This window comes from Candidatus Pelagibacter sp. HIMB1709, from assembly GCF_052047635.1.
Lineage (GTDB): Bacteria > Pseudomonadota > Alphaproteobacteria > Pelagibacterales > Pelagibacteraceae > Pelagibacter.
On record NZ_JBNAJW010000002.1, the window covers coordinates 1 to 57,671 of the forward strand.

General features: G+C 30.0%; 40 protein-coding genes (1 of these 40 running past the window's edge). 9 read left to right on the forward strand and 31 right to left on the reverse strand.

Features of this window, described 5'->3' with window-relative positions; all coding sequences use genetic code 11:
- Both ACTTAR_RS06305 and ACTTAR_RS06310 read right to left on the reverse strand, forming a co-directional pair.
- Positions 1–17,797 (reverse strand): autotransporter-associated beta strand repeat-containing protein (locus ACTTAR_RS06305; protein ID WP_440698027.1); only part of this gene is annotated, 17,797 nt, incomplete at its 3' end.
- A 3-nt stretch (positions 17,798–17,800) separates the two neighbouring features.
- The gene (locus ACTTAR_RS06310) at positions 17,801–19,525 is read right to left on the reverse strand and encodes a ShlB/FhaC/HecB family hemolysin secretion/activation protein (protein WP_440698028.1); all 1,725 of its coding nucleotides are present in this window, start codon (positions 19,523–19,525) and stop codon (positions 17,801–17,803) included.
- 177 nt (positions 19,526–19,702) lie between these two features.
- On the opposite strand from ACTTAR_RS06310, the gene ACTTAR_RS06315 reads away from it, so the two are divergent.
- The gene (locus ACTTAR_RS06315; RefSeq protein WP_440698029.1) at positions 19,703–20,782 is read left to right on the forward strand and encodes a glycosyltransferase family 4 protein; all 1,080 of its coding nucleotides are present in this window, start codon (positions 19,703–19,705) and stop codon (positions 20,780–20,782) included.
- On the opposite strand, the gene ACTTAR_RS06320 is transcribed toward ACTTAR_RS06315, so the two are convergent.
- On the reverse strand, positions 20,775–21,926 hold the full coding sequence (locus tag ACTTAR_RS06320) for a glycosyltransferase family 4 protein (RefSeq protein ID WP_440680945.1): 1,152 nt from the start codon (positions 21,924–21,926) through the stop codon (positions 20,775–20,777). The two genes, ACTTAR_RS06315 and ACTTAR_RS06320, sit on opposite strands and share 8 nt — an antisense overlap.
- Complete coding sequence (locus ACTTAR_RS06325; protein ID WP_440698030.1) at positions 21,916–23,244, reverse strand: hypothetical protein; 1,329 nt, start codon at positions 23,242–23,244, stop codon at positions 21,916–21,918. The genes ACTTAR_RS06320 and ACTTAR_RS06325 overlap by 11 nt, the downstream gene beginning before the upstream one ends.
- A gap of 195 nt (positions 23,245–23,439) precedes the next feature.
- On the opposite strand from ACTTAR_RS06325, the gene ACTTAR_RS06330 reads away from it, so the two are divergent.
- Together ACTTAR_RS06330 and ACTTAR_RS06335 are read left to right on the forward strand one after the other, a co-directional pair.
- Positions 23,440–23,841, forward strand: coding sequence for a putative colanic acid biosynthesis acetyltransferase (locus ACTTAR_RS06330; RefSeq protein ID WP_440680948.1), 402 nt, complete (start codon positions 23,440–23,442; stop codon positions 23,839–23,841).
- A 39-nt stretch (positions 23,842–23,880) separates the two neighbouring features.
- Positions 23,881–25,005, forward strand: a complete 1,125-nt coding sequence (locus ACTTAR_RS06335) for a polysaccharide biosynthesis/export family protein (protein ID WP_440698031.1) — start codon at positions 23,881–23,883, stop codon at positions 25,003–25,005.
- A 5-nt stretch (positions 25,006–25,010) separates the two neighbouring features.
- Here the strand turns inward: ACTTAR_RS06335 and ACTTAR_RS06340 are convergent, their stop codons facing one another.
- The 5 genes from ACTTAR_RS06340 to ACTTAR_RS06360 all read right to left on the reverse strand — a co-directional run bounded on the left by ACTTAR_RS06340 (position 25,011) and on the right by ACTTAR_RS06360 (position 32,532).
- Positions 25,011–25,850, reverse strand: coding sequence for an O-antigen ligase family protein (locus tag ACTTAR_RS06340; RefSeq protein ID WP_440698032.1), 840 nt, complete (start codon positions 25,848–25,850; stop codon positions 25,011–25,013).
- A 540-nt stretch (positions 25,851–26,390) separates the two neighbouring features.
- Positions 26,391–27,674, reverse strand: a complete 1,284-nt coding sequence (locus ACTTAR_RS06345; RefSeq protein ID WP_440698033.1) for a hypothetical protein — start codon at positions 27,672–27,674, stop codon at positions 26,391–26,393.
- Between the two features lie 43 nt (positions 27,675–27,717).
- Positions 27,718–28,890, reverse strand: coding sequence for a hypothetical protein (locus ACTTAR_RS06350; protein WP_440698034.1), 1,173 nt, complete (start codon positions 28,888–28,890; stop codon positions 27,718–27,720).
- Between the two features lie 46 nt (positions 28,891–28,936).
- Entirely contained in the window at positions 28,937–30,376 is a 1,440-nt protein-coding gene (locus tag ACTTAR_RS06355) for an exopolysaccharide biosynthesis polyprenyl glycosylphosphotransferase (protein WP_440698035.1), read from the reverse strand.
- A gap of 14 nt (positions 30,377–30,390) precedes the next feature.
- Positions 30,391–32,532, reverse strand: coding sequence for a GumC family protein (locus ACTTAR_RS06360; RefSeq protein WP_440698036.1), 2,142 nt, complete (start codon positions 32,530–32,532; stop codon positions 30,391–30,393).
- A 12-nt stretch (positions 32,533–32,544) separates the two neighbouring features.
- Between ACTTAR_RS06360 and ACTTAR_RS06365 the strand changes: the two genes are divergently transcribed.
- Genes ACTTAR_RS06365 through ACTTAR_RS06380 form a run of 4 tightly spaced genes read left to right on the forward strand, consistent with a single transcriptional unit; the run spans position 32,545 to position 36,725 of the window.
- Entirely contained in the window at positions 32,545–33,513 is a 969-nt protein-coding gene (locus tag ACTTAR_RS06365; RefSeq protein WP_440698037.1) for a glycosyltransferase family 2 protein, read from the forward strand.
- Complete coding sequence (locus ACTTAR_RS06370; protein WP_440680959.1) at positions 33,503–34,645, forward strand: glycosyltransferase; 1,143 nt, start codon at positions 33,503–33,505, stop codon at positions 34,643–34,645. Before ACTTAR_RS06365 ends, ACTTAR_RS06370 begins: the two co-directional genes overlap by 11 nt.
- Positions 34,642–35,712 (forward strand): glycosyltransferase family 4 protein, encoded by a 1,071-nt coding sequence (locus ACTTAR_RS06375; RefSeq protein ID WP_440698038.1) that lies wholly within the window; start codon positions 34,642–34,644, stop codon positions 35,710–35,712. The genes ACTTAR_RS06370 and ACTTAR_RS06375 overlap by 4 nt, the downstream gene beginning before the upstream one ends.
- A gap of 2 nt (positions 35,713–35,714) precedes the next feature.
- Positions 35,715–36,725 (forward strand): glycosyltransferase family protein, encoded by a 1,011-nt coding sequence (locus ACTTAR_RS06380; RefSeq protein WP_440698039.1) that lies wholly within the window; start codon positions 35,715–35,717, stop codon positions 36,723–36,725.
- On the opposite strand, the gene ACTTAR_RS06385 is transcribed toward ACTTAR_RS06380, so the two are convergent.
- From ACTTAR_RS06385 to ACTTAR_RS06490, 22 genes are read right to left on the reverse strand one after another with little or no spacing between them, the layout of a single operon-like run.
- On the reverse strand, positions 36,708–38,291 hold the full coding sequence (locus ACTTAR_RS06385) for a hypothetical protein (protein ID WP_440698040.1): 1,584 nt from the start codon (positions 38,289–38,291) through the stop codon (positions 36,708–36,710). The two genes, ACTTAR_RS06380 and ACTTAR_RS06385, sit on opposite strands and share 18 nt — an antisense overlap.
- 39 nt (positions 38,292–38,330) lie before the next feature.
- The gene (locus ACTTAR_RS06390) at positions 38,331–39,059 is read right to left on the reverse strand and encodes a WecB/TagA/CpsF family glycosyltransferase (protein WP_440698041.1); all 729 of its coding nucleotides are present in this window, start codon (positions 39,057–39,059) and stop codon (positions 38,331–38,333) included.
- Positions 39,060–39,104: 45 nt separating this feature from the next.
- On the reverse strand, positions 39,105–39,731 hold the full coding sequence (locus tag ACTTAR_RS06395) for an SOS response-associated peptidase (RefSeq protein ID WP_440680965.1): 627 nt from the start codon (positions 39,729–39,731) through the stop codon (positions 39,105–39,107).
- A 4-nt stretch (positions 39,732–39,735) separates the two neighbouring features.
- The gene (locus ACTTAR_RS06400) at positions 39,736–40,731 is read right to left on the reverse strand and encodes a S1C family serine protease (protein ID WP_440698042.1); all 996 of its coding nucleotides are present in this window, start codon (positions 40,729–40,731) and stop codon (positions 39,736–39,738) included.
- Complete coding sequence (locus tag ACTTAR_RS06405; RefSeq protein WP_440680967.1) at positions 40,731–41,279, reverse strand: tetratricopeptide repeat protein; 549 nt, start codon at positions 41,277–41,279, stop codon at positions 40,731–40,733. Before ACTTAR_RS06405 ends, ACTTAR_RS06400 begins: the two co-directional genes overlap by 1 nt.
- A 40-nt stretch (positions 41,280–41,319) precedes the next feature.
- A complete protein-coding gene (locus ACTTAR_RS06410) occupies positions 41,320–41,790 on the reverse strand; it encodes a hypothetical protein (protein ID WP_440680968.1) in 471 nt (156 codons plus the stop codon).
- Positions 41,762–42,331, reverse strand: coding sequence for an NAD(P)H-dependent oxidoreductase (locus ACTTAR_RS06415; protein ID WP_440680970.1), 570 nt, complete (start codon positions 42,329–42,331; stop codon positions 41,762–41,764). The genes ACTTAR_RS06410 and ACTTAR_RS06415 overlap by 29 nt, the downstream gene beginning before the upstream one ends.
- Before the next feature lie 46 nt (positions 42,332–42,377).
- Positions 42,378–43,988 carry a hypothetical protein gene (locus ACTTAR_RS06420; protein WP_440698043.1) on the reverse strand — a complete coding sequence of 537 codons (1,611 nt, stop codon included), beginning with the start codon at positions 43,986–43,988 and terminating at the stop codon, positions 42,378–42,380.
- A 46-nt stretch (positions 43,989–44,034) separates the two neighbouring features.
- Positions 44,035–44,454 (reverse strand): DUF6691 family protein, encoded by a 420-nt coding sequence (locus ACTTAR_RS06425; protein ID WP_440698044.1) that lies wholly within the window; start codon positions 44,452–44,454, stop codon positions 44,035–44,037.
- A complete protein-coding gene (locus tag ACTTAR_RS06430) occupies positions 44,451–44,870 on the reverse strand; it encodes a YeeE/YedE family protein (RefSeq protein ID WP_440698045.1) in 420 nt (139 codons plus the stop codon). The genes ACTTAR_RS06425 and ACTTAR_RS06430 overlap by 4 nt, the downstream gene beginning before the upstream one ends.
- Positions 44,871–44,874: 4 nt before the next feature.
- Positions 44,875–45,309 carry a CoA-binding protein gene (locus ACTTAR_RS06435; RefSeq protein WP_440698046.1) on the reverse strand — a complete coding sequence of 145 codons (435 nt, stop codon included), beginning with the start codon at positions 45,307–45,309 and terminating at the stop codon, positions 44,875–44,877.
- Positions 45,310–45,313: 4 nt separating this feature from the next.
- Positions 45,314–45,514: a hypothetical protein gene (locus ACTTAR_RS06440; protein ID WP_440698047.1), complete on the reverse strand. Its 201-nt coding sequence runs from the start codon at positions 45,512–45,514 to the stop codon at positions 45,314–45,316.
- A gap of 2 nt (positions 45,515–45,516) precedes the next feature.
- Positions 45,517–46,296 carry an enoyl-CoA hydratase gene (locus tag ACTTAR_RS06445; protein ID WP_440698048.1) on the reverse strand — a complete coding sequence of 260 codons (780 nt, stop codon included), beginning with the start codon at positions 46,294–46,296 and terminating at the stop codon, positions 45,517–45,519.
- Entirely contained in the window at positions 46,297–47,148 is an 852-nt protein-coding gene (locus ACTTAR_RS06450) for a HalD/BesD family halogenase (RefSeq protein ID WP_440698049.1), read from the reverse strand.
- 6 nt (positions 47,149–47,154) lie between these two features.
- Positions 47,155–47,529 carry a cytidyltransferase gene (locus ACTTAR_RS06455; protein ID WP_440698050.1) on the reverse strand — a complete coding sequence of 125 codons (375 nt, stop codon included), beginning with the start codon at positions 47,527–47,529 and terminating at the stop codon, positions 47,155–47,157.
- A complete protein-coding gene (locus ACTTAR_RS06460; RefSeq protein ID WP_440698051.1) occupies positions 47,526–47,936 on the reverse strand; it encodes an AAA family ATPase in 411 nt (136 codons plus the stop codon). Before ACTTAR_RS06460 ends, ACTTAR_RS06455 begins: the two co-directional genes overlap by 4 nt.
- Positions 47,936–49,171, reverse strand: a complete 1,236-nt coding sequence (locus tag ACTTAR_RS06465) for a M24 family metallopeptidase (protein ID WP_440698052.1) — start codon at positions 49,169–49,171, stop codon at positions 47,936–47,938. Before ACTTAR_RS06465 ends, ACTTAR_RS06460 begins: the two co-directional genes overlap by 1 nt.
- A complete protein-coding gene (locus ACTTAR_RS06470; protein WP_440698054.1) occupies positions 49,168–49,794 on the reverse strand; it encodes a class I SAM-dependent DNA methyltransferase in 627 nt (208 codons plus the stop codon). The genes ACTTAR_RS06465 and ACTTAR_RS06470 overlap by 4 nt, the downstream gene beginning before the upstream one ends.
- Positions 49,794–52,199, reverse strand: a complete 2,406-nt coding sequence (locus ACTTAR_RS06475; RefSeq protein ID WP_440698056.1) for a GcvT family protein — start codon at positions 52,197–52,199, stop codon at positions 49,794–49,796. The genes ACTTAR_RS06470 and ACTTAR_RS06475 overlap by 1 nt, the downstream gene beginning before the upstream one ends.
- A gap of 8 nt (positions 52,200–52,207) precedes the next feature.
- Positions 52,208–53,290: a hypothetical protein gene (locus ACTTAR_RS06480; protein WP_440698057.1), complete on the reverse strand. Its 1,083-nt coding sequence runs from the start codon at positions 53,288–53,290 to the stop codon at positions 52,208–52,210.
- 8 nt (positions 53,291–53,298) lie between these two features.
- Complete coding sequence (locus ACTTAR_RS06485) at positions 53,299–54,339, reverse strand: homocysteine S-methyltransferase family protein (protein WP_440698058.1); 1,041 nt, start codon at positions 54,337–54,339, stop codon at positions 53,299–53,301.
- A gap of 11 nt (positions 54,340–54,350) precedes the next feature.
- The gene (locus ACTTAR_RS06490; RefSeq protein ID WP_440680984.1) at positions 54,351–55,538 is read right to left on the reverse strand and encodes an aromatic ring-hydroxylating oxygenase subunit alpha; all 1,188 of its coding nucleotides are present in this window, start codon (positions 55,536–55,538) and stop codon (positions 54,351–54,353) included.
- Between the two features lie 249 nt (positions 55,539–55,787).
- On the opposite strand from ACTTAR_RS06490, the gene ACTTAR_RS06495 reads away from it, so the two are divergent.
- Positions 55,788–56,822 carry a glycine betaine ABC transporter substrate-binding protein gene (locus ACTTAR_RS06495; protein WP_440698059.1) on the forward strand — a complete coding sequence of 345 codons (1,035 nt, stop codon included), beginning with the start codon at positions 55,788–55,790 and terminating at the stop codon, positions 56,820–56,822.
- 56 nt (positions 56,823–56,878) lie between these two features.
- Positions 56,879–57,671, forward strand: partial view of an ABC transporter permease gene (locus tag ACTTAR_RS06500; RefSeq protein WP_440614127.1) — the 5' portion only. Its footprint extends 95 nt past the window's final position; only the first 793 of its 888 coding nucleotides appear in the window; it begins with the start codon at positions 56,879–56,881; its stop codon lies beyond the right edge, outside the window.

The window sequence follows — 57,671 nt, forward strand, 5'->3', positions numbered from 1 at the left end:
CACCTGAAATAGTTAAGTTATCTCCAGTACCATCGTTCCCTTCAACAGTACTTGCAAATTGAACAGTTGAACCAGTAAAGTCTAATGTACCATTAAAGGTTACAGCATCATTATAAGTTTGAGTACTACTAGTTGTGATATCAACACTGATAACTGTTGTACCGCTAGCGTTGGTAGTTAAGGTAGTTAACGCTGTGCTGCCACCAATTTCAGCTGATAATGTAGTGGTTCCAGTAGTGTTTAAAGTTAATGAGTATCCACCATTAGTAGCTCCCGCTAATGTTATTGCTCCTGCAGTATTACCATCTACTATAGTGTTTGCTGCAAGAGTGATCGCTGTATCGCCATCACCAATAGAGATCGTGTCTCCTGAAGTTTGAATAGTACCTGCAAGAGTAACACCACTTGGTGCAGTTGCAGTGATACCTCCATTAAATGTTGAACTGTCACTTGAACTGTTACCCAGTGTAACTGTACCTGTATTAGTAAATGTAACTGCATTAGTAATAGTATTTGATGAACCGTTAAATACTAAGTTGTAGGCCTGACTAGCAGTATTTAAAGTAGTAATTGTAGTGTTACCACTAAACGTAATATCCGCTGCATCTGCTGTATCTGTTAAGGTTGCAGTTGCTGCCTCAAATGTTCCACTAAATGTAGTTCCCCCTGTTTGGGTTAATGTTACTGTTCCAAGAGCATTTGTTGCCCCAACGTTACTAGTAACGGATACAGTTCCAGTACCAGTATTGAATGTTAAGTTTCGAGTAGTACCATCACTGTCTATTGTTGATCCAAATGAAACATTTGCATTGGTTGTGGTAATGGTATCATTAGCACTTAATGTAACTGCTCCTGTATAGGTTTGTGTACCTGATGTTGTTACATTGGCACCTAGGTTAGAAGTTCCTGAAACTGAAATTGATGCTGCGCTAGTGATTGCTGCATTAAGATCAAGTTTACCAGTAATTGCTAAAGCACCAAGTCCATCTGTTGCTCCAACTGTATCTGCTGTTGCATCACCAAGAACAATTGTTCCAGTATTACCACCAGTATCAAATGTTAGATTGTTTGTTTCACCACTGGTACTATTTAAAGTTCCATTGAAAGTGATGTTGTCGTTAGTTGTTGTTAGTGTCCAGTAAGCGCTACCGGCCTCATCATTATCTACAGTAACTGCACCATGATAAGTTTGAGTTCCAGCTGAAGAAATATCTTCATCAATTACAGTTGTACCTAAAACAGTTAACTGATTTATACTTGATATTTCTGCATTAACTGTAAGATTACCTGCCCCTTCTCCACTTACACCAATTGTTAAAGAGTTACTTTCACCAGTTGCACTTGATACAGGATAATTAAATGTAACTGCGTTTGAATTAATAATTGTATCACCTTCTAAAGTGACTGTATCTCCAAATACTACAGTTACATCATGTGTTAATATTTCTCCCTGTAAACTAGAAGTATCAGTTACTGTAATTTGTGAATCTGACACTGAAGAATTGGTAATTCTTTCATTGCTTCCCGCTGCTAAAATACCAAGGTCACTGACAGTAATATTGTTTTGAAGATCAAGTAAACCGTCTCCAGCTATATCAAGATCTCCAGAACCATCTCCTAAAGTACCTGAGCCTGAAACTACGATCGTTCCATTAGAAATAGTAGTTTTACCAGTATAAGTGTTTGCAGCTGTTAATGTTAATGTGCCTGTTCCATCTTTTGTTAAAGTTCCTGAACCTGTTGCAATAGGATCATTGATTGTAGTATTTCCTGATCCACCAAAAGTAACAGCTCTATTAGTTCCGGTAATAGCATTTCCTGAACTAACATCTAAAGTTAATGTTCCACTATCTGAATTAATTCTAGTTGTTCCAGAAAGAGTGATTAATCCTGCAATAGAGTTGTTGCCTGAAATATTTCTTAAAGCACCACCACTTGAAATACCTGTTCCAACTAAAGTAATATCTTCACCAGCTCCAAGTGCTATACCACCAGATAGCTCTAATGCTGCACCACTTGAAACTGATGTATTTCCAGCAGTTGTTCCAAGAGCTGTATTATGTGCAGCTCTTAAAACTCCAGCTGAAACAGTAGTGTCACCTGTATAATCATTAGCGCCACTTAAAATTAAAGTACCTGCGCCTGCTTTAGTAATTCCATAATCACCACCTGCATCATCACCGATTACTCCACTAAACTCTGTGGTAGTACTTGTGTTAACAGTTAGTGTTCTTGTTGCAGCACCTAATTCTGCTGCAGCTTCAAAAGTTAAAGTTCCAGTATTAGTGCTATGTCCAAACGTTCCATTACCTGTAAATGTTACTGGGTTATAAAAATCTCTACCAGTAGCACCATCTGAAGAAATGGTTCCACCATTAACAATGAATGTTCCAGCACCGATAGCACTAGATGTAATTGAACCTACTGAACCTGAACTTGCAACTCCAGCTAACAATGTTCCTGCAGTTAAAGTTGTTGTACCTGTATAAGTGTGAGATCCTGATGTTGTGTAAATACCTGCTTCTGTTTTTGTTAAATTAATTCCTGAACCTGCTAAATTTGCTGAAACTGTTACTGTTGTTCCATCTGCTGGATTAATTGAATAACTTGAACCTGTTAAAGCTTTACTAGTTCCAGTAATTGATCCTGAAGTTAAAGTAACAGCACCCACAGTTTCTGTGTTATCAGCAAGATTTAATGTCCCTCCATTTACTGTTATGGCTGTGTTATCTGCAATAACTGTTCCAGTGGTAGAACTGTCTTGATCAAGTGTAAGTGTACCAGCAGATACAGTGATTAGTCCTGTTGAAGTATTTGTTCCACTAAGTGTTAATGTTCCTGCACCTGCCTTTGTTAAAGCTGCTGCAGAAGATCCATTTGAAATTACTCCTGTAATTGAACTTGCTGCACTGTTGGTAACTGTTATTGTTCCTTCGGATTTAATATTTGCTGCAGTAAGTCCTGCAGTTGTAAATGTGATATCTGCTAAATCATTTGTTCCACCAATTGCTCCTGATACACTGATGTCACTTGTTCCTGAGTTAATCGTAACTGTTCGTGCAGTTGCTCCGTCACTATTAATTGTTGATGTAAAAGTTATATCATCATCATTGCTTGTAATTGTGCTGTCTGCGCTAAATTGAACTGCACCGGTAAATGTGATTGTTCCATCTCCACTAGAGTTGTTAGGAGTATCAGTGTAAAATTGACCTCCTGATAAAGAAGTTGCAGTAGCACTGGCTGGAGAGGCAACTGCTGAACCTTGTCTCCATTGAAAATACATTTGATCTCCACCACTATTTTCTCCATAATAAATTGCTATAGGATATAAACTTCCTGATGTAACTGACTTACTTCCAGTTTTGGAACTCATACCATGAAGACCGGCATTAGTTACAACTCTATAAGAGTTAGCGTTAGTGTGATTATAACTACCTGATTGAACATCATCTAAAAAATCTGATAAAGTTTGACTAGCATTACCTATATAAACGTTTGATGAATCGTCACTGTATGTTGAAAAATGATAGGTTGCTGTTGCTGATGGTTGAAAATAACCTGTCCATCTAAATGCATATGTACCAAAATTACTTTCTCCAACAGAAATACTTGTGACAGTTGTTGCATCAGTATCAGAAGAACAAGTTGATCTAGTTCCACACCAATTAAGATCGCTCGATCCATCATCATAATCATTAAACAATGCGTTGTTATCACCGTAATATTGATAGTTGGTAAATATTTGAGTTAATCCTTCAGTTCCATCTCCACTACCACTATCATCTGTTGTAATATCTCCACCTACAACTATTAAAGCAGCTGTTAAATCAAGCTCACCTAAATCTTGAGTAGTTCCTACATTATCAGCAAAAGTTAAAGTTCCACTACCAGCATTTACAATTAATTGTTTGTAAGCACTTGATGCTGAATCTAATGTTGAGCTAAATGTAATGTTTGAATTTGTAGTCGTTAAAGTTACATCAGCACTTATTGAAACTGCACCTGTATAAGTTTGTGTACTAGATGTTGTAACATTGGCTCCTAAATCAGATGTACCTGAAACTGAAAATACAGTTGTTGAAGAAATTGCACCATCAGAATTTAGATTACCCGTAATAGTTAAATTTGCTGAACCACCTGCTATTGTTGATTGGTTATTTATTGTTCCAGAATTTGATCTTAAAATTCTGTTACCTCCTGACATCGTAACAGCACCAGTATAAGTTTGATTATTTGTAGTAGTGATATCAGCACCAATGTTAGATGTAGTTGAAACAGTTAAAGCATCAGCACCTGCGGTAGCTCCACTTCCAATCGCAGCATCTAAATCTAATGCACCAGTAATTCCAATTGTTCCAAGTGTTCCATTAGTTCCTGTTCCAACAGCAGCATCAAACTGGACCTCTGAGCTTCCTACACTTAAAGTTAAATTGTATGCTTGATTTGCTTGTGAGTTTACGGTTCCGCTAAAAGTAATTTGAGAGTTGGTAGTTGTTAATGTTGTTGCAGCACCAATAGTAATGATATCTGATGTTGCATCTCCATACGTTTGTGTTGAAGAAGTTGTAATTGTATTTGTATTGATTGTAGTGTTTCCAGTAATATCTAATACCGCAACACCTGTTACAGTATCTGCTGTACCATTACCAAAAACAGCATTACCTGTTACTGTTAAATTATTTGTGCCCCCTGCTACTGTTCCATTAGTTGTGACTGTAGTTCCAGTTAAATCAACATTTGCACTTAAAGTTACAGCCCCAGAATAAGTTTGAGTAGATGATGTAGTAACATCTGCACCAATATTAGAAGTTCCAGAAACTGAGAATGTTGTAATACCAGTTATAGCGCCATCGATGTCTGCGTTTCCTGATATATCGAATGAATTATTTCCTGATAATGCTGATGCGGTATTGATTGTACCTGATGTACTAGTGAAGGTTCTTGCACCGCTAATAGTAATACCACCTGCTGCGGTCAAAGTTTGGTTGCCAGTACTGCTGAGATCTTGATCGATACTAAGTGTTTTAGATACACCAGTTGCAGAAATATCTATAGTAGAAGGTCTAGTTGATCCACCTATCGCTCCTGAAATAGTTAAATCATCTGTGCTTGTTGAGATAGTTAAAGACTGGCCTCCATTACTTGTGGCATTGATTGTACCACTAAACGTTGTACCACCAGTTCCTGTACTTGATATTGTTGCATTTGCTCCAAGCACAATTGCTCCACTATAAGTGTTCGCACCACCTGTAAATCTTATAGCTCCAACTGAACCATCTCCTGTTCCAGAAATTGTAACTGCCTCAGGTACAGTTATTCCATTTGAAATTGATAATGTTGCACCACTTGCAACGGTTGATGCATTATCAGTAGTACCAAGAGCATTAGCATGAGAGATTGCAACTATTCCATCAGAAATAGTTGTTGCTCCAGTATAAGTATTGTCTGCAGTAAGCGTTAAAGTTCCAGCACCATCTTTTGTAACGGTACCTGCACCATTACCTATTACACCATTAACAGTAATGTTACCTGCACCACCAAAAGTTAATCCTATGGATCCATTTGAAATAGTTCCACCAATAGTTAATGTTCCACTATCAGAATTAATTCTAACTGCATTAGTAGATAAAGTAATATTACCATTGTAAGTGTTGTCTCCTGAAATGTTTCTTAGTGCTCCTCCAGAACTTTCACCCGTTCCATTTAAAGTTAAATCTTCACCACTTGCAATTGTTATACCTCCAATTAGCTCTAGTGCTGCTCCATTTGCAACTGTAGTATTACCAGTTGTATTACCAAGTGCAGTGTTATGAGCTGCTCTTAAAGAACCATTAGAAATAGTAGTAGTTCCATCATAAGTATTCGCTCCAGATAAAATTAATTTTCCATCACCGTTTTTTGTAATACCATATGTGTTTGCACCATCTTGGATTACTCCTGATGCTGTTAATTGTGCACCATCACTAACATCAAATGTGGAATTTGCTCCAAGCGTGATCACACCTGCAAAAGTGGATGTTCCTGTTGAAGTTGCTATTGTTCCACCATTATTTGTTATTGCTTCTGTAGTTGAATAAGTAACATTTTGAAGATCTAAAGTTGCTCCACTTGCAATAGTAGTTCCAGTAGCCGTTGTTCCAAGTGCATTATTAGCAGTTACCGCTAAAGTTCCAGCAGTTACTGTAAATCCAGCGTTGTGGGTACCAGCAGCTTGTAATATCATAGTACCATCACCAGCTTTTTCTACTGCAACTTCAGTGTGTGCGCTACCGTCATAAAAATATCCAGATACCGTTAACGTTTTAGTCGCTGATACTGTAAATGTTGTGCTTCCATCTGCTTCCTTACTTAGAAGTGCTGGAGCACTGATTGTAGAATCGTCAGTAACAACTACATCTTGATCAAAATTCCATGTTCCATCAGCAGTGGATATTGTATTACCAGAGCCTTCCTCCCAACTTAAAGTTCCTCCATCTAATGTTAATGTTCCACCAATATGAAAAGTTCTTGCTGTATTAGTATCGTCAGTAGTTAATTCACCACCAGTTCTAATATAAATATCTGGAGCACCTGAAGTTTGATATCCTATAAAACCATTATCACTACTTTGTACTTTAATAGTTCCACCATTTTTAATATCTATTGTTGTAGCTTTACCTAAACCAGTTTCTGAACCATTAGTTCCATTCGTCATTGCTAACATCTGACTTACATTTAATGTACCTGTAAAGTTTTGATTGCCTGATAAAGTAACCGTATCACTTCCGCTTAAATTAATAGTACCTGTACCTGCTCCCCAGTCTGAGAATGTTTGAGCGGATGAACTTGAATAAGTAAATGTCTTGCTTGCAGCAACAACTAAAGTTGCAGAATAATTACCATTACCTAATTTACCTGAACCACTAACAGTTATTGCTCCGTTGTTAACTGTCGTGTCACCTGTGTAAATATTGGTTCCAGATAAAGTTAATGTTCCAGTTCCTGTTTTAATTAAATTACCTGCACCAGAAATCACACCTGATACTGTTGTTCCTGTATTATTGCCTCCAACAGTTAGAGTTGTACCACTATTAATTTCTATATTACCTGCTCCAGCAATTGATCCGATAGTATCAGTAGTATCACTGTCATAGGTTGCGCCACTTGAAACTGTTAATGCTGTTGCATCTAATGAACCAGTTACATTTAATTCACCATCTGAAATAGTTGTAGCACCAGTATAAGTATTTGTTCCACCTAGATCTAAAATACCATTTCCATCTTTAGTAAAGGTAGTTGAACCAGTAATAACTCCATCATATGTAACTGTTTTTGTATCAGCTACACTTATTGTTCCACCACCAGTACTTAATGTAATTCCTCTATTAGTACTTAAAGTAATTGTCTCTGTGATTAATAAGGTACCGCTCTTGAGTGTTAATCTATCAGCATCTAAACTTGATATACTTCCTAATCCTGCATCTGCACTGATCGATAAAGTACCAGCATCAATAGTTGTTATACCTGTATAAGTGTTTGTTCCACTTAAAGTTAATGTTCCAGAACCTCTTTTAGAAAGAGCTCCTGATCCGTTTCCAATTACACCTGAAATTGTTGTATTGCCTGCACCACTTACTATTAACTCAATACTTCCGTTAGTTATGTTTCCACTGATTGTTAATGTACCCGCATCACTATCAATTCTACTTGTTGCAGTAGATAAAGTTATAGGTCCTTGGTAAGTATTGTTTCCAGATATATTTCTTAATGCTCCACCATTACTTATCCCTGTTCCAATAATAGTTAAATCTTCTCCACTACCGATTGTTATTCCACCAATTAATTCTAAAGCAGCACCATTTGCAACACTGGTATTGCCAGCTGTTGTTCCAAGTGCTGTGTTGTGAGAAGCTCTTATGGTACCAGCATTAACGGTGGTTGATCCTGTGTAATCATTTGCACCACTTAAAGTAATTCTTCCTGTTCCAACTTTAATTAAATTTCCATCACCACTTATAACTCCAGATAAAGTCGTACTTGCATTGTTAGATCCCACAGTTAAAGTTACGCCACTTGCAATATCAACTGTACCTGCACCTGAGATATTTGCTACTGCATCCGTTGCATCAACATCATAAGTTGCACCACTACTAACACTTACTGCTGTGTCATCAAGAGCTCCTGTTACTCTAAGTGTTCCTGCGGTAATACTTGTAGATCCTGTGTTAGTATTTGTTCCAGATAAAATTAAAGTTCCTGAACCTGATTTATAAAATGTGCTTGTGCCATCAATTACACCACCATAAGTTAAGGTTCTTCCACTAACAACATTTATTGTTCCACCACCAGTACTTAAAGTAATTCCTCTATTGGTATCTAATGTAAAGTTTGAACTTGCTGATAATGTTCCACCTTTTAATATTAATCGATCAGCATCTAAAGTATCAGGATCTCCAAGGTTGCTATCTGATGATATAGAAATAGTTCCAGCATCAATAGTTACTCTTCCAGTATAACTAGCTGTTGCATTATCACCTGACAAAGTTAATGTTCCAGATCCAACTTTAGTAAAATCATTAGCACCATTAAAGACACCTGAGAATTCTAAATCATTACCATCACCCGCTGTTAATGCTGCATTGGTTAAATCAATCGTTCCTGCTCCTGCAATAGATAGTACGGTATCTGTTGCATCAACATCGTACGTTGCACCACTTGCAACAGTGACAGCTGTTTGTGCTAAAGTACCATCGACATCTAAAGTACCAGCATTAATTGTTGTAGCTCCTGTGTAAGTATTAGCAGCACTTAAGGTTAGTGTCGAAGTTTCATCTTTGGTTAATGCACCGGTACTACTTATAACACCTGCGAGTGTTTGATCTGTAGTTGATGAGTAATGTAGAGTTCCTGCATTAGAGATGGTTCCATCATAATTTCCGCTTTCTAATGTACCTGTTCCATCTATTTTTAATGTACCTGCTGATATGGTGATGTTACCTGTAAAAGTATTAGTTGCAGTTAAAACTAATGTTCCGGCTCCAGATTTAGTTAATCCACCTGAACCTGATATTACTGAGCCAACGGTTGCGGTTTCTCCAGTGTCAGGGTTAAATACATATGAGCTTGCTGTTAAAAATGTACCAGTAACATTACCTTGTGTAACTGTAAATGTTGCAACAGTTTCTCCACTAGTATCTAATAAAGATAAATCTCCTCCATCAACAGTAACATTTGCAGTATCTGCAATTACAGTTCCTGTAGTTCCATCTGCATCATTTAAAACTAATGTTCCAGCTGATACAGTATAAGTTCCTGTATTAGTATTATCGCCAGTTAAAGTTAAAGTTCCAGATCCAACTTTAGTTAAAGAACCAGCTCCCTCAATTACTCCAGAGAATTCTGTATCCGAACCATCATTACCTGCAGATAAAGTTTGGCTTGAAGCAATATTAATTGTTCCAGCACCTGCAATAGACCCTACTGTATCAGTTGCATCAAAATCATATGTTGTACCACTTGCAACTGTAATGGCTGTGCTATTGGACAATGTTCCAGTTGTTTTTAAAGTTCCGGCATTAATTGTAGTTGCACCTGAATATGTATTTGCTCCAGTTAAAGTTAATGTTCCTGTTCCTGCTTTAGTTAGAGTTGCACTTGTTCCAGATATCGCTGCAACATCTGAGCTTGTTCCAGTAATAGTAATAGAAACTGCTGCACTATTTTGTAAAGCAATAGTAGAGGTATCAAAATCTCCAGCTGAAACTGTTAAACCATTAATTGCTGTACCACCACCTGTTGCTCCAGAGAAAGTAACCTGACCACCACTTCCTGTAGTTGTAGATAAAGTATAATTACCATCTATTGTTGAGCCAAAAGAAATACTTGATGCTGTGTTTGTTGAAATTGTTAAAACAACTTGTCCAATTCTTCCATTAGCTGTTGAGCTCCCATAAAAAGTATTAGAGTTAATAGTTGATGCTGAAGAAAAATCTCCACCGCTGTCAACTATTGCGTTTGCACCTCTATATCCACCTGTACTAGATCCTTCACCATTATAATTATATAAACTTCCGCTAGCACCACCATTAGAACCACCTCCACCAGCTCCAGCACCTGCACCGTCTCCAGAAGTTTTATCAGTTCCATCGCTACCAGTTGTTGATCCACCATTAGAGTAACTATTGTTACCTCCACTTCCACCATCAAATCTACCGGCTCCACCACCACCGGCACCACCGGCTACTACATAAATACCAGTTCCATTACCAACCTCTACAAGTGATGCAGCACCACCACCACCTCCACCACCAGATACCCCAGATGGTCCAGCATCACCTCCGGTACCACCATTATAATTACTATCAAGAGAATTAACACCTGCGCTACCACCACAACAACTACCCCCAGTGGAACCATTACCTCCACTTCCTCCAGGCGCAATATTTAGAGTTTTATTTGTGATACTAACAGTTACGTCTATATAACCAGGTCTACCAGTATCAGAACCTGCAAAACCGTCTGTACCACCTTTACCTCCAGATCCTCCAAACATTTGAATTCTGGTTACAGTTTGAGATGATGAAATTGAAACTGAATAACTTGAGGCACTTGTAAAACCACTGTCACCGCTATATCCATAGGTTTGAGTTGATGAAGTTGTACCACTAGAACCACTTACTTGTGTTGAGGTATTAGCACCTAAAGTTACAGCACCGCTATACGTTTGTGATCCAATTGTTACAATATTTCCAGCAAGTGTTGCTGCATTGGTTACTGTTAAATCACCTGATGTGTTTGAATCTCCATTTTCAATTCTATTTCCACTTCCAGCACCTGAGATAGTTAAAGTATTAAATGTTTGATCAGCTCTTAAGTCTAAAGTTCCAGTTGCAGCAATAGTTAAATCTGTACTAGATGATAGTGCACCTGTTAAAATAATTTCACCATTATCAATTGCAGTGTCACCAGTATATGTATTTGTTCCAGATAACAATAAAGATCCATCTCCATCCTTAGTTAAATTTGTTGAACCAGTAATTACACCGCCGTAAGTTAATGTTGTGCTACTATCAACATCAATTGTTCCATTACCTGTACTTAAAGTAATTCCTTTATTAGTACCAAGCGTGAAACTTGCTGAAGTATTTAAAGTTCCACCTTTTAAAATAATGTTGTCTGCATCAGCAGAACCTGGTGTTGCTCCTAAACCTGTTGCAGCCCCAATTGAAATAGTTCCATCATCAATTGTGGTGATACCACTATAAGTATTTACACCTGATAAAGTTAATGTACCTGAACCTGCCTTAGTTAAATTACCAGCGCCTGAAATGACACCTGAGATCGTATCGTTACCAGTGTCACCTGTAGTTAAAGTTTGACCGCTAGCAATTTGAACTGCACCTGATCCTGTTAATGATTGAATAGTATCTGTTGCATCAACATCGTAAGTTCCTGAATTATCAACATCAGTGCTATCTGAAAGTGTTCCTGATACAGTTAATGTTCCAGCATTAATTGTTGTAGCTCCTGTGTAAGTATTAGCAGCACTTAAGGTTAGTGTTGAAGTTTCATCTTTGGTTAATGCACCGGTACTACTTATAACACCTGCGAGTGTTTGATCTGTAGTTGATGAGTAATGTAGAGTTCCTGCATTAGAGATGGTTCCATCATAATTTCCGCTTTCTAATGTACCTGTTCCATCTATTTTTAATGTACCTGCTGATATGGTGATGTTACCTGTAAAAGTATTAGTTGCAGTTAAAACTAATGTTCCGGCACCTGACATTGTTAAACCACCAGAACCAGAAAGGACTTCAGAAATTGTTAAAGTAACCCCATCTGCCGGTGCATATGAATATCCACTTGAACTAATTAGTAATCCATTAATTGTTCCTGATGATTGAGTAACTGTACTCACAGTTTCAGATGTATCTGAAACAGTTACTGTTCCTCCGTTAACTGTTACGGATGCACTATCTGATAATACAGTGCCTGTATCTCCATCAGCATCATTTAAAATAACTGTTCCAACAGTAACGGTTAACGTTCCTGTAAAAGTATTATCACCTGTTAAAGTTAATGTTCCAGATCCAACTTTAGTTAAATTACCTTCTCCAGAAATAACACCTGAGATCGTATCATTACCACCATCACCAGTAGTTAATGTTACACTATTTGCTATTTCAACTGCACCAGCACCTGATAAAGATTGAATGGTGTCTGATGCATCAACATCATAAGTTCCAGCATTAACAACATCAGTTGTATCAGCAAGAGTTCCTGAAACTCTTAAAGTAGCACCACTATTAATGTTGGTGTCACCTGTATAAGTATTGGTTCCAGATAAAACTAAAGTTCCTGACGAACCAACATCAACTGTTAAAGCGCCTGATCCTGTGATTGCTCCAGGTACAGTTATAGTTGAACTATTGTTAACTTTAAAAGTTCCATCACCTGTTAATGTTACTCCTCTATTTGCATGAAAATTTATAGATGCTCCATTATAATTAAATAAAGTTCCTCCATTAAAAATAAGTTGATTAGCAACAAAAGATCCTGGTGCTGCTCCTAATCCTGCATCACTTAAAATATTAAGTTGTCCACCTGAAATAGTAGTTGTGCCTGTGTATGTATTTGTTCCAGATAACGCTAAAATACCAGCTCCTGATTTAGTAAATGCTGTTGAACCAGTAATCACACCACCATAAGTTAAGGTAGTGCTGGTATTAGTATTGATACCTCCACCATCGGTACTTAAAGTAATTCCTCTATTAGTATTTAAAGTAAAGGATGCAGTGGTTTGTAAGGTACCACCACTTAATGTTAATTGATCTGCAACTGCTGAACCAGGTGCAGCTCCTAAATTAGTGTCAGCTGCAACAGCAATTGTACCAGCATCAATCACTAATTTACCAGTGTAACTTGCAGCTGAATTATTTCCTGATAACGTTAATGTTCCAGATCCAACTTTAGTAAATATATTAGCCCCATTAAAGACACCTGAGAATGTTTGGTCATTTCCATCACCAGCAGATAGTGCTGCATCAGTTAAATCAATGGTACCTGCACCTTCAATTGATAGTACAGTGTCTGTTGCATCAACATCATAAGTAGCTCCACTTGCAACAGTAACTGCTGTTTGTGCTAAAGTACCATCGACATCTAAAGTACCAGCATTAATTGTTGTAGCTCCTGTATAGGTGTTGGTACCTGAAAGTGTTAGAGTACCAGAGCCAGATTTTGTTAATCCTCCAGAATTTGAAATCACACCATTATAAGATGTTGAGCTATTATCAGATCCAACTGTTAAAGTATAAGACTGTAAATCAATTGCTGCACCTGAGCTACTTGATAAATTTCCAGTTCTAAAATTATTGGTTAAAGTTAGTGTTTTTGATCCAGTTAACTCTAATCCTGATAATGTTATCCCATCTGCAATACCTATTGATTTAGTGTTATCAGTAGTTAAATTTAATATTGAGTTTGATCCAAAAGCATTTGCATGACCAACAATAATTTTACCTCCCTCAAATTTTAGTGCAGATGTAAAATCATTAGATCCAGAGAGTGTTATTGGTCCAGAAGTATCATAATCTAAAACGGTATAAAAACCACTGCCAGAAAGAACTCCACTAAAGGTTTGATCACTACTAGTATTTAATACTAATCCATAATTATCTGAAGAAGAATTTGAAAAATTACCAGCGTAACTACCCCCTGTACCAAGTCTTCCTCTTACAACCAATCTAGCATCGCCAGAGATACTTGTGTTCCCTGAATAAGTATGATCAACAACTCTTAACCTAAGTATCCCGTCTGTAACATTCAGTGCACCAGTTCCAGATAGAACTCCATCTAGATTTTGAGTTGCACTACTTGAGTAATTAAAAGTTCCACTATTTGAAATAGCACCATCATAAGTACCTCCTTCCAAAGAACCTGAACCATCGATAGTTAATGCTCCAGCACTAATTGTAATATTTCCTGTAAAAGTATTAGCACCTGAAAGCGTTAAAGTGCTATCTCCTAATTTTGTAAAAGCACCACCACCTTTTATGTCTCCTGTGTATGATGAGTTGTTTCCTGTAGCGTTTACTTGTAAGGTTCCTGTGGTTTGTGTGAAATCACCAGTGCCTTCAAGTTCACCTTGAATTAAAGAAGTTCCAGATGCAGATACTAAATTGGCAGTTAAAGTTACAGTTCCTGTACCAGTCGTGTAAGCTTTGATAGGTCCATCAACAGATATAGCCTGACTAATAGCTATGTTGCTAGTATTATTAGTAGTACCAACAGTTAGTCCCGTTAAATTGTTAAAAGTAAAATCTCCTAAGTCTATATCTTGCGTAAAAGCTGTTTGAGCAACATCGGATGTGTTATATCCTGGTAATAAATTTACCTCACCAGTGGTATCAAGGCCTATGCCATTTGCAAAAACATTTGCATATAAGGTAATATCATTACCACCTCCAGCTGTTAATGGGTCGTCGCTTCCACTATCTGTAAAATTAATTCTTCCTAGATTTTGAGCTTTGACTGTAATTGATCCATTCGTAGTTGTTAATGAACTTTCTTGGAATGAAACGTCATAATCATTACTTACGTTCTTTGCTTGACCTGTAATGTTAATATTTCCAGCAGCTGTAATATCAGTTGTATGAAAATAGGTTCCTCTTGCTGTGCTAGAGTTGGCCGCTTCTGATATTCCAATCATTGTAATATCGCCAGCTGAGGTAATTGAAATGGGGTTTCCACTTCCAGTAGTTTGTATTCCAACTAGGCCTGCTGTGTTATTATTTCCACTTCGACCATAAATTGTAATATTACCTGATGTTGATGTTTGTACAGTTACTCCACCAGCAATTAAAACTCCATCATCATTAGTTGCTAATGCGCTTCCTGTATCTGCATCTAATAAAATATTTCCACCTGTAGCTGTTAAATCTGAATTAACATCAATTGACCCTCCATAAACTGTAATTGGACCAGCTATTGCAATTGCACTATTTAAATTAATGTTAGAGGTATTAGTTGATTTACCAATAGTTACTTCTGTTAAAGTTGAAGCTTCTGTTAAGGCACTTGAGGTAAAGTTACTTGCAAAACTAGCAGCATTAGACTCGATTGTTAACGTTCCAGTACCATTAACTTGATAACTCTCGTTTGCTATAGTTGCACCGCGAATTGTAACATTTCCACTTCCTGGATTTATGATTAAATTCCCATAAAATGTTCCTGTACCATTCCCTTCGCTATCAGCATTAAGAGTAACATCACTGTTAGTTGTGGTTAATGTAATATTTCCTGATGAAGGGTTTGGATCTACATTACCTTCAGCATTTAAGGAAATAGCTCCAGTTGTGGTTATATTGTTTACATAAGAAATATTTCCTCCAGCTGTCGCTGAAAGACTTGTAAGTGGTGTTGTGCCCCCTATTATTCCTGAAGTAGTTAAATTACCTGAAGAACTAGTGGTTAAAGTTGATCCTCCATCAACAGTACTACTCAGAGTAATTCCCCCTGAAGAGGATGTTAAAATGCTGTTTCCGGTTAGTGAAACAGCTCCTGAATAAACTTGGTTTCCAGAGGTTGTAATATTACCTCCAATATCTGAGGTTCCTGAGACCGTTAAAGCTGAGGTACCAGACGATCTTGAAATAGTTCCATCAAGGTCCAAACTTGCAACAGTTTGAGTTGCTTGAAGATCAAAGGTAGCTCCTGAACTAACGATCAAATCACTTGAAGTACTTAAAGATCCAGTTAACTCTAAAGTTCCTGTTGAAACGGTGGTGTCCCCTGTATAGGTATTGGTGCCTGAAAGTGTAAGATCCCCTGCTCCAGATTTAGTAAAATTACCTGTTCCAGTAATATCTCCAGATACATCAGCCGCTCCTGTTGCAATACTAATTGTTAGAGTTTTGCTTGTCCCTCCATCAACATTGATTGTGGTTCCACTGTTTGTCTCTAAAGCAACGTCTCCCGCTTGACTACTGTCTGACGTTGCAAAAATTTCTATGTTTCCAGTTGAAGTAATGGAAACGGACTGACTTTGACCAAGTGATACTCCTTTTCCTGTTGAATGATCCCCATTATCTCTTCCACTAATTTTAATATTTCCTGACCCAGTATTTAAAGTTGTCCCTCCTCTAAATCTTACCCCATATAAATCATTACCTGATGTTGAAGCATAATCATCTCCAACCGTAAGACCATTCCATGTAGTAGATCCATCACCACCTCCGGCCCAAAAATGTCCTCCGTTTGTAGTGATATTGCCATCTGGCGTGACCACTTTACCATCACCATCACCATCAGCATCGGACCATAAAACTAGATTTAAGGCAGCATTGGTCGAAGTAATATTAACATCGCTGCTTCCAGTTGAAATTGATGCTGCTCCTCGAACTGTTCCAGTTGCTTTAAAAGTTAATGTTCGATCATTTACCCCAGTATATTCAATGCTATCATTGATATCGATATCATATTCTGTTGACTCGTTGATCCCTGTGTAAATACTTACGTTGTTACTTCCGAGCGCACTTTCTATCGTATCTGGATGAATTGTAACATCACCAGATGGACCTGAACCACCTGGAATACTGTCTGATCCACTAGTTTGAATGGTTATATTTCCTGGATCAAGCAGCCATTCTCCTGCTGAACCATCGTTTGCTAATGTTGAAACTTCAATTCCTTCAACATCTAACTTGTATCCTGAGGTCTCAATTTGACCTCCATTTCCACTGTTTTTTCCTCCTTCTGCTGTTAATTTTCCTTGAACTTTTGTAACTGATTGGTCATTTGTGATATCTGACCAAACAACTATTTCACCGCCATTTCCTGTGTTATTTGCTGATGCATTAAGTGTTGCTCCTTCCTCGATTGTTGTTGTTGTTGCTTGATAAATTGTTGGATCTGAATTTTGCCAACTACCTCCAACAAGTATTTGACCACCGCCATTGTCTCCTGATGCAATTAGAGTTGAATTACTTTTTACAGTAATTTCATCTCCTTCCAGGAATATTTTTCCTCCTTCTGTGTTAATTCCTTTCGCCTCAATAATCCCATCTGTGTTCACAACTGATTTTCGAACTGCATCAAGACCTCGAGCTGATAAAATAACTTGTCCGTTATTAGCGACAATTGCATTGTTATTTTCAACTAAACCATTGAGCGTTCCACTATCAATTGTGTAACTTATGAGTTGATTATAATTAAGGTTTAAGGTTACTTTCTCACCAGCGAGTAACGCTGTTGAGCCGTTTGGTGTTTCAATCGTCCCGTTGTTTTTGACAATTGATGAGATTAATGCAACCGCTCCACCTTCGAAAGCTTTAATCGTTCCATGGTTCTCTACAATTCCTGCAATGCCATCTTTTTCAAAAACAAAATTGTCTTTTAAAAAGTTTTCATCACTTAACTTTAGAGAACTTGCAACAATGGCACCGACATCTACTCTTGAGCCTTCAGAAAAAATTACTCCATTTGGATTTATTAGAATAACTTTTCCATTAGCTTCCAAGGATCCGTAGATATAACTTGGGTCAGCACTGTTGACATGATTTAAAGCAGACGAGTTTGAACTCGGCTGATTAAATTGAACTTTAGCATCAGAACCAATATTAAAACCAGACCAATTGGTAATTAATTTGTCGGTCTGCTGATCAATAGTTAATTGATTTGCTCCCTGACTAATTTCCGCTGTTCCGTGTGTAACATTGGGATCTGTTGGTAAAGTATTGTTACTTATTTCATTTGCACTTAATTTTAAATTTAGGCCAAGAACTAAAAATATAACTAATAATTTTAAGTTCAGCCTCATACTTTAAAACTTCGCGCTGATTGAAATAAATAGTTGTTCATCATCTGCAAGTCCGTCCGTATTTTTTCCATTGGATGCACCAGGGTTTCCGCCAATTGCTTTTGCAAGCGAAGCTTTAACAGATATGTTTTCTCCCTTCGTTGCCTCAAAGCCAATTCCATATCCCTCTAGTGAATACGTGTTGTTACTTACAGATAAATTCGTTAAATCAGTGTATTGCTTAACCATTCCATAATCATAAAAAGCAATAGCTGTTAAATTATCAAAATATTTTGGTGCAATAACGTTATATTTTGCATCAATACTGTATCTAAACCCTTCATCTCCTGTTGCCTCACCTACTGGATAAGCTCTAATTCCAGCTGGTCCCCCAAGTGACAATTTCTCTGAACTATCAAGGTTTTTTGAGGCAAATTGAGTAGTTCCAAATAAATGGAGATTTAAATTATCATTAATTTTTTGAATTCTTGTAATATCGATTGTAGTTTTTTCAAATGAACCATTGGTTCTAGCACCTGAACTGTCACTATTTAAACTAGATGCAACTTTTGAAAGATCTAAATCACCAAAAGTAATTGTTGGTTTGATTTGTGTATATCCACCACCATAAAAATTATCTGATTTATTCCATTCAGCGCCAAAAACAAAATTTTTAAGTTCTTTGTCACTTGTTGCTGAACCTGCAGTTTCACTGTACAAATATTTTTCAGTGTAACCTATATCAAAAAATAAACTCTCTAATGATGTTCTGTAATATGGATATCTAGCATTTAATTTAAAAGTCTCTGAATCTCCTAAAATATTACTAGATGCTAATTCTTTTCCAATTTTATAATCAAAATAGTTATAACTTGTATCTAATCTCCAGCCATCTTCTCCAATTGGAAAATTATATTTTAATTCTATACTTTTGTAATCTTCATCTGATTTTGCTAAAATCAAATCAAACTTATCTCCAGTTAAATAAGGATTGTTAAATGTAAAATTAACAGTTGCTCTATTTTTTCCAGTATATCTTGATCCATGATTATTAAATGAAGTATTGTAAGTAAGAAATTCTTGCTCTCTTATATCTAGTACAATTCTAGTTTCCCCAGTTTCATCGCCTGGTTCTAATGATGCTTTGGTTGAAACACCTGGATTATCATTTAAATTTAATATCGCTCTTTCCAATGAGCTATAAGTTAGTCCTCTTTCAAGCGCTTTATCTAAATATCCAAATATTTTATCCTCTTTTAATTTTAATCCCTGAGATAAAATTCGATAAGGTTGATCAGAATCTAGTTTTCCTTCGTAGATTGAGATTAAAATTGTGTTATCTTTAACTTCTTGCTTTGGAAGGTAGGCTCTTGCAACTAATAAGCCTTGATTTTGAAAATATCTATTAACAGTATTTACTACTGATTGGATTTCTCCAAAGTTTAACTCTTTACCATTGAATTCCTTGATCAAATTTTGAAGCGTTTCAATTGGAACAAAATCAAGTTCTCCAATAAATTGAAACTTTTCTACTAAGATTTTCTGATCTCCCTCAAGAGTATCTGTGATTTTCTCCTTCTTTAGTAAAATATCTGGAATTTTCTTAGGAATTTTTTGATTTTTTTCGTAATTTTCCTTATTTCTTAGCAAATCTCCAGGTGAAGGTGCTACGGCAATAACTGAAATAACACTAAATGTAGTGTTAATTAGGATGATAATTAAAAAAACATTAAATATTTTCTTTAACACTCAATTTGCTCCCAAAATTATTGAATTTGTTTACTCGATCGAGTGAATTATTGCTCATTATGGGTCAATTTTAAAGTAAAATTTCAATTTATGATTGATTTTTTTAAAATTTGAAAACACTATATGTTGTGTATAGTTACAGTTGAATTACAAAATATTATATTTTTAATCTAAAAAATGAAAAAAAAAATTTCTGTAAGGTATTTTTTCAATTTTAAGGAAGATAAACGCCTCAGTATGGAAACTGTGGCTAACAATTTGTATTCAAATTTAAAAAATTACAAAAATTTCAATGTAACCAAGTTCATTCCTAAATTTTCAAACAAAAATTCTAAAATTATCTCTCAACCTTGGAATTTAAGGTACAATCGATACATCAATTACCCTGATCAGGTCAAAAAATTGAAAAAAACTGATATTGCCCATGTAATTGATCACCAATACGCACATTTAGTCAATCATTTGAATGCAAAATATAAAATAATCACTGTTCATGACCTTATTCCAGTAATTTTTAAGAAAAAAATTGGAAAAAACCCATTCTTAGTCAAACATTCGCTCTCCTATCTTAAAAAATTTGATAAAGTTATAGCAGTTAGTGAAAATACTAAGCGAGATATAGTTAAATACACAGATTGTCCTAAAGAAAATATAGTTGTTCAACAAAATTCAATAGAAAAATTCTTCAATCAACAAAAAATTGATAAAAATAAGGTTATAAGAAAATTTAAAATACCAATAAATGGTAAAAAAATTTTAATTATTGGAACTTCTTTCTATAAAAACCATAAAATTACTCTTAAAGTTTTAGAACATTTAAAAAATTATTATAAAAATATATATTTTATTAAAATTGGAAACAAATTTGATTTTAAAATAAAAGAAAGTTTAAAAAAAAATATAATTGAACTTCCAAAATTAACTAGAAGAGAGATTAGTAAGATTTATAAAATAAATGATGTACTTTTCTTTCCCTCTGTTTATGAAGGTTTTGGATTACCGTTGCTAGAAGCGATTAATAGCGGAATACCAGTTGTTTGCTCAGATATAAAAGTATTAAAAGAAATAATAAAAACTAAAAAGTATATGGCAAGTCCATATGATCACAAAAAATTTTCTAAATTACTAGTTAATATTTTAGAAAATAAAAAAGAAAAAAGTAAATTAGTAAAATTTAATTTAAAAAATATAAAAGAATTTAGTGAAAAAAATTATTTTTTAAAATTATCTAAAATTTATAAAGAATTAATTAATTAAAATTATCAATAATTTGATTTAATTGATCCACATAGTTTTTCCAAGTATGATTTTTAGAAAAATTGATTGCATTTGTTGAAAATAATTCGAGTTGATTGGGGTTTTCAATTAAATAATCTATTTTATCAGATAAAATATTATAATCTCTGATAGGAACTACATATCCACAATCATTTTTTTTAATTAAACTCTCAATACCTGTGTTTTCAGATACAATTACAGGAAGGCCTGTCTTTAATGCCTGAGAGACAACTATACCAGAGCCGTCTTGAAGGCTAGGTAATACAAATAATTGAGATTTATTCATCAGCTCATTGATTTTACTTTGATCTAAATGACCGTAAATTATCGTATGTTGGTGATCAATCTTGTTTTCAATGAATTTAAAATCAAAAGTTTTAGTGCCAACCAAATGTAAAACTTTATTTTTAAATTTTATTTTATTAAAAGCATCAATCAGATATTCTAGACCCTTACGAACAGTTAAGCCTCCCACATAAAGGATATTGAATTGATTTTTGTCACCTTTTAACTCAGGAATTGGAAAAAAATGACTATCATTTGCAGGATAATCGATGACTTTTGTGTTAAAAAAACCTTTATTTTCAAATGTTTTTTGAGCAAATTCAGAGGGTAACAATACAAAGCTACTTTTTTGGTATTCTTCTAATTCTCTTTCCATTAATTCACTTGAGGTGTGAAATTTATAATTAAATCTATCGTACTCTTCTTTATATATCTCATGACAGAATTGTGCATGAGCACTTGCTCGTTCACAAATATAAATTTTTCCTGCTTCAACAAACTTTTGGCCAGTCGATAATCCAGTTCCCGATAAACCTAGAAATATATTACTGTCATTAATATAATTTGAAGAGATTAAATCTAACTTTTTACAATTTATTAAAGCCAGGTAATCTAAAATTTTCTTATTAGAAAATTTGTATCTACCTAATAATTGAGTAAGGATCTGATAAAAGCCTGTGGCATGAATTTTTTCTGATTCTAAATTATATTTGTTTAATTTAAATTTTGGGTATCCAGAAATAATTTTGGTTAATGCATTTCTTAAAATTAATTCTTTAGCTAAATCAAAATAATGAAAGGTACCATGAGTACTTAATAAAAATTTTTTATTTTCCATGCAGTTTAGAGAGATAGTTTTTATAATTAAAGATAAACATGATATTAATTAAGAATAAAAAAACATTTGAAATCATAAAAATTATCATCCAATTATCAATAGAAGGAATGAAAGCTACAATAATTAATAATAATAATATCGAAAAAAATGTTTCAATTTTAGTAATGAATAAAAAATTATTATTAGATTTAAAAGGTATTTTTAAACCTGTTAAAACAGTAGTTAAAAAAGATTCTACTGATAATAAAAATATAAATACTAATGAAATTTGTATTTGAGGGTCAGAAATCCAATAACCATAAATTGGTTTTCCTAATAATAAACTAAATGGAATAAATAAAAAACTTACAAATAATACTGGTTTTAAAAATAACAAAACTTTTTGAATTATTTTTTGTTTATTCATATTTTTTAAGGATGTAAATTCAATTAAAGCTGGAGAATAAATAATATCATATACGTTAGATGGTAAATATGAAAACATAGTTCTTGCAGTTGTAATCAAAGCTACAATTGAAGGTGAAAAAAACTTACCAATTAATAAAATAATTAAATTTTGATTAATAACAGCGTTAATTTTTTCAAAACTATAACTAATAGACTTTTTAAAAATATCAGAACAACTTTTTAAATTAAAATATTTTAAACTAACTTTAATATTATTTTTTTCTTTTAAAAAAAAATAAAACATCACTAGAAATCTTATTATATTCGCTACAAAATAAATTAAAGCTAAATACTTAAAATCATTAAAAACAAATCCTAACAAGATTAAAAATCTTGAGTAAAATAAAAATAAAGTATTTTGGTGTATCCAATTTTTGGTATACCCCTTAAACGTTATTATCGGATAAAAATAATTAATTATGTTCTCTAATAAAAAAGATAAAAAAATAAAAATAAATATAAATTGAATTTCATTATTATTTAATCCTGTAAGACTCTCAATTTCATCAATTGAAATAAAAAAATAAAACAATAATGAGAGTAACGTATAAAAAGCGATATTGATTGAGTGAGATACAAATAAGTTTGAAACAAGCTGATTTAAGCTAATTTTTTTTGATTTTTTATAAATTTTGGTCATTTCTAACCTCACCACCTCTGTGAAATTAAAGTTTATGCCAATAAATAATGCTCCAAGTGAGAGGATCATTATCCAAATACCGTAATTTTCAGCTCCCCAAATTAATATCATTAAAGGTGGAAAAAGAATTTGAACAAATATTTTAGATACAAAATTGAAGGAATGATAACTAACATTTTCTTTAAATCTTAAATTGTTTTTTATTAAATTAAGAAAAAGTGAAAAATGCATATTTTTTTTGTTAAAACGAATATATTATTAAATACACTAAATTATTTAAAAATTAACTAAACTAAAAATAAATTGAAGAAGTATAAACTGCCCTTTTCATTGAAGATCTTAAGAGTTTTTTGGCAAATTATCTGGATATTATTCTGCAAGTTTACTCCACCAATTTTCCCTTTTAACTCATGGCGAGTATTCATCTTGAAACTATTTGGAGCTAAAATTGAATGGACTTCAAAAATTTACCCATCTGCAAAAATATTTATGCCATGGAATTTAATCATGGGAAAAAATAGTTGTTTAGGAAGAAATGTAGATTGTTATAATTATGATAAAATAACAATTCAACAAAACTCAATAATAAGTCAAAATACTTTCTTATGTACTGCAAGCCACAATTACAAATCTAAAAGCTTTGAATTAACTAGATCCCCAATATTTATTAAGCAAAATGTTTGGGTAGCTGCATATTGCTTTGTGGGTCCTGGTGTCATGATGGATAGAGAATCGGTTTTACTAGCAAACAGCAATTTGGTTCATCATACTAAGAGAAACTCAGTTTATGCTGGTAATCCTGCTAAATTTAAAAAAAAAAGGTATTAAATTTATTCAATATTAATAATAAGTATAAAATATTAACGAATGATAAAAAATATTAAATTAATTTATACTTTGTTTTTTTTAGGCTTAATGAGTTTTTTGAATTCATGCGCTGTTTCCCCTGGTATTAGTGAAAAACCAAATATAATTAAGAATAGTTCAGTAAATCCTAATATTAATATTGTGCTTCATGATTTGGGTGAAATGGATTTTAATGAAATAAGTAATTTAAACAGTGGTATTATTAAAGATACTGATGCTGAAGTAATCAAAGATTATTATGGTTTTTATGATTACGAGTATGATTATCAACTTGGTGGAGGGGATGAAATAAATATCAATTTAACTGAAACAGATGATATTGATGGGAATTATTTAGTTGATCCTTCTGGAGATATTGATTTGCCATATGTTGGCAAGATTAATGTAAAGAATAAAGGCGCAGAGGAAGCTCAAAATTTAATCTCTAATGTTTTAAAAAAATATTATGTAAATCCTGATCTACAATTAGATATCGTAACTTTTGCTAGCAGCAAGGTATATGTAACAGGTACAGTTCGAAATCAATTAATTATTGATTTGGATGATAAACCTATGAGAATTTTAGATGCGATTATAAAAGCTAATATCAATACCACTGGAAATGACAATTTATCTAGTACATCTGGTGTTATTAGAAGAGATGGGGCAGTTTATAAAATGGATTTAAAAAATGCAATCACTGGAATAGATGAGAGAAAAAACTTTTTTCTTAAAAAAGATGATGTGATTTTTATTGATCGTAATCCAGACTCAATACTTGTCTTTGGGGAAGCAAATATTCAAGGATCTTTCTTTCCTTATGCGGGGTATAATTTAACTCAAGTTTTGTCTGATAGTGGAATAAATAATTTGACCGCAGATGCAAAAGAAATATTTGTGATCCGAGAAAATTATGAGGAAGAACTAACTATCGATGTTTATAAAATTAATGTTAAAAACCCGGTGAACTTAGTTGCAGGTAAATATTTTAATTTAGAAGCAAAAGATATCGTTTATATACCTGCGTCTGACATAGTTAAATGGAATAGAGTAATTAGTTTATTATTACCTCAAACAGATTTATTTAAATCATATAATCCAATCATTCAAAATGGGCTAGACGCTAATAGTGTCAATGTTCAGTAGAAAGTTTACAAATATTTTTTTAAACTAAAAGAAACTAAACTTGCAAATAAAAATTGATTGCTTGGAATATTTAGTGAGAAATCAAAAAATCCATTAAACAAAAATATTATTAACAAAGGTATGAGCAAAACATAAGCATTATTGGTTTTGTTTTTAAATGTGTGTATACCTTTAATTATAATGTTAACAAAAATTAATAAAAAAATTAAAAAACCAAAAATTCCTATCTCCCCTAATAATTCTACAAAATCAGAATGAGCATGATTAGCGTATACATTTTGGATATTTTCAAATAATAAAAAGAAGGCAGGTTCAAAAGAACCAGCTCCATATCCAAAATAAGGAAAACTCTTAAAAAAATTTAAACTTAATAAAATTAAATTAATTCGAGATAAATTATTTGTAATTTCAATTTGTCCAGAGATAGAATTTTGATTTTCAATATTAGAGAGTAATTCATAGTTAAAAAAATCAAACCTAGAAATTAACTCATTACCTCCAAAATAAAGACCCATAACTAAAATATCAAATAGGATTAGAACAATAAAAAATAAAGAAAACTGATTTAAAAAATTTTTCTGATTTTTTAAAGTTAAAATGAAATAAAATAATATTGAAAAAAACAAATATAAATTACCTAATCTTGAAAAAGTTGAAATTATACCAATTGATATAAACAAGATGAATATTCTTACATAGACGACATTGAAATCATTTTCTGTAGGAATAATTTTTTTATAATTAAAAAATAAATAATTTAGACTTATTAAAAAAGTTAAAACTAAAAAAAAAGCAAAATTAGTTCGGTTAATAAAAAAACCTGTTGCAGAATTCGAATAATACATTGTCTCTTTGAATAGAAATTCAGGATTTCCTATAAGCAACCAAAAAACTGCAAAAAAAGCATGAATAAAGCCAATTATTGAAAAGTAGATAAAATACCTATTGGTGTGTTTTTTTTTATAAAAAATTAAATTAGTTAAAACGACTATGAAAAAAATATTTAAGTAACTAATAATTTCATGAATAGAAAAGTAAACGTTTAAAGTTACTGGATTATATTTTTTTAAATTAATTCCATAATAAAAATTGTATGAGTTTTCTGAAATAAGATTTAAAAAATTATTAGGTAGTGGAATAATTTGAAATATTAAATAAAGAATAAATACAACAAATAAAACAAATATTTTTTTGTTTGTTTTTATAGAATAAATAAAATTTTTTTTATATTTTTTATCTAAAATTAAGAAAATAAAAAAAATAACAAAATTATAAAATTAATTTTAATTAATAAGAATGAATTTGATGCGTTGAAAATTGTTGTAAAAAAAATAAAAAAACAAAATATTATTTGATAAGTTTTGTTTAATGAAAATTGACTAGTCTTAATTTGGTGAAACATTATCTAAGTCAAATCTTTTTTTTTTTACGAGAACATAAGCTGATTGTAATTTATTATTTCTTAGAAGTCCTGATGACAATTTATTATTAAACAAACTATCCAAAACTTCATCGGCTTCACTATTTGAACTAAATATTTGTGCTTTATTTACTTTTGCTGCTTCAAAAATATTACTTAAATTACTAACAACATTTTCTTCTAATGTGAAAAAATTATTCTCTTCTTTAATATGAGTATCAATTATTGATCTAACTAAAATTTCTGATGTATTAACGTCAGATTTTTCAATAACATTTTTTGCTAACTCTATCTTTTTATCATCTACTTTTGAAAATCCTGAAGAAAAAATATTTTCAGCAAATTTTACTTTGTTATTTATTATATTTAAATCCTCTGATTTTTTCCATTCATCTAACTCTAATGACTGTTCTGTTAGTTTAAATGAAATTACTTCTTTATCCTTTTTATCTAGGTTATTTATATTTTGAATAATATTATTTGATATATCTTCACTTGATTTAAGAATTGCGGTACTTAATGCCACTAAACTATTTTTGGTGTAATTATCCTTTGAAATTTTTTTTTCAACTGATTTTTTATTAATATTCAAGTCATAATTTACTTCATTGATTGATTGTTTAATTAATTTTTCTTTTTCAGTTTTATTTACTATTGATAAAAATTCAGAATTAATTTCTGATGCAAAATAGATTACATTGGTTGCTAATGAATTTGAATTATTGTTGTCTATAGACGTATTTGATATTTGTTTGACAATATTATTACAGAGTCTTTCCTCTGACTCATTTAAAATTGAGGCTAATAAATAAGCATTATCATTAGTTTCTCTGGTATCGTCGTAAATATTTGGAATTGTGTCTTCAAATAGCTGTGTAATATCCTTTAACTGTTGGTTATTTAAAATTTTCAAACTACCGTTATTTTTTGCATCTTTTTCAATTATTTTGAGTATTACATTTGCTTTAATCGAAGTTAACGTGTCTGATAGCTCTTGAAATAAAAGAATTTTATTATCAAGACTTTCTTCTTCTAATTCTAAAGTCAATCTTTTAATTAAATTATCATTTATATCTAGTAAATTAGATGACTTCGTAATTTCATATTCTTTTAAATTTCTTTCAATTAAAGAAATTTGACTTTTGATCTCTTCCTCATTGATAGCACTAATTGCATTAGGTTGTATATTAACAATTAGCGTAAATAAAAAAATAATAAGAAGCTTATAATGATTAAAAATATTTAGCATTAATAGCTTCAAATTAATTCGATTTTTTAGAAAGATAAACTTTTTATTCAGAAAAAATTTTATTTATTTCTTGATCTAAATAATTATCATTTACTTCTAAATTTCTAGTTACTTTAGGTGTATATTCTTTTTTTATTGAAATATTATCTGAATTCACAACTTTTACTTCTTTTGAATTTTCTTCAGCTAATTCTTTTTCATTATTCATTGAATTGTTTTCAAAAATATTTTCAACATTATCATTATCTAAAAGTGTATCACCAAGAATATTGACTTGTTGATAAAGTTTGTTTTTCAAATTTTCAAAATTTTGAATTTGAGATGACATAATTTCTATTTTTCTATTTTGGCTTGTAATAAGATTTGACAATCTAATATTCTCATCTTGATAATGTTTGATTTTTAACTCAAGTTCTTCTGTTATATTTTTTTGTTCTTGATTTATTTTTTGAGATGAATTTTGTTTGTCAATTTCATTTTTTAGTTCTTGATTTTCTTTTTTATAAAAGTCCAATTGACTTTCTAAATCTATAATTTCTTCTGATCTTAAGTCAACTTCAGGTTGTTCTTTTAATTGCTTAGTTTCATCAGCTCTATCGTTTTCAAATAATGTTGTTTTTAAGTTTACAACGTTGCTTACTTTTTCATTATTTTTAGTTAGTTTATTAATCTTATTTCTTAATTTCTTAATTTTTCTCTTATATTTATTTTTAACTTTAATGACATCTTGAGAATCTTTATCATCTACTTCATGAATTTTACTTAACTCATTTTGCATCTCTTTTATTTTTAAATTCAATTGATTAAGTTTTTCATCACCTTCATTCATATTAAACACAATTTTTTTACTATTAATATTCTCGCTCGAACTAACTTTATATCTTTTAATCTTTCTTTTCAATCTTCCAAGTTTTCTCTTTAATTTCTTTTTTAAAAACTTGTTATCATTATTTATAATTTCTTTATTTCTTTCTGGTGTTATTTTTATATCTAAATTAATTTGCTTTTTTATTGGCTCATTAAATATTTTTACATTCTGATCTTGCAGATTATTTTTTTCAATTTTTAGTTCTGGAGTATTTGAGATGAATTGATTTGGATTAATTCTAGATTTAATTTTTTGAAATTTAAAAAAAAGCTCTCTCTTAAAGTTTCTTTTTTTAAAATCCTCAAATTTAGGGTTTTCTAAAAAATTTTTTTTTATAAATCGAATCATCTTTTAGAAAATATTATTTCAATCTATAGTTGTCAATTGAACTAAGCTAATCGACTTTATATTTGAGAATAGCATAAATAGTTTTGAACATTATCTTTAAATCCAATCCTATTGACCAATTTTTTAAATACCAAATATCGTATTCTAATCTTTTTTTCATTAATTCATCATCTGGTGTTGCTCCTCTATAACCGTGTATTTGTGCCCACCCTGTTATCCCTGGATTACATTTATGTCTTGTTAAAAAATTTTTAATTATATTCGAATATTTTTTGCTATGCTCAATCATATGAGGTCTTGGACCCACTAAAGACATGTCTCCTCTTAACACATTGTAGATTTGAGGAAGCTCATCAATGCTTAATCTTCTTAGAAATTTGCCAAAAAAAAGTAATCTTTTGTCTCCTGCTTGAACTTGTATAGATTTATCAAATTTTTCTTTCTTTAAAGTTCTAAGTTTAAAAATACTAAACTTTCTTCCATCCCAACCTGTTCTTTTTTGCTTAAATATAATTGGAAACCCATCTTCAGCAAGAATTAACAAAATAGAAATCAAAATGATTGGTGAGGTTATTAATAATATTAAAATAGCAAATACCTTATCAATTAAAAACTTTACAAGCAAAGGTGCTCCTGTAAACCTAGAATTATTTATAGAATAAAAAATATAATTATTTTTTTTATCTGATGTTGAGGTGATATTAAATTTTTCAATATAATAATTTATATTTTCTTTATTATTAATTCCTGAGAATATTTTTATATCGAAAGGTAATTTTAATAATTCTTCTAGCTTCGAATTCTCACGTTTGTTATCAATTTCAAGCCAGATTTGACCAATATGATGATAATTTAATATTTCATAAATATTATCATTAAATTTAAAATTAGGTATTTTTAACTCATTAAAATAATTTTCAATATTAGAATCTGTAATTATGCAACATTTTATGAGAGATTTTTTTTTTTTATTTTTATAACTTTCAACAAATTTTTTAACTGTAGCAAAATTTGCAATAATCAAAATATTTCTTTGGATAACATTATTGATTATTAAATATTTATATATCTGGTTATTTAAGGCTTTTAATAAGAATAAATTTAATAAAGAAAAAATAAAAGAGTTTAAAAACCATATGTAGCTAATTTTCTGATTATTTAAAAAAAAAAATATTACAAATAAAAAAAAATAGATTGTTGAAAAAAATTTAATATCCCTTTTGATAAAATAATGAAATGTTTTTACATAATTTTTTCTATTCCGAATTAGTAAATAAGATAACAAATAAAGTACAAAAACACATAATACAAAATAAAAATATTGTGATTTTACAAAGTAAGAAAAATAAAAAAGTTCTAATAAAGTATTTTCTGATAAAATTGTTGATGTATATAAAGCAAAAAAAGCAATTATAGCTTGAGACAAAAAACTATAAAAAACAAATATTTCGTCATCTTTTTGAAATAATTTTTCAAGATTTAGCATAGTAAAAAATTATTCTAATATGGTTTTTCCTCACCTGAATAATAATATGGTTGCTGATAGTAATAACCGTAATAACTATTTTTAGATATATCTAGATCATTTAAAATAAATGCATTTACATTTCTGTTTATATTTTTAAGTTTTTTAATCCCAGACATTAAAGATAAAACACCAGTAACATTAGATCTAGTGACGTAAAATATATAGTCGCTTGCTTGTGCCAGCACCAAGGTGTCAGAAACTGGTAATATTGGTGCACTATCTACAATTACATAATCATATTTTTTATTAAGAACATCTAAAAATTTTTTAAATTTAGCTACATTAACTATATCAGATAGATCGCTTCTTCTTTTTCCTGAGCTAATAAATTCTAATTTAGTTCCAGGAACCTTTTGTATTGTATCTGAAAAAGAAACTTCATTAGTCAAAATTTCACTAAGACCTTTATGATTTTCATCAAACTCATAATAACTTGCGGCAACAGAAGGTTTTCTAATATCGGCCTCAATTAATAAAACTTTATAATTTTTTTGTAAAGATAAAGCTAAATTAAATGCTACTGTTGTTTTACCCTCAGATGGGCTGCTTGAAGTTACTAAATAACTTTTATTAGGTTTAAATTTAGACTCCATTACAGTTCGAGCATTTCTTACAGCTTCTGCAAAAGCAGATTCATTATCTTCCAAAAACATTTGCATCACATGAAAACCTTTACGTGAAATATTTACTTTGGGTAAATTTGCCAAAACTAATGTGTCAAACATATCTAATGAGGTTGGATCTTTTACAGTTGAGCTATTTAAATCTCTATAAAATAAATAAAAATAAACTCCTATCGCAGAAAATAAAAATGCTAAAATAGTATTTTTCTTAATATTTGGAGAAACTGGTGTATTTGAAGCAATAGGATCTTCTATTATTTTTACATTTGAAATTTGTAAATTTTGAGCTTCATTTGTTTCTTTTACTCTTTGTAAAAAAGTTTCATAAAGTTTTCGGCTACTAGAAACTTCTCTAGAAAACTTTAACATTCCAGATTCTTTTTCTTCCAAATCTCTAAGCTCTTTTGTTGCGTTAGTTAACGATTTTTTATTTATATCTATTGAATTTTTTAAATTTGTTAATTCAAAAGTTTTTTTATCAATATTATCATTAATTATTTTTACCAATTGGGCCTCATAAGAAGCTATTGTTTGTAATGCTTTTTTTACTTTAGGGTGTTCATTGGTATACAACAATCTTAATGACTCAAGATTATTTCTAGAACCCATTAAACTTTCATAAATATTTTTTATTTCTGGTCTAATCATTAAGTCTTGTATGGAAGTCAATTGATTGACATCACCTTTCGCTAATTTAATTGCAAGAAGATCAGATTGATATTGATTTACTTTGTCCTGAAGTTCTAAGATAGTATCAGACAAATTTTCTATTTGTTTAATTTTTAATTCTTTAACATCTCCAGTATCTACTAAATTATTTTCCTCTTTATATTTTGCTAAATTTTTTTCAGCACTTTCCATTTGTTTTGTAAGTTCTTTAAGTCTATCTGAAATTTTTTCATTAGCATAAGAAGTGATTACTATCTTAGAGTCTATTTCATATCTTTGATAAGATTTGATAATATTTTGAAGTGCTAATTTTGATATTTTAGGACTAGCTGAAATAAAAGTTAATTCTAAAACATCACTTCGAGGAATATTATTTACTGAAAAATTTGATTTTAAATAACCTCTAAGGCCTTCCTTGCTGATATCTTCTTTTTTTACAAAAAGTCTTTTAATTAAACTCGGCTCAAGGCCTCTAAAAAGTTGTTGAAATTCTGAAAGAATGATTTTGTCATTAACAATATAATCAACCACATCATCACTATTTAAAATTGCAATTTGATTATTAATTCTACTAGCTTGATTATCTAAAGAATAAACTTCCTCAATATTTACAATTTTTTGACTTTCATCAGCCTCTATTACTATTGTTGCATAACTTCTGTATTTTTTTTCAATGTTTAATGAAATTAATAATACTAATAAAGATATTAAAAATGATATGAAAAATATCGGTTTTAAATATTTTAAAAAAACAATCCAATAATATTTAATTTCTAAACCTTCTGCTATTTTAGATAAGGTGCTGAATAAGGTTTTTTCCATTAAAAATTTATTATGAGTAATTATTTAAACAATCATTTAATATGTAATATATATTTATACACTAAGTCATATTTACATTTAAAAATGATGAAAAAATCAAAAAAATTGAGTGATATCACTGCTATAATCATTACCTATAATGAAGACAAGCATATAAAAAGGTGTCTTGATTCGTTGATTGGTAAAGTCAAAAAAATTTTTATTTTAGACAGTTTTTCAACCGATAAAACAATAAGCATTATTAAATCAAAAAAAATAGAATTTATAAAAAAGAAATTTAAAAACCATTCAGATCAATTAAATTCAGCAATCAAACTTAGTAATTCAAAAACAAAATGGTTAATGAGAATAGATGCAGATGAATTTGTAGAAAAAAATTTTTTTAAAAAATTAGACCAAAGTTTAAAAAATTTACCAAATAATATTAATGGTATAAATGTTACAAGAAGATATTTTTTTAATGAAAAAGAAATTAAGTATGGTGGAGTTTTCCCTCAAAAAAAATTAAGAATTTGGAAAAATGGAAAAGGAATTTGTGAAAATACACTTTTTGATGAAGAAATTATTTGCGAGCCTAAAATAATAAATCTAAATATTTCCTTATTTGATCACAATAAAAGCAAATTTAATTTTTGGAAAAAAAAACATAAAGAGTACGCAATTAAAGAAGCTATAAGATTTAAATTTGAAAAAAATTTAAATAATAAAAAATTTTCCAAAGAACAAATGAAAATTAAGGTTATTAGAAAAAAAATATATTACAGATTTCCAATTTTTGTCAGGCCAATTTTTTTATTCTTTTATAGATTTATTTTTAATTTAGGTTTTTTAGATGGCATAAATGGTCTTAGATTTTGTTTCTGGCAAACTTTATGGTTTAGAATGTTGGTAGATATAAACATTCTTAAAATATCATTTTTATTTAATAGTGGTAAATATAATAGAAACAATATTTTTAAAAAATTAATTGATGACGTCTAAAATTAATGTTGCCAGTATAATTGACAGCGTAAAATTAAAAGATGGGGGACCATCTCATAGTTTAGCCGATATGGCTAAGTCAAATTTTAACAATAATATCAAACATGACATCATACATTTGGGTAAAAATAGTAGGTACAAATATAGCAAAAATATAAAATATATTGGCTTAAATAATCGATTTTTTAAATATGGATTAAGTATAAAATTAATTTTTTGGTTAATTAAAAACAGAAAAAAATATCATAAATTTTTTATTCATGGCTTGTGGCAGTTCCAAACTTTAATTGCTAGGATAATTCTAAAAAAAAAATATCATGTTTTTACACATGGAATGCTGGATCCATATTTTGGTAAAGAAAAAACTAAAACCTTAAAGAAAAAAATATATTGGTTTTTATTCGAAAGAGGTAATTTAATTAAATCTAATTCTGTACTTGTAAATTCAGATGAAGAAATAAATCATTTAAAAAAAACGTTTGTAGATACTGATGGTATTAAAATTAAAAAAGTTAATTATGGAATAATAAAACCAAAATTCAATTTAAGTAAATTTAAATTATTGAAAAAACATCCATATCTAAAAGAACAAAAATATATTCTATTTATAGGAAGAATAGATCCAAAAAAAGGTTTAGATCTTTTAATTAATGCGTTTTCAAAAATAAAAATAAAAAAAAATTACTGCTTAGTTCTATCAGGGCCTATTCATAATAAAAAATACAAAGAAAAAATTGATAAATTAATTCAATCAAACAAATTGAAAAATAAAATTTTTTTTACTGGGTTTGTTCAGGGAAATGATAAATGGAATCTTCTAAAATTTTCAGAATTTACTATTTTACCATCTTATGGTGAAAATTTTGGAGTTTCGGTAGTTGAAAGTCTTTCAGTAGGTAAACCAGTAATTATTTCAAACAAAGTAGGAATTTCTAAAATAATTAAAAAATTCTCTTGCGGTCTAGTGCATCAATTAAATGTAAATTCATTAAAAAGAAGTATTGAAAGCTTATTATCAATTTCATATGAAAAAAAAAATAAATTATCAAAACAAGCCCTAATTTGTTTTGACAAAAACTATAATTTAAAAATAAACAATTCTTTCAGTATATGGATCAAAAATAACTTATGAAAATTATATATATTCTTAGTCATCCAATACAATACCAAACTCCTTTGATAAAGTATTTGGTAAAAAAAAAAATTGACATTACGGTTGCTTATAAAAGTTTGCATACCACGGGTAAATTTTACGATAAAAATTTTAAAAAAAAAATATTATGGGATCAAAATTTAATAAAAAACTACAACTATTTCAAAATTAATAAATATAATTTCTCATTTTTATTTAATCCAAAAACAAAATTTATTTGGTTACATGGTACAAAAAATTTTTATAATTTTTTAGTAATTATTCTTGCTTCAATTATAGGAAAAAAAGTATTGATTAGAGAAGAAAGTAATAAATATAGTAAAAATAGAAACAAAATTAATATATTTTTAAATAAAATTTATTACAATTTTATTGATCTTTTTATTGATTATTATCTAGCTATTGGAAAGCTTAATAAAGAGTACTATTTATCAAAAAATATAAAACAAAGTAAAATTGTTAGGGTTCCATATGTAGTAAACAATGAATTTTTTTTTAATAAGATAAATAAAATTAAAAAAAATATTAATTTTTTATTTGTAGGAAAAATTAATTCATTAAAAGGTATAGATGTCCTGTTTGAAGCAATAGTCAAAATTGCACCAAAAACAAACGTTTTTTTTGATATTATTGGTAGTGGTGAACTTTTAAAAATTTATAAAAACAAAATTAAAATAAAAAAAATAAACTTTGTAAAATTTCATGGTTTTATAAATCAAAATAAATTAAAAAAATTTTATAAGAAATCTGACATATTAATTGTTCCTTCAAAAATTGAACCATGGGGTCTAGTTGTGAATGAGGCTATGTGCTCAGGAAATGCTATTATTGCATCAAATATGGTTGGATGTGCTGCAGATCTTATCGTTAAAAATAAAAATGGTTATTTGTTTAAATCCAAAAACTCTGACGATCTTTATGCTAAGATGTTATATTACATAAATAATAAAAAAAAATTGCAAGCTCATAAAAAATACAGTCAGAAAATAATTTCCAAATATAATTTTGAAAGTTGTTTTAAATCTTTAAAGAAAATTATAAACTAAAAATGAAAATTTTATTTTTAGGTGATGATAACAAAATTGGTTATTCGTATTATCAATATAAAATTTTAAAAAAAAATTATAAAAATATTAAGAAAATAAATATAAAAACCATTAATTTTTGTTGTGTTTTAATCAATAAAATTAATTGGCACTTTAATTTCAAAGTATTTGATTTGTTAATTTTATACTTTTTAAAGAAAAATATTAAGCAAAATTATGATTTAATATATATTAATAATGAAAACCTATTAGGAAAAAAAAGTATTTCTTATTTAAAAAAAAAATCAAAAAAAATTATTTATTTTTGTACTGACAATCCATTTAAAAATAATGATGGAAAAAGATGGTATTTAATAAAAGATAATTTTCATTTATTTGATTTAGTAATTTTTATGCAGAAAAATAGATTAGCTGATAGCATCAAATTTAAAATTAAAAATAAAATCTGGATACCACCAACAATTAAAATTGATGAATTTAAAAAATTAAGAAAAAAAAAAATAATCAAAAAAAATGAAATTATTATTGTATCAACTTTCAGAAATGAAAGAGAGAAATTAGTAGAAAAGTTTTTACAAAATAAATTCAAAATTCAAGTTTATGGAGATCATTGGGAGAGATCCAGATTATACACAACAAATAAAAATATCTTCTACCCCAAGATTGAAAATGATAAAAAATACGTAGAAACTCTTAAATCAGGCAACATTTCAATCTGTTTACCATCAATTGAAAATAATGATGATATCACACATCGGTCATTAGAAATTCCATTAATTGGTACACTTTTATTAGCAAAAAAAACAAAAACTCACTTAGAATTTTTTAAAAATAATTTTGAAGCAATTTTTTTTGAAAATTTAAATGACTGTATCAAAAAATGTCATCAAATATTAGCAGATGACAAAAAGCTAAATTTTATTAGTTCTAATGGAACCAAAAAAGTTAATTCAATTTTAAATAATATTTCCTTTGAAAAAAATATTAAAAAAATTTTATCGAATCTTTTTTAAGACTATTAAAAATGATTTGTATAAAATAAATAATATTAATAAAGATTGAGGAATATCTCTAACTAGTAAAGCAGTTAAATCTGAAATACTTCCTTGAGAGATTGAGTTTACAATACCTCCTCCAGTTGAGTAAAAAAACAAAAATAGCAAAATTGAAAATTTTTTTTCATTTCGATTGTAAAAAGCATCTAAAAATAAGAAACAAACAATAAGCATAACAGTTGTCATAATTATAATTAAAAAATCTTGATAGATGTAAACTATTGGATATATCAACCCGTTACTTTTTGATCCCCCAAAAGATCTATCAGCCTCGATAAAAATTTTTGACGTCATTGTGTAGTTTAAATATCTTCCTTTATCAAAAGTATTACTAAATATTTTGATTATTGGATTTGGCAATATGGATATTGTTTGGTTTTTTTCGTATGAAATTAAATTATTGATTTGCTGGGTATTTAAAAAATTTTTTGCATAAATAACATTATCTGTTGCTTTAATAATATTCATTCGATTCAATAATTGAATTTTGTAATAATTTTCATTAAAAATATTTATTGAACTGAAGTATTCATATTCTCTATTTGCATTTCCATCTAAAAAACTTGAAAAATGATTTTTAACATTTTGGATTGGGTTTGTTTTGTCTCTCAATTCTCTTGACTCTATGTAAGTTTGAGAAAATCTATCAATCAAACTAGTTGAAATGACTAATAAGATAAAAATGAAAAATATTTTATTAAGTCTTAAAACTTTAATTTCAAAAAAGCCTATAAAGTAATAAAAAACATATATTAATAATCCTACAAAAGCTAAATCAAAAAAAGCTGATCTTGAATTTAACCCTAAAGATAAATAAAAAATAAGTACACCACTTGCAAAAACTAAAAAATAATCTTTTCTCGAAAAGTCAAAATTATAAAAATTATTTGAAAATAAAACTATGAAACCGCTTATATAAAAAATATTTATTCCATTAATTAAATCACCCAATAAATTTGGTGAACCTTGATTTTGCACATAAATAAAGCTGCCAAAAAAAGTAAAAGAAATACTTGCAAAAAAAACACTGGTAATTCCAAGATATATGAAAAATTTTTTTACTTCATTTTTATTTTGTTCATTTATATTTATGAAATTTAATATCTTAAAAATTTTAATTTTAAATTTCTCTAGAGTTTTAATTTTTTTATAAAAAAAATGACTTAATAGGATGAATATATTAAATAATAGAAGTATAAAAAAAGTTTTATTAGGCTGATATAAATTTACAGTTAAGTCTTCTAACAAAATACTCTTAAAAAAAAGAGCTCCACCATTTGCATAAATATTAAAAAAAATAATTGCAAAAATAGAAATAGGATAGTTAATAATATTGTTTTGATTTAAACAATATCTTAAAATTAATAAATTAGACAAAAATAAAAATAATATTGAAAATACATTTTCATAATTTTCTAATATTATTAATTGAATTAAACATGAGAAAATTAAAAAAATAAAAGTTAAACTTTTAATTTTATTTAAATTTGTTTCTAAAAAACCTATTGAGCTTGTATGATTCATTTAAATAGCTTTAAATAAAGCATATTTTATTAGAACGGCTTATTCTATAATAATTTTATTTTTAAAAAAAATAGGAACAAAACCGAGGGCATACAGGTATCTTTTCAAAAAAATTTTAGGGTTATAAATAATTCTAACAAACCATCCTAAATAAATTTTATCATAAAATTTATTAATTGGTGCCTGTATACCTGTCAAAAATGAAAGTGCAGCACCTGTACATAATATAGTTTGTTTACTTTTTAAATTTTGTTTCATGTAATGAGCTAAAATTTCTTGTTTCGTTCCACCTATATTAATTATAATAAAATTTGGTCTAACCTTATTAACTAATTTTAAAAGCTTCTTATCAGTAATTTTTTTAGATTTATAAATTGGTGCGATATAACTATAAAATTTTGTAATACCTTTTTTTTCAAAGTATTTTTTGTTTTCAATCGAAATTATTTTATTTGGATCGATTGAAAGAATTTTTTTTTTATTATTTTTTTTTAAATATAGGAAAAATAAATTTAGAAACTTAAAACCAGAAAATTTATTTACACTAATATTTCTAAAAATTTTTAACATAATGACAAATAAGCCACTATCAAAAAAAACAAAATCTGCCTCTTGTAAAGATTTATAATAATATTTAGATTTTTCAATTTCTACTAATGCTGGAGCAGCTGGAAATACAAAATTTCCTTTTTTATTAATTATTTTATTAAATTTTTTTTGATTAAAGTTTGTGAATTTAATTTTTTTAAAGATAATATTCTTAATCATAATCTAAATTATCACAAATTTTTTTAAAAATTATTAAAATATCTATTAAATATTAGTTTTTTGAATTAAAGACGCACTATTGTTTGTTGGTTTATTAACATCTTTTGATACTTGATAAAAAACTAAATTAGGTATTTTTCGATCATTTAAAAATTGTGAACCTTGTAATTCTAAATTTAAATATCTATTAACATCAGTCTGATTAAGAATAACAGGTTGTCTATTATGAATTTCCTTAATATTTTCTTTTGCTTCTTCAGTAATTAAACAAAACTGATCTTCTTCAAAAATCCCAGCAAAATAAATAGTATTGGTATCTTCACGGGTAAAGTAATGAGGAGTTTTTTCTTTCTCTTCCCTCTTCCATTCATAAAATCCATCCGCAACAGCGACACATCGATTGTTTTTAATCAATTTTTTAAATGAAACTTTTTCATCAATGGTTTCTAATCTTGCGTTAATCAGAGCTTTAAAATCTTTATTTTTAGCCCAACTTGGAACTAAGCCCCATCTTAAAGCTTCTAAGGTGTTTCCATTTTTATATTTTTTTATAACTGGAAGTTTTTGATAAGGATGCGCGTTATAGTTTTCATCGTCCTCAACCTGAATTGCAGATTTAACTAATGAACTAGTTTTAGTTACTGCATTTTTAATTACGTATCTTCCACACATAATATTAATAATATTTTGGTTTTACAAAAAAGTCATTACGATCCATTGTCGTAAGCTCAATGTTTAATTTTTTTTGATTTCTCTCTATATCAAATTGTAATTTAGTCCCTGGGCCACCATAAGACCAAACTATTTTATAAAAATCTTCGATGTTGTTAATTTTTTCATTATTTACTGCTAAAATTGTATCATTTACATTAAATCCAGCTTTAGCAGCAGGACCGTTGTTGTTTACTCTTGTGATTTTAACTTGTCCAGTATTGTCACTTGAAGTTAAACCCATATAAGGTTTGATATTTTTAGTTCTTCTGCCATTTTGAATTAAATCATCTAAAATTGGTTTTAAATCATTGATTGGCACAAACATATTACCAGGAGAATTTATTCCTGTTGCTGCTGCATCTCCTACATACAAAGAACCTATTCCTAAAACTTCACCATATTCATTAATTAAAGCAGAACCTGCAAAAGAACTATTAGCTGGATAAGTATAAATTGGTTTATCTAAAAAATATTCCCACCAGCCAGCAAAAGATCGCCTTGAAACCATTTTAACTGCTGAAGGTCTTCCTTCTGTTAAATAAGGTAATACATATAGAAAATCTTCTTTAGTTAATTGATCAGAATCTCCAATTTTAAGAGGTGTTAGATCTGATTGAATAATAGTTCTTAAGATACCAAAGCCCGTTGTATGATCATATCCAATAAGCTCACCTGGAAATTTTTTACCATCCGGTAATGTTATTGTAATTATTTCAGCCTCAACAACAATATAACCAATTGTTAATATGTGTTTATCATCAATAACCACCCCATTCCCTCCTCTAACTGTTCCTAAAGATTGAGCAGTTCTTGCTTCAGGGGGGATAATACTATCAATTTTAACAACTGATTTATAAATATTTAAAATATCTTCTTGATTAGTTAATTTTTTAGCCTCAGAAGATAAATTATTTGTAGAATTTAATAATATCCAAAAAATAATAAATATTTTTTTCACTAAATTGATTGTTGTTTAATTATTTCCTTTAGTTGTTTAATCATAACATCTGGTGTTTTCATTGATGGATAAATTTCTTGAGCTTCTTCATAACTACGAATTGCTTTTTCATAATTCTTTAATTTTATATTTACCAGTCCTTGGCCAGCTAAAGCACCAAAATGTCTTGGTTCTAATTCTAAGACTTTATCAATATCGTCTTGTGATTTTTGATATTCTCCCAACATATAAAGAACAGTTGCTCTTTTATTCCAAGCCTCAGCCCAATTTTCATCAAGTTTAATTACTTCAGTAAAAATTTCCCTTGCTCTGTTAGGTTGTTGGTTTCTAACAAACATAGAACCTTCTTCTAAACGTGCAGTCAGTTTCTCATCTGTCGGATGAGTACTCCATAAAGACCAAATTTCTTGTTCAACAATAGCTGCAACCTTTGATTTATTAACTTTTAGCTCGTTAAACAATTGATTTAATCTAACGTCTCTTTCATTTGCAATAGAACTAGTTAAAAATAAAAAATAAATTAAAAAAAGTAAAAGTGCTCTCCTCATGATTAAATATTATCAAATAAGAGAATTAGAGTCTTTGAACTTATGTATTTTGATTAATTTTTTTACAACTATAAAAAGAAATGTCCTTTTCTTTGTCTTCTAGTTTAATATTTTTAGTAATTTCATGAATAAGTTCGCCCGTTTTAATTGTTAAAACAGCAGATTCTGAATAATTTCTTTCTTGATCAAATGCTTGGATTAAAACAATGTCTCTATTTGAAATTTTCACCTCTAATTCAATTTTATCAATAAAATTAGATAAATTTCTAACATTTAAAACATTTGGAATTTTAGTCTCAATAAATAATTTAGTAATATCGTTTCTGTTCACTTCATCTTTAGAGAATGTTTCAAAATTATGATCAGGGTTTTTTAAAATTACTTTTTCAAACTTACAATTAAGATTTAAATTTGAATTTATAGTAATGTTTGTGTTTTGAGCACTCGCATACCCAAAATAAAACAATAAAATTAATAAAGTTTTAAATATTATTCGCAGTTTTTCTAACATCTTCTAAGAACTCTTGTCTTTTTGAGTCACTTACAAATGGTACTGCAAAATACCTTCTATAGGTAATGTTATATATGCCACACATGTGAAACACTCCTCTTTTTAATCTTCTAATAGGTAAATTTAAAAAAAATGTGGTAATAGCTAGTCTTGGTGAGCCATATGTACAAAAAATTACTGCTTTCTTTTTTCTCAAATTACCAATTGGATAGCCATAGTTTCCAACGAGTTGCTTAAATCTAAATGCCCATGGCGGTGCCAATACTTTATCAATCCATCCTTCAACAATTGCTGGCATTCTAAAGTTCCAAATAGGCGCAACTAATACAATAGTATCACACTCTTCTATTCTTTTTCGATGATCTAAAACTTCAGCACCTGGTTCTTCTCCAGCAAAAACTGGATCAAATTTTTCTTTATATAAATCTACAACATCAACTTTGTTACCTTTTAATTCAGAGTGTTTTATGAACTCATTTTTAATTGCTGCATTAAATGAATTGTCATTATAATGACCATAAACTAGGAAAATTTTTTTCATGCTTTCTAATTAACAAAAAAAATCAAAAAAACTATAAGATTATTTTTTATTCCAAGGTTTTGTACTTACTATTGTTAATTATATAGACAAATAAAATAGGTAAAATTAGCGTCAGTAAAGTTACAACAATTAACAATATCCCAAGTTCTGAATAATCAGCGGTAGTTTGGATTTCACCTGAAACTTTATCTTTTACCTCTCTGGTAACTGTAAAAATTTGATTTAAATATTTTGTCCCTAAAGCACTTGCTGAAAGAGCTAAATTTGTAAAAGAAGCAAAAACTGCAAAAAAAGTTGCTTTAAGATGTGAGGGAGCATTTTTAGCAATCCAGGCTAATAAAGGGATCATTGATACCTGTCCTAATGGAGACTCAAGGGCTGTATTAAGTATTGCTATAAATTTAGCATCAACTACCCCTCCAGTTAATGAGGCAGTCCAATTATGAAATCCATAATACATACCAACACTAGGTAAAAATAAAATTGCACCAGCTATACTTAATACAACAATAATTTTTGCAATTGAGTTATTAGCCATAAATGGTCTCAATAAGACAATTCCAGCCAATGTTAAAATTGAGGCCAATAAAGATAAAATTGAAAAAAATTGTTCATTAAAACCAAGTTCATCAATTTCAAACCACGTTAGACCAGGGCCTGGGCCAGGCATTGCTCGAAATATAAATATAATTACTGCAGTCCCAACAATTGTTAACCTTAAGTTCTCTGGCAACTCTTTGATAAGTTTAAACATCAAAAATAAAATTATGACAACTGAACCAATAAAAACGATCTCTTGTGCAAAAGGAACTTTGAAGGATCCTATAGATAAAGTGAAAATAACAAATATTAAACTTCCCCCAAGGATCCACCAATTAATATTAGTTTTCTCAGATCCTCTTTCCTCTTTAAGCTCAAGTCCTTTAGATTTTAAATTTTGAATTTTTTTATTCCTTAAATATTTTGCTAAAAATACACCTAAGATTGAAACAACTGGAATAACTAATGCATATAAATAAATTTTACCGTATAGAGCAATTTTAGCATTTTGTTCTAGGCTATCTACATCTCTAAATAAAATTACATTCACCAACGCAACTAAAACTGTACCTCCAATAATTGCAAAACGACCAAGAGTTTGCATTGTTGTATGCATAATTTTTACTTGATGTTTATTGTAATCATTTCCACTCTCATCAGTTAGTGGCACAGCTTCAACAGTCATGGCGTCAGCAACGACATCTTGAATTACATAACCAACAGGTGCTAAAATTACACTAATCACAAACCAAGTCTCAACTGTGAAAATTTCAGACATGTCTTCTGTATGAATGATAAGCCCATACATAATCAGTAAACTTGAGGCAATTAAAGAAGCACCAAAGTAAACCATGTAATTTTTTCTATCCCATATAAGATCAACTAAATGACCTAAAGGCATTTTTAATGCCCATGGAATTCCAGCCCAAAAACCAAGCCCTGCTAAAAATGCTGCAGATAAATTTAAATAATCTTTAACAAAAAAAGTTCCAACTATCCCAGTTAATCCAGAAATACCAGCTGCAACATAAACCATCAACGGCGGTAAATAAGTCCATTTAAATTGTCGGCCCAAATCTAAAAAAGTACTGTCTAAAAATTTTAAAACTTTATTCATAAAAATTATTTTTACTCATTATAAACAATTAAGGAAAAATATAAATTTATCTTGGGGAACTTAAATTGAATGATTTAACTAAATAAAAACCTACAAACATTGAAACTACAAAAGTTATTGAGTAAATATTTAGTAAAGCAACAGAAGTTATAGCTGGACCAGGACATAATCCACCTAATCCCCAACCAGCGCCAAATAATGCAGAACCTAATATTAATTGATTATTTATTGTTTTGTTATTTGAATAATTAAATTTTTCTACAAGTAACGGTTTTTCTTGTTTCTTAATTATATGAAACAAAGGAGATGAAACAACCAAAGCTCCGATCATCACAAATGCAAGAGAAGGATCCCAATTTCCAAACAGATCTAAAAAGCCTAATACTTTTGCAGGATTAATCATTTCAGATATCACTAAACCGATACCAAATATTATTCCTGAAAGAAGGGAAGTTAATTTGTTCATAATAAATTTTTTATATAGACAGTTAAAATTCCAACAATCATAAAGGTAATTGTCGCTACAATTGATCTTAAAGAAAATCTTCCGATGCCACTTATACCGTGGCCACTTGTACATCCACCGCTAACACGTGTTCCAATTCCAACTAACAAACCTGCTGCAATCATTAAGACGTAAGAATTAGAAATACTAATATTTACTCCACCTTTAGAAAATATAGAGTAAATAATTGGCGCAATAATTAAACCCAACAAGAATAATAAATTATCAAATTTATTTTCTTTTTCAGTTAAAGCGTTACTTGCAATCCCACTAATTCCTACTAATCGACCATTCAGCAAAAAAAATACCGCCACTGCTAATCCAATTATCAATCCACCAGTAAAAGCAGGAATTGGTGTAAAATTTACTATGTTCATAAAATTAATCACTTAAAACAGGAAAAGCCTGTCTTACTTTTAAAAAAAATTTTTGATATTCCATTTTAGTACATTTGTTTTCTACATATTCAATATTATTTTTTTCTACTAGTTTCTTGGCATTTTCGTCTCTTATTCCAAGTTGTAACCATAATACTTTAGCGCCAATTTTTACTGTATCTTCTGCTATACCAAAAGCTTCTTTAGAAGGTCTGAATACATCTACAATGTCTATAGGATTTTTAATATCTTTTATAGAAGCATAGACTTCCTCACCTAAAATTTTTTTACCTTTAGCTGATGGGTTAATTGGGTAAACTTTATACCCATACTCTTGCATATATTTCATAACAATAGTTGAGGGTTTCTTTGGATCATTACTAACACCGATCATTGCAATAGACCTAGATTTTTCTAAAATTCTTTTTATTTTACTCATTTAATTAATTGTTTTCTTTTTTAATTTGTTCTTCACAGAATTTTCTTGCTTCATTCAAGTCTGTAATTTTTGTCTCAGATAATTTTTGACTTCCTGCAATACAAGCATCTACTGCTCTTTTAAAATTATGATCTTTAAAATTTAATACAAAGTACATTCCAAAAATAACAAATAAAATAATGAGTATATTTTTTTTATTCTTCATTATTATTTATGTTTCCAATTTGGCTGTCTTTTTTCTAAAAAAGCTGAAATACCCTCCTTTGCATCGATTGCCATCATGTTAATAGTCATCATTTTACTAGTGTAAGCGTATGCTTTTCTTAGGGGCATTTCTAATTGTTTATAAAAAGCTTGCTTTCCAATTTTAATTGTCAAGTTTGATTTAGAAGCAATTTTTTTTGCTACTTTTAAAACTTCATCATTTAATTTTGCTTTAGAAAAATGATCATTTATTAAACCAATTTCTTTTGCATAATTTGCTTTGATAGGTTCTCCTGTTAAAAGCATCTGCATCATTGATTTACGATTAATTTTTCTACTAACAGCCACCATTGGTGTGCTGCAAAACAATCCAATATTTACACCTGGTGTCGCGAATAAAGAGTCTTTCGTGCTATATGCAAGATCACAACTTGCAACTAACTGACAGCCTGCTGCAAAAGCTGCACCATGAACCTTTGCAATAACTGGTTTTTTTCCTTCAACAATTTGCAACATAACCTTGGAACAAAGACTAAATAACTTTTGGTATTTATCTTTTTTTTTAAGGTTTCTAACTTCTTTTAAATTATGACCAGCACTAAATCCTTTACCCGCACCCTCTATGATTATTACTTTAGTTTTTTTATCAGCATCTAATTTTTTTAATGATTTTAATAAGTCGGAAAGATTTTTATATGAAAGAGAATTATATGTTTTTGGTTCATCAATTATAATTGATGAAATCTCAAAATTAATTCTCTTTATTTTAATATTACTAGTCATTTAATCAGACAATCCATCGGATCTAGCCTGATTTCTTTCTATATGAATTGGTAAAACTTTACCATAAATTGCTTTTGAATGTTCTGGGGTATTTACTCTATAGGGATCTAAAACATAAGCTGGAATGCACATATATCTTGATTTTTGACCTTCTACTTTTGTAACTCTATGCAGAGTAAATCTGCCTTTAAAAATTTGAAGATCTCCAGGTTCTAATTTAAGCTGTCTAACTCTTGATCTATCTCCGTCTAAAACCTTTTTAACCTCATCAAAATTTTCATTTCCTGGTGCTCTTATATTTGGACAATATTCAAAAATACCTCCTTTTTCAGGTTTCTGAATCATCAAGCTTAGAGTGAACTCACAACTATCAAAATGCCAAGGAAGAATTCCATCAGGTTTCATAACATTGTATGCATGGCAAGCCAAAGGGTCTGCCCATCTATAAATAGGAGAAATACCTAAACATGCAGAAACAAATTTTAAAAGTTCTTCAGTTTCATAAAGATATTTCATTTCTGAATTTTTTGGAAAGCAATCTGAATTTAAATATCCATTATACCTTTCCATAAAATTTCTCTTTGGATGTTTTTCAGGTAAACTTGTGTCATCTTTAGCATAAAGATATGCATTGATGCTTTCTTTAGACATATAAACTTCATTAAGTTGTTTCTCTAATTCTGAATTCATTACCTCTAAAGATTTAGGTAAAATAAAATTTGGGATAGTTGAACAACTATATTGGTCCAATTCTTCCTTACATTTTTTTACTAAATTCTTAATGATTGGAGAATTTAAATCGTGAATAGGATATCTTTTTAAATCGACAATAGTATTTAATCTATCGTTCATTAAAGTTTATTTTAATTTACCCTCTTCTCTCATTTGAGCTCTAATTTTAGTTGCTGAGATTTTTTGAATTTCCTCATCTAAAACTATTTCCTCAATTTTATATCCAACACCTCTTCCGTAACAAATATTTGTAATGTTAGGAACCAACATAATTTTAAATTGACCTTCAAATTCAGGACTTAATCTTTCTTCAATATTTTTTTTTACAGTTTCAAAATCAAATGGATTATCATCAACACCCTGTACATCTCTTATTTGAATACAAACTTGTCCTGTTTTTTTAATTATCTCTTTGAACAAGGTATAGTGCCCATCGTGAAATGGTTGCCATCTTCCTAGCATTTGTGCTGTCGGTTTTTTATTATCCCATTGATATGTCATTTTTTAATCTCCTCAATTATTAACGGTGCCCATTTCTTAGCATCCTGAGTTGTTACATGGTAGTCAAAGTTTTTTGGATTAACAAACATTTGATTAGTATCTTCAAATCTACCTTTCTTTATTGTATCTACCCAAATTCTATAATCTGCTGGAAACAAACTTCTTGCTTCCGGTGTAGGAGCCACAAAGTCAGCAATTACATAATGACCTTCTGCTTTTAATTTAAGAGCAAATTCAGCCATTCTTTTTGCCTGCCTTACTCTTCCTTCTTCTGAAAAATCCCAATCATCAGCTGCTTTTCTAACTTCATCAGCATTTAATCTTTTGGCATTTAAATGAGGTGCCATTTCATTTGCTAAAGTTGTTTTACCTGCACCAGGTAATCCCATTACTAAAATTATTTTCATTAAATATCTTCTAACGGATGATGGGACATTAATTCAAGTCCATTTTCACCAATTAGGTATTGTTGCTCAAGTTTAACACCTTCTTTACCACCTACCTTACCAATGTAGCTCTCAACTGTTATGGTCATATTTTTTTGAAACGTTCCGCTACGTTCCCCACCGTCTGTTGGATATCTAATCGCTGGCCACTCATCACATAGACCAATTCCATGTACCATCACAGAATATCTATTTGGGTAATACTCTTCAGGTAAAACCCATGACTTTTCTGTGAATTCTTTAAAAGATAATCCATCTTTAATTATCCTTGAATTGTAATCTATTTGCTCAACTGCCATTGAATAGAGCTTTTTTTGTTCTTCATTAAATTTGTTACCAACAACAAATGCTCGAGATATATCTGCGCAATATCCATATGGACCTACCATGTCTGTATCAAATGAAACAATTTCTCCATCTTGAATAATTTTATTACTACATTCTTGCATCCAAGGATTGGTTCTTTCTCCTGATGCTAACAATCTACACTCAATCCATTCACCGTAATTTTCTATATTAGTTTGATGAAGTATTGCCCATAATTCATTCTCAGTCATACCTGGCTTTAATTGTTCTCTCATTTTAACAATACCCATTTCTGCAACATCAATTGCTGATCGCATACACTTAATTTCATCAACTGATTTAATTACTCTTGCTTGCTCTAAAATTAATTTAGCATCAACCACTTGTATATCTTCTTTATTTAACGCTGAAACTGCAGGACCATTTAAAACATCAATAGCTATTTTTTTTGATTTAAAATATGATTTGGATAAATCTTTAACCTCATTAACCCATTTTTGTAATTGTGATTCTGATTGATCACCGTTACTAAAATAATCCCAGGTTATTGCTGGCCTAATTTCATCTATAAGATTTAATCCTTCGGATAATTTTTCGCAATTAAAATATTCGTAAAGAATTATTGGTCCATTAACTGGTACAAAACAATATCTGGTAAGATTATGCATATTATAAACACTCATATTTAAAGTGTCTAAAGCATATCGAACATTTACTGGATCAAATAAAATACAAGCTTCTAAATTATTTTTTTCTAATTCTTTTCTTACTCTATCTAAACGATATGATCTTAATTTATCAAAATCAATTTCATCTTCTCTCAATCTTTTTTTCGTTATAAAATTTTGTCTTGGTTTAAATTCTGGAGCTATTTTTCTACTAAACCTCATATTACTTTATATAACCCTAACCATGCATTAACATCTTTGCTTGCAATATAATCAGATTTAAAAAATTCTACTTCTTCCCATTTCTTATCATCTTTGAGTATATCAATTTTTTTATCAAAACCATACTCTTCATGAATACCTTCATTTATAGTAAAACAAATTAATCCACCTGGTTTTGTTATTCTTATAAACTCATCTAATGCATTTGGTTTTACATGACCAAAAGTAAACGTACCAACACACATCACTCCACCATAAAAATTATCCTCAGCTTCTATTGTTTTATTTAAATCAACCTTTGCTAATTTTTGATAAAGATCTTTTGGAACTGTGTCTAATAAAGTTTGAGACAAATCAGCTCCATGAAAATTTTTAAATCCATATTTTTTTAATTCTACTCCAACTAGACCTGTTCCACAGCCTGCATCAAAGATTAGTGTATCTTTATTATTTTCGTGCTTATTGTAAGTTGCTACGGTTTCTTTAGGTCCAGTATAATTCCAATCGACCATGTCTTTATTATACTTATCTTTATCTCCCCACTCATCGTAGTATTTCATCACTTCATCAGTGGTTTTAAGTTTGTAAATTGGAATTTTATTTCCTACATCTTTTTGCGCCATTAGCCTCTCATTTTCTGACCACTTGGATCATAAAGTGGTTCTTTAATTATTGAACAATTAAACAAGTCTCCGTTTATCTCTACTTGAATTTTATTATCAGTTACAATCTTATTTTTATCAATAAATGTAAACGCAACACTTTTATTAACAAAATGAGCAAACCCGCCTGAAGTAACGTAACCTATGCTTTGATCTCCATTCATAACGGCCTCATTATTGGTTACATCAATATCATTGGTTTCAACAATTAAAGGTATAAGTTTGTTTGAAGAGTTTTCCTTTTGTGCACTTTCTTTGCCAATAAACTCTTTATCCCAATTAATAAAAGCATCTAAGCCAGTCTCTTTTGCTGTAAAATCTGGTCTATAATCTAAAGTCCAAGCTCCCCAATTTTTCTCTAACCTCATTGACATCAAAGCTCTTCCACCAAATGGTTTAATATTAAATTCTTTTCCAGCTTCCATTAATTCTTCGTAAAGTTTTAATTGATAATGAGGTGCTACATATATTTCGTAACCAAGTTCTCCAGTAAATGAAATTCTATTTACTAATGCAGGAACTCCACCAACAAACATTCTTCTTGAGTCTCTAAACTTAAATTTTTCATTTGAAACATCATCTCTTACTATTTTTTCTAAAACCTTTCTTGAATTAGGTCCTGCAATGGATAATCCATGAAACTCATCAGATCTATTTTTATAATTTAAATTAAATTTATCTAGATGACTTTCAAACCAACGTCTATGCATTTCTTGAGCAGCACCAGATCCAAATACCATAAATTCATTTTCATCCAAACAAGCAACTGTTAAATCTCCACACAATTTTCCTCTATAGGATAACATTGGTGATAGAGATATTCTTCCAGGTTTTGGAAGTCTTCCAGCCATTATATGATCTAAAAATTTTCTAGCGTCAGGTCCTTTGAATTCATGTTTTGAAAAGTTGGCAACTTCAATCAAGCCAACATTCTCTCTTACATTAATAACTTCTTTTGAAACATAATCATGTGATCTTGATCTTTTTATTGTTGGTTCTTCATGAGCGTCTTCTTTGTTGTTTGCAAACCACAAAACATTTTCTAATCCAAAACTATCTCCCATCACAGCTCCTTGATTTACAAAACGATCATAAAGTGCTGTTGTTTTTTGTTTTCTTCCTTTTGGTAATGTTTCGTTAGGAAATGTCATAATAAATCTTCGTTCATAGTTTTCTGAAGATTTTATTGTTCCATATTGAGGGGATGCATAATCTCCAAATCTTGCAACATCCATTGCCCAAACATCAATGGAAGGTTCACCATCAATAATCCATTCAGCAATACATTTTCCAACACCACCGCCTTGACAAAACCCAGCCATAACACCAACTGCAACCCAATAATTTTTCATTCCAGGTACTGGACCAATAAGAGGACTTCCGTCTGGACCAAAAGTAAAAGGTCCATTAACTATATTTTTTATTCCTGCTCGCTCTAATGCTGGCATTCTCTCAAACCCAATTGCCAATCGATCTTCAATATTATCTAATTTCGGCTCCAACAATTCATGACCAAAATTCATTGGGGTTCCTTCCACTTTCCAAGGAGTTGATTTAGGTTCATAAGTTCCAAGCAACATACCTTTTCCCTCTTGTCTAAAATAAATATTTCCTTCAAAATCTGTTCCGATAGGCAATCTTTGGTCACCCATTGCTTCAATTTCTGGAATAGGTTCGGTGATTAAATAGTGGTGCTCCATTGGCTGAACTGGAAGATTTAATCCTGCTAATTGACCAACTTCTCTTGCCCATAAACCACCTGCATTAATTACTATTTCAGCATTAATGTTTCCTTTTTCAGTAAATACATCCCAGGTTCCATCTTCTTTTTGTTTCGTGTCTTTTACGACAGTGTGAGTGTAATATTTTCCACCATGAACTTTTGCAGCTTTTGCAAAAGCATAAGTAACTCCTGATGGATCAACTTCACCATCTATAGGATCCCATAATGCTAGCAAGTATCTAGAGGGATCAATTAACGGATGTTTCTTTTTTACTTCTTCTAAAGAAATAAATTCTTGATCAAGCCCCATGTATCTTGCTTTTGATCTTTCTCTCTTTAAATAATCAGCCCATACTTCATTTGATGCTAAGTAAAAACCTCCACTAGGTTTAAATCCTGTTGAATGACCAGACTCTTTTTCAATCTCTTTATATAAACCAATTGTGTAAGCCATCATCCGAGAGATATTTGGGTCAGAAGAAATTACATGAACATTTCCCGCTGCGTGCCAAGACGATCCTGAGGTAAGTTCGTTTCTCTCAAGTAAAATGCAATCCTTTAATCCAAACTTAGATAAATGGTAAAGAATAGAACAACCCACCACACCACCACCTATGATTACAACTTTAGCATTTTTCTCCATAAATTTATTTATAAACTTTCTTTTTCAAAATTTACAATATTGTCTTCAAAATAAATATTTTTTAATTTGGATAATCTCTTTTGAAGAATATTTATATTTTTTTTAGTAAATGAAACTTTTTTTTGCTCTATTTCAGAAACTTGTCCCACATAGTTAATTGCATTCCAGACAGAAAAAATATTATTTAGTGAGAATTCTTTCAAATTGATAGATAAATTATTGAAGGTATATTTTAGTTTTTCTAGTTTTATTTTAAATTTATCTTTTTCTATATTTTTTTTTATTTGAGATATTAATTTTTTGGGTTCTGAATTTTTATAAAAACCATTCCTTGGATAGTAATATTTAAGAAATGATCCTGTAAAATCCTTTCCTGATGAGTATATAAGGAACATTTTTCCCTTAAAATTTAACAAAGATAAAAGAGGTCTAATAACATTTTTTACAGTCTGAGTTAAAGGAGACCGAAGCTTAAAACATTGAGATGCAATAATAAAATCATATTTTTTTGGAATTTCACTTATATTTCTAGGTATAAAGTCTTTTAATTTTTTTTTTTGATCTTTTCTGTAAATTGTCAAAAAAATTTTTGACTTGGGTTTAATTGAACCATTTTTGTTATTAAAAGATAATTTCCAATTTTTTCTAATATAAGGACTTAAACTCATTAAGATCTTAGTAAAATCAATACCTTTTTTTCCAACTAATTCTAATTTTTCAAATTTTACATTTTCAGATGTAGAGTTATTTATATCTTTATAGCTACAGTTAGTAATATTAAAAATTAAAGTTTTATGTTCAGCAAATCTATCCCCTAAAAAACTTAGAAGCACATTAATATCATCGATACTTATTTCTTTACCTACAACAAATATAGGTTTATTTGGCAAATATTTATGCAGACCAGACAAAAAAGTAGATATAATTGTTCCCTCACCAGTACCCGCGTCTAAAACGTTAAAAATTGGTGACCGAGTACTGATTTTTTCTATTTTTTTAAATAAATAAAAAGCAATTTTTGATTTTTCATTAGTTGAGTTTACAAATGATAGATATTTGTCTCTAGAATCAAAAAAAGTTTTTCTCTTCATATTTGTTATTAGTATTTGATCTCCTTATTTACTTTTTTTAGAGATTTATCTGTTCCATGGTGAAAATGTTTGCTCATATCTGGCATATATTTCATTGAAATTGGTTTTTTACCAATTGCAACAGACATTTCTCTGACATGATGAGCTTCGGCACCACAACATATACCAATAAAATTTATTTTATTCTGAACACACTCTTTTGCAAATTCTGCCATTTCAAATCTGTTGCAAAATAAATTATCTAAAGCTACGGGGAATGCATTTCCACCAGGAATACAATCACAACCATGATCGGTAATATTTAAAAAACCAGGTTCTTCCTCTGTAGTTCTGTAAGGAACTGGAAGCCCTGATACATGACATGAAACTTTGTCTCTAACTTTTTTTAAAAGTTTCATTGTCATCTCTGGTCCTCTATAACAATTCAATCCAACAACATCAGCACCCTGATCTTCCATCATCTTACATGCATCCTCAGCACTGTGTCCTTCTCTAGTTTTATCCCCTCTTGGAATTGCAAAATTGCACACTGCAATCAGTCCTGCATCCTTAATTGCTTTTAATGCAATTTTCATTTCATCAGTCCAACTTATTGTTTCGGCAATAACAAAATCAACTCCAGCCTCTTTTGCCCAAGCAACTTGCTCCTCATACATTTGTTGGCACTGCTTATGAGTATTTGCATCACCAGGATCAAATACGTTTGTGTTTGCAACATCTCCACAAACCATCAAATCTAAATCTTTAAATTCAGCAGCAGCATCTTTTGCAATTTTAAGAGCACCTTTTTGCATTGGTTCTAACAAGTGTTCTTTGCCAATTATTCTTAGTTTTTCTCTATGACCATAATATGTAAACGCCTGAACAACATCTGACCCAGCTCTGATAAATTCTCGATGTAATTGAGTTACTACTTCAGGATGCTCTAACACAACTTCAGGGACAAATGGACCCGCTGAAAGATAACCTCTTCTTTCCATTGCAAAAAGATATCCTTCTGCACACATTATTGGACCTTCATTTAATCTTGTAATAAGATCTTTTTTCATAATTTACCCTCTCATTTAGTTAAATTGGTTGCAACCCACTTGTGAAACATCAAAGTAGGAGTATCCATTACAGGTGAAAAATTTCCACCATTGTAAGCTGGGGAACTTCGACCTTTTTGCATTCCTTCTATTGCAGTTACATCTTCGTTCATAACTTCTTGCCAAAATGCAAAATTTTTTTCTCTTATCCCTTTAAACTCGTCACTCGAAGCGCTTTCATCTCCGATATAATATAATTCAAAATGTTCTTTTGTCTGATTGTTTGAAATTGGTTCTAACCAAAATGCATAAAAATGATCTATATGAATTCCTAACATCACATTTGGGTACAGTGATACATATTCAGATTTTTCAGAAAGTTCACTTGGCCAATTTGGAAAACATTTAAATTTTATGTTTCCATCAAACTGTTGTGAATATTTATTACTTCCTTGTCCAGAAAAATTAAAATTTTCATCTTCTATATGATAATGATCTGCAATATTTGAAACTCTATTTAATTCTGGATGTATCCAAGGTAAGTGATAGCTTTCACAATAATTCTCAATAGCAAATTTCCAATTACTATTTACTGTCATATTAAAGTAACCATTGTCAGAAGCATGTCTTATTAATTGTTGATCTTTTTTAGAAATAAACTTAGACCATCTATCTTCTAAGGGTTTAATATATTCTTCAAATGGTTTTGCATTAGAATTAATATTTATGAAGATTAAATCCATCCAAACTTTTGATTTTATTTCTTTTAGGTTGCTATTATTTTTATCAAATCCTTCTACATCATGTTTTCCTAAACCTCCTATATGAGGAGTAACAGTTAATTTCCCATTAAAATCATAAGACCAAGAATGATAAGGACATCTAATTACATTTTTTAATTTACATTCTTGATCAACTAATTTGAAACCTCTGTGACTACAAACATTATGAAAAACTTTTACTTCGTTCTCTTTATTTCTGACTATTAATATCGGTATGCCTAAAAGATTAAAAGGTTTTGCATCACCAGGATTTGGAACAGAGCTTGCAACTCCAATCATTGTCCAATTATTTGTAAAAACTTTTTCTTTCTCAAACTCTAAATAGTCATCATTTAGATAACATTCATTTGGTAATCCATGAGCTTTTTCTATGGGATTTTTAACAACTTCTATTTTTTTAGGATCTAAGATGTCTGATAATTTTTTATTTAAATTCATAAACCTCCTTTAATTAATTAATTAAAAAATTAATTTAGGGCTTAAAAATTACGACTCTCTAATGATGATTTGCTGAAAAACTGTTTTGCAATTTAAAATATAAACAAACTCTTTGAAAAAAAAATTTGCTGAAAATTTCATAATAAAACCATAACTAAATTTATTTGATAGTTAAAGACAATTTGACTTCAACTTATAATTGAATTTAATTTGCAATATTTCTCTCAATATGTTCAACTTGGTTTTTAAATGAATCAAATATTGGGAGATATAATGAAAATTAAAAGAATAATTCTTTCCCTAGCCGTTGTTTTTGGTCTTACTTCTTTTGGAAGTGTAGCTAATGCTGCTTGTGGAAATATAACTATCGCTAATATGAACTGGGCCTCAGCAAACTTTATGGCTGAAGTTGATAAAATTATATTAGAAGAAGGTTATGGATGTTCTGTGGAATTGGTGCCAGGTGCAACAATGCCTACATTTACATCTATGCAAGAAAAAGGTGAGCCAGATGTTGCTCCAGAATTTTGGGCTAACGCTGCAATAGTTGCTTTGAACAAAGCTGTTGATGAAGGCAAAATGCATTCAATCAATAAAGCACCAATCACTGGTTTAGGTGAAGGTTGGTGGGTATTACCTGCAACTCTAGAAAAGCATCCAGAGCTTACAACCGCTGCTGCAATTTTAGAAAGACCTGATCTGTTTCCTCACCCTGAAGATCCTTCAAAGGGTGGCTTCCACATTTGCCCTCCTGGATGGAACTGTGAATTAAGTAACAGAAACCATTTCAGAGCTTGGGGCATGGAAGAAAAAGGTTGGGCAATTGTTGAAACTGGTTCTGCTGCAGGACTTGATGGTTCAATTGCTAAAGCTGCTGAAAGAGGAGAAAATTGGTTTGGTTACTATTGGTCACCAACAGCTTTAATAGGAAAATATGATATGAGAGCTGTAGATATGGGTGAATGGGGTGGTAAAGATAACTGGGACAACTGTATAGTTTTACCAGAACAAGAATGTGCTGACCCTAAAAAAACTTCATGGGTTAAATCAGAAGTTTTCACTATCGTAACAGATAACTTCAAAAACACAGCTGGAAGTTCTGGTATGGATTATTTCAAAAAAAGAACTTATCCTGGTCCAGTGATGAACGGTATGTTAGTTTGGATGGGTGAAAACCAAGCAGAAGGTGCTGACGCTGCAATTGAATTCCTAAAAACACAAGAGGGTGTTTGGTCTAAGTGGGTTTCAAGTGACGCTGCTGCAAAAATCAAAAAAGCACTTTAATTAAATAAAATTATCGAACCCGTTGTCAAACGGGTTCGATTTTAGAAAAAAAATTTATGGATTTCTTTACTAAAATTCCAGTAATGGATAGGACAGCCTTAAGAGAGTTAAAAAAAGGTATTGATTTTAGCTTTAAAGAATTTTCACGAGCGTATGGTGATGGAATAGAAGGTTTTTTTGATCCCCTATTATATTTTTTAATTTGGCTAGAAAAACTTTTAGTAAATAGTCCTTGGCCAATCGTTATTGCAGTCTTTGCAATATTAGCATGGATAGGTTCAAGAAGTATAAAATTAACTATTGGAACGATTGTTTGCTTTTTGATAATTGGTTATTTTGGTATGTGGAAAAACTGTATGGCTACAGTTGCCATTATATCAGTTTCAACTTTAGTTTGTATTGTAGTTGGGATTCCAATTGGAATTTTAATGTCTAAATCTTCAAGAGCAGAAAAAGCAATTTTACCTATATTAGATATGATGCAAACTATTCCAAGTTTTGTTTATTTAATTCCTATAATTATGCTTCTAGGTATCGGTAAAGTTCCAGGACTTTTAGCAGTTTGTATTTATGCCTTGCCTCCAATTGTAAGGCTAACCAATCTGGGGATTAGAGAAGTAGATAAAGAAACTTTAGAGGCAAGTGAGGCGTTTGGAGCAACTCCAATGCAGAAACTTAAATCTGTTCAAATTCCATTGTCACTTCCAACAATTTTTGCTGGGATTAACCAAACAATTATGATGGCTTTAGCAATGGTTGTGATTGCATCCATGATAGGTGTAAAAGGTCTTGGAGTGCCTATTTTACAAGCAATTTCTAACCAATATTTGGCATTAGGAATGATGAATG

What these genes read in the sequence shown, in the direction of transcription:
- ACTTAR_RS06315 (WP_440698029.1), top strand. Translation starts at nt 19,703, where the DNA reads ATGAAAAAAAAAATTTCTGTAAGGTATTTTTTCAATTTTAAGGAAGAT.
- ACTTAR_RS06320 (WP_440680945.1), bottom strand. Translation starts at nt 21,926, where the DNA reads ATGGAAAATAAAAAATTTTTATTAAGTACTCATGGTACCTTTCATTAT.
- ACTTAR_RS06325 (WP_440698030.1), bottom strand. Translation starts at nt 23,244, where the DNA reads ATGCATTTTTCACTTTTTCTTAATTTAATAAAAAACAATTTAAGATTT.
- ACTTAR_RS06335 (WP_440698031.1), top strand. Translation starts at nt 23,881, where the DNA reads ATGATAAAAAATATTAAATTAATTTATACTTTGTTTTTTTTAGGCTTA.
- ACTTAR_RS06340 (WP_440698032.1), bottom strand. Translation starts at nt 25,850, where the DNA reads ATGTATTATTCGAATTCTGCAACAGGTTTTTTTATTAACCGAACTAAT.
- ACTTAR_RS06345 (WP_440698033.1), bottom strand. Translation starts at nt 27,674, where the DNA reads ATGCTAAATATTTTTAATCATTATAAGCTTCTTATTATTTTTTTATTT.
- ACTTAR_RS06350 (WP_440698034.1), bottom strand. Translation starts at nt 28,890, where the DNA reads ATGATTCGATTTATAAAAAAAAATTTTTTAGAAAACCCTAAATTTGAG.
- ACTTAR_RS06355 (WP_440698035.1), bottom strand. Translation starts at nt 30,376, where the DNA reads ATGCTAAATCTTGAAAAATTATTTCAAAAAGATGACGAAATATTTGTT.
- ACTTAR_RS06360 (WP_440698036.1), bottom strand. Translation starts at nt 32,532, where the DNA reads ATGGAAAAAACCTTATTCAGCACCTTATCTAAAATAGCAGAAGGTTTA.
- ACTTAR_RS06365 (WP_440698037.1), top strand. Translation starts at nt 32,545, where the DNA reads ATGAGTAATTATTTAAACAATCATTTAATATGTAATATATATTTATAC.
- ACTTAR_RS06370 (WP_440680959.1), top strand. Translation starts at nt 33,503, where the DNA reads ATGACGTCTAAAATTAATGTTGCCAGTATAATTGACAGCGTAAAATTA.
- ACTTAR_RS06375 (WP_440698038.1), top strand. Translation starts at nt 34,642, where the DNA reads ATGAAAATTATATATATTCTTAGTCATCCAATACAATACCAAACTCCT.
- ACTTAR_RS06380 (WP_440698039.1), top strand. Translation starts at nt 35,715, where the DNA reads ATGAAAATTTTATTTTTAGGTGATGATAACAAAATTGGTTATTCGTAT.
- ACTTAR_RS06385 (WP_440698040.1), bottom strand. Translation starts at nt 38,291, where the DNA reads ATGAATCATACAAGCTCAATAGGTTTTTTAGAAACAAATTTAAATAAA.
- ACTTAR_RS06390 (WP_440698041.1), bottom strand. Translation starts at nt 39,059, where the DNA reads ATGATTAAGAATATTATCTTTAAAAAAATTAAATTCACAAACTTTAAT.
- ACTTAR_RS06395 (WP_440680965.1), bottom strand. Translation starts at nt 39,731, where the DNA reads ATGTGTGGAAGATACGTAATTAAAAATGCAGTAACTAAAACTAGTTCA.
- ACTTAR_RS06405 (WP_440680967.1), bottom strand. Translation starts at nt 41,279, where the DNA reads ATGAGGAGAGCACTTTTACTTTTTTTAATTTATTTTTTATTTTTAACT.
- ACTTAR_RS06410 (WP_440680968.1), bottom strand. Translation starts at nt 41,790, where the DNA reads ATGTTAGAAAAACTGCGAATAATATTTAAAACTTTATTAATTTTATTG.
- ACTTAR_RS06415 (WP_440680970.1), bottom strand. Translation starts at nt 42,331, where the DNA reads ATGAAAAAAATTTTCCTAGTTTATGGTCATTATAATGACAATTCATTT.
- ACTTAR_RS06420 (WP_440698043.1), bottom strand. Translation starts at nt 43,988, where the DNA reads ATGAATAAAGTTTTAAAATTTTTAGACAGTACTTTTTTAGATTTGGGC.
- ACTTAR_RS06425 (WP_440698044.1), bottom strand. Translation starts at nt 44,454, where the DNA reads ATGAACAAATTAACTTCCCTTCTTTCAGGAATAATATTTGGTATCGGT.
- ACTTAR_RS06430 (WP_440698045.1), bottom strand. Translation starts at nt 44,870, where the DNA reads ATGAACATAGTAAATTTTACACCAATTCCTGCTTTTACTGGTGGATTG.
- ACTTAR_RS06435 (WP_440698046.1), bottom strand. Translation starts at nt 45,309, where the DNA reads ATGAGTAAAATAAAAAGAATTTTAGAAAAATCTAGGTCTATTGCAATG.
- ACTTAR_RS06440 (WP_440698047.1), bottom strand. Translation starts at nt 45,514, where the DNA reads ATGAAGAATAAAAAAAATATACTCATTATTTTATTTGTTATTTTTGGA.
- ACTTAR_RS06445 (WP_440698048.1), bottom strand. Translation starts at nt 46,296, where the DNA reads ATGACTAGTAATATTAAAATAAAGAGAATTAATTTTGAGATTTCATCA.
- ACTTAR_RS06450 (WP_440698049.1), bottom strand. Translation starts at nt 47,148, where the DNA reads ATGAACGATAGATTAAATACTATTGTCGATTTAAAAAGATATCCTATT.
- ACTTAR_RS06455 (WP_440698050.1), bottom strand. Translation starts at nt 47,529, where the DNA reads ATGACATATCAATGGGATAATAAAAAACCGACAGCACAAATGCTAGGA.
- ACTTAR_RS06460 (WP_440698051.1), bottom strand. Translation starts at nt 47,936, where the DNA reads ATGAAAATAATTTTAGTAATGGGATTACCTGGTGCAGGTAAAACAACT.
- ACTTAR_RS06465 (WP_440698052.1), bottom strand. Translation starts at nt 49,171, where the DNA reads ATGAGGTTTAGTAGAAAAATAGCTCCAGAATTTAAACCAAGACAAAAT.
- ACTTAR_RS06470 (WP_440698054.1), bottom strand. Translation starts at nt 49,794, where the DNA reads ATGGCGCAAAAAGATGTAGGAAATAAAATTCCAATTTACAAACTTAAA.
- ACTTAR_RS06475 (WP_440698056.1), bottom strand. Translation starts at nt 52,199, where the DNA reads ATGGAGAAAAATGCTAAAGTTGTAATCATAGGTGGTGGTGTGGTGGGT.
- ACTTAR_RS06480 (WP_440698057.1), bottom strand. Translation starts at nt 53,290, where the DNA reads ATGAAGAGAAAAACTTTTTTTGATTCTAGAGACAAATATCTATCATTT.
- ACTTAR_RS06485 (WP_440698058.1), bottom strand. Translation starts at nt 54,339, where the DNA reads ATGAAAAAAGATCTTATTACAAGATTAAATGAAGGTCCAATAATGTGT.
- ACTTAR_RS06490 (WP_440680984.1), bottom strand. Translation starts at nt 55,538, where the DNA reads ATGAATTTAAATAAAAAATTATCAGACATCTTAGATCCTAAAAAAATA.
- ACTTAR_RS06495 (WP_440698059.1), top strand. Translation starts at nt 55,788, where the DNA reads ATGAATCAAATATTGGGAGATATAATGAAAATTAAAAGAATAATTCTT.